We start from the raw sequence: 56,179 nt of genomic DNA on the forward strand, positions 1-56,179 counted from the left end.
AATAAAAATTGATACTTTCTAAGTACTATGAATTTTTAAACGACCCATAAGTGATGAAGTTGAAACCATCGTGTATTAAGATTATGATGGTATAGAAGCATTGAACGATCCTGAAAGTGGTGAAAGAACTTGAATGAATTAAAACTATCAAAGAGGCTAGAAGCAGTTGCAGAAGCAGTGCCGAAGGGCTATACATTAGCTGATATCGGTTCCGACCATGCTTATCTTCCTATTTATTGTTATTTAAAAGAAATTGTACCGAGTGCTATAGCTGGAGAGGTTGTAGAGGGGCCTTTTCAAACAGCCAAAAATCAGGTAGAACGTTTAGATTTACATAAAGCTATTGATGTAAGAAAAGGAGATGGATTAGAGGTCATCTCTAAAGGAGAAGTAGATGCCATTACAATCTGTGGAATGGGTGGTGCTCTCATTGCCACAATATTAGATCATGGTAAGGATAAGCTTGAGGGCGTAAAAAGGTTGATTTTACAACCTAATATCTCAGCTGTCTCGGTTAGGAAATGGTTATTAGAGAATAATTGGGAACTTATACAAGAGATGATCCTTGAAGAAGACGATAAGATTTATGAAATCTTAATTGCTGAAAGAGGAGAACCTTCTAAACCATATCAGCTTGCGGAATTAAACAAAGAACTTCTTCTTGGACCATTCTTACTTAAGGAACACAGTGCTGTTTTTAAGAAGAAATGGACACTAGAAAAGAAGAACTGGGACAGAATCTTATTACAGTTAGATTCAGCTAGTCCTTCACAAGAAGTAGAAGACAAAAAGCGTGAATTAGAACAATATATTCAATACGTTCAAAAGGAGTTGGATTTATATGAGTAAAACTCCAAACGGCTTTGAGGTGGTAAAAATATTTGAAGAATTCTCTCCCATGTCATTAGCATTGGAGAATGATAAATATGGTCTTCAGATTGGAACATTAAATAAACCGATTCGACAAGTAATGGTTACCTTAGATGTGTTAGAAAATGTCGTCGATGAGGCCATCAACAAAAATATTGATCTCATCATTTCTCACCATCCACCTATATTTAGGCCAATAAAGCATGTACGAACAGATACAGCGACCGGTAAAATTATTGAGAAGTGTATAAAGCATGATATCGCAGTATACTCTGCTCATACTAATTTGGACATTACCAACGGGGGAGTTAATGATCTGCTTGCTGAAGCACTAAAGCTAAGGGATATAAAAATATTGTCAACCACACAAAGAACAGTATTGAAAAAATTAGTGGTGTTTGTACCAGTGAGTCATGAGCAGATTGTAAGAACTGCTCTTGGAAATGCTGGTGCAGGTCATATAGGCAAATACAGCTACTGTACATTCAATACAAAGGGCACAGGAACGTTTAAGCCTGAAGAAGGAGCAAACCCTTATATAGGGTCACAAAACCAACTAGAAGAGGTAGAAGAAGTCAGAATTGAAACCATCTTTCCTGAAAATCTGCAAAGGAAGATTATTGCTGCTATGCATAAGGCTCATCCATATGAAGAAGTGGCGTACGATTTATATCCAATTGACAATACAGGGGAAGAGTTTGGCTTAGGTAGAATTGGAAGTTTAGAAGAAGAAATGTCCCTGGAACAGTTCTCTGAATACGTAAAACAAACTTTCCAAGTAGAGGGTGTTCGAGTAGTCGGTAATTTATCGGATCGAGTGAAAAGAGTGGCTGTGCTTGGCGGAGACGGTAATAAATACATACATCAAGCTCATTTTGCTGGTGCAGATGTTTTCGTTTCTGGAGATATTTATTTTCATTTTGCACATGAAGCAATGGCGTTAGGTCTTAATATTGTGGATCCAGGTCACCATATTGAGAAGGTCATGATAGAAGGAGTTGCTAATGTGCTTCAACGAGAAAAAATAAATCGAAAATATGATTTTACCGTACATTTAGCAGAATCGAATACAAACCCATTCCAATTTAAATAGTAGCTACCTTCCGAAGTTTTAGATCTACTTGATAAGCTATAGATTATAAGATAGAAAAAATAGCATCCGCATGGATGCTATTTTGTTTTAACCTTTGGAAGGATCTTATTTAAAGGAATAGTAGATTGCTTATTCCAAGTGTTTGTATCTTCCGGATGATATTGTTCTAAAAACGTAATGACTTCTTTCGTAATTGGAGTTGGTGTGGAAGCACCTGCTGTAACGGCAACCTTCTTTACCCCTTCAAGCCATGCTAAGTCGAGTTCTGAAAGATCGGAGATACGATAAGCCTTAGTACCTGCAATTTCTTCAGAGACTTGCGCTAGCCTGTTAGAATTATTGCTTTTAGGATCTCCTACCACAATAGTTAAGTCTGCTTGTTTCGCTTGTTCTGCGACTGCTTCTTGTCTAACTTGAGTTGCAACACAAATTTCTTTATGAACCTCAGTATAAGGATATTTTTCTTTTACTTTTTCCATAATATCTTGAACATCCCATTGACTCATCGTTGTTTGATTTGTCACGATAATCTTGTCAGTTTTAATGTTTAAGTTTTCAACATCTTCAACATTTTCTACAAGATGTACGATATCAGGCGCAATACCTACTGCACCTTCAGGCTCTGGATGTCCTTTTTTACCGATATAGATAAATTCATAGCCTTCGTCTTTCTTAGAGCGAATCAAGTCATGTGTCACAGTTACGTCAGGACAAGTTGCATCAAGCGTTGTAAGTCCCTTTTCTATTGCAATTCGTCGAACCTCTGGTGAAACACCGTGTGCGGTAAAAATAACAGTGCCTTTTTCGACCTGACTTAGAATTTCAAGGCGGTTTGGTCCATCAAGGGTAATGATCCCCTCTTCTTCAAAAGCATCTGTAACATGTTTATTGTGAACAATCATACCTAGAATGTAGATTGGACGCGGTAGAGTCTTATCCAGTGCAGCATTTCGAGCAATTACCATGGCATCCACCACACCATAACAATACCCTCTCGGTGCAATTTTTAGAACTTCCATTATATTGTCCCCCTTATAAATAAAAACCACTCTATATTGAATGAATGAACTTTATCATTTAGTCTTCCATCTTCATTATATAGTATGAGGACATAGGTGACAAAAAAAAGGATGATTCGCTCTACCTGATGTTAAAATTGTTACGGATGGCAACACATTTTGAGAAAGTAGTCTTAAATGTACATCTTTGGTTTGGATACACCTTTTTTTATGACTTTCTCTTCTGTTTTGCTCTTTAATTGATTAGTAGTAGGCTCTTTTTTTTCTTCATTTGTATTCTTTGATTGGTTACTGGCAGCTACTTTTTTTGATTTATTTTTTGTTTTTACTCGTTTAGCGATAGGTACTTCTTTTTCTTCTACTACATCTTCACTGGAGTCATCATCACTTGAGTTGAATTCTTTGTAAAGTTTAATAAGAGCAGGTATATTACGCACCATGGGTCCGTATTGCTGTACCATCGGACCTACTTGATTAGCTACATTAACAGCTTTTTGGACATTGGCAAGCATCTCTCCAGGGTTTGCCATCAGATTAGAGAGTAATCCTCCTGTTCCTTGCCCAACAGATTGCCCGGAGAAACTATTAAAAGCACCTGCTGCACCTGCCCCCTGTCTTGAAAACAAACGACTTAATATACCACCTACTCCTCTTGCAGGCATTTGTCCCATTTGAACTCCTCTGCCCATCGGCATAAAGGATGAAAAGTTATTCATTCGACTCATTGGACCTAACGGCATTCTTGGTCCTCCCGGGAACATAAAAAATCCCCCTTTCTATACACGTAGTCATATATACAATATGCAAAACGTAGCAATATGTTTGAATTCTATCTAACAATTAGGCTTGATACATGGAAATTGAGCTTCTGTTAAACTATAATAGATAGATGTGGTTAGATAAGTACAAAAACTAAGTACATTTTCCATGTAAAAATAGACCCATGAGGTGAAACAATGAATCATACATTATTTAATCAATTTGGATTTAAGGAGTTTGTCATAGACGCTATATTAAACCTACAGTTTTATCAGCCAACTGACATACAAGCAAGATTAATCCCAGCAATCTTAAGAGGGGAGAGCGTCATTGGACAGTCCCAGACAGGTACTGGTAAAACACATGCTTTTTTATTACCCTTAATTAATAAGATTGATCCAGAACGTAAAGAGGTACAGGTTGTGATTACCGCACCTACAAGAGAACTTGCTCAGCAGATTTATGAGGAAGTACAAAAGGTTATTCGTTTTAATCCGGAAATTACAGCGAAAAACTTTATTGGTGGAACGGACAAGCAGCGTACCATTGAACGATTAAAAACTCAGCCGCACATCGTTGTGGGTACTCCTGGAAGAATTAATGACTTAATTAAAGAGCAGGCTCTTCTTGTCTATACAGCTGATGCTATGGTTGTGGATGAAGCAGATCTAATGTTAGACATGGGGTTTATATTTGATGTCGATCAGATTAGCGCAAAGATGAAGGAAGAATTGCAAGTTCTCGTGTTTTCAGCAACGATTCCGGAAAAATTAAAACCCTTCTTAAAGAAATATATGGAAAATCCAAGATATTCTCATGTAGAGCCTAAGCAGGTTACGGCAGCGAAAATTGACCATTATTTGATACCTTTAAAACACAGAAACAAGTCAAAGCTTCTCGTTGATGTTTGTCATTCGATTAATCCGTATTTAGCCATTATTTTTACAAATACAAAGAAAATGGCTGACATGGTAGCTGATCAGTTAAGTGAAAATGGTATTACAGTTGGTATTATTCACGGGGATTTACCGCCTCGTGAACGGAAGAAAATGATGAAGCAAATTAATGACGCTGAATTTCAATATGTCGTTGCGACTGATTTAGCTGCAAGAGGTATTGATATTAAAGGAATTAGTCATGTTATTAATTATGAAATTCCATCTGATCTCGACTTTTATGTTCACCGAGTTGGACGAACTGCAAGAGCGGGGCTTTCTGGTGTAGCCGTAACCATTTACGAACCTTCTGATGAAGATGCTTTAAATCGACTAGAGAAAATGGGCATTGCATTCTCTAATATTGATGTTAGGAATGAAGAGTGGATAGAAATTGGTCCAAGAGAAAAACGTAAAGCTAGAAAGAAAGAACAAACTGAGATTGATAAAAAAGCTAAGAGTTTCATTCAAAAGCCTAAAAAAGTGAAGCCTGGATATAAGAAGAAACTTCAAGATCAAACACAAAAGTATAAAAAATCACTTCAGAAAAAAGAATCTAATAAAAAAAGGTAGGACTAGTGAGGAGAGATAACAAGCATGATTAAAATTGGTTCACATGTTTCAATGAGTGGTAAGAAAATGTTCCTCGCTGCAAGTGAAGAAGCAGTATCATATGGAGCAAACACGTTTATGGTGTATACAGGTGCACCACAAAATACAAGACGGAAGAAAATAGAAGACTTAAATATTGAAGCTGGCATGCAGCATATGAAAGAAAACGGAATTAGTGATATTGTGGTTCATGCTCCTTATATCATTAATATAGGGAATACGCAAAATCCTGATACGTTTGAATTAGGTGTACGCTTTTTAAGATCTGAAATAGAAAGAACAGAAGCTCTTGGAGCAAGACAAATTGTGTTGCATCCAGGTGCCCATGTCGGTGCAGGTGCTGATGCAGGAATTCAAAAAATTATTGAAGGCTTAAACGAAGTTCTGGATCAGAATCAGCAAGTTCAGATTGCGTTAGAAACAATGGCAGGAAAAGGATCAGAATGTGGTAGAAGCTTTGAAGAGCTTGCGAAAATTATTGATGGGGTTACGCATAATGATAAGATATCAATCTGCTTTGATACATGTCATACTCATGACGCAGGCTACGACATTGTCAATGACTTTGATGGAGTACTAGAAGAATTTGATAAAATAGTGGGTATTGATCGAATAAAGGTATTCCATATCAATGATAGTAAAAACGAACGTGGGGCAGCGAAGGATCGTCACGAAAATATAGGCTTTGGACATATTGGCTTTCAAGCACTTAACTATATTGTTCATCATCCTTCATTTGTGAATATCCCTAAAATCCTTGAAACTCCATTTATTGGTGAAGATAAAAAGGATAAAAAGCCTCCTTACAAAACGGAAATTCACATGCTACAAAACCAGACATTTAATGAAAACTGGATGAACGAAGAAGAATAGATAAACGAATGAGAATTCTTAACAGGCAATCTAAGATACTCAAATAGAACAACTCCTAAAACAAAAAACGAGAGGCGTTTGCTCTCGTTTTTCTTATGTTTATAAGAATCTGAATATGTTTTTTAAAAATGACTATCGGATTTTCATTGTATTAAACTTTTAAGAAAAGATCCTATCCAATAAAGTCCTGAAATAGCTTGTTAATTTTCTTGGCCACTTCCGGACTCGTTATTTTTGCAACATCTTTTATGAGGCGTGTTCTTTCCGTAGGATTAAAAATATTAATGTTTTTTCCTCTTATTAGGGTAACTACTTGGTCTGCTTGCTGACCAGTAAGTGATATGTGATGGGTTTTCGCTAATTTAAGCAATTCTTCTTTTGTAATGCGATTTAATTTTTGGTTTACAATTTGTTCTAGTAATTTCATGATGTCCCTCCTCTATTCATACCTATTATACGAAGGGACTTTATTTTATGTGATTAGTGAATTAATTCATTTAGCTTGTGTTTAAAAATGACCTCATGTATACTAAATCGGAATGATTCTTAAAGTTGGGTGGATTTAAATGAAAGCTCAGACAATCGTCGATATAAAAAATTTATCATTTTACTATAATCAACAGCTTGTGCTGGAAGATATTACGTTACAAATACCTAAAGGTGCCTTTATTGGGTTAGTTGGTCCCAATGGCTCTGGAAAATCAACCTTATTAAAATGTATATTAGGGCTTTTAAAGCCGTCTGAGGGAAGTATAAGACTTTTTGAGAAACCTTTTAAGGAATTCAGTGAATGGTACAAAATTGGGTATGTTTCTCAAAAAGCAAACAGTTTTAATACAGGCTTCCCTGCAACAGTATTCGAAGTCGTATCAACTGGCCTAGTTTCTAAAAAAGGCCTATTTAAAAGGATTAATCACCAAGATCGAAAGAAAATTATTGATGCAATTGAATCGGTAGGAATGGGAGATTTTCAAAGAAGAAATATCGGAGAACTCTCTGGCGGGCAACAACAGAGAGTATTCATTGCAAGAGCACTTGTCAGTGAACCGGAATTCTTAATACTAGATGAGCCAACTGTTGGTGTAGATGCAAAGACAGTTCAAAACTTTTATCAGATGCTTGGTCATATTAATAAAGAAAAAAATATTACATTATTACTAGTTACACATGATGTTGGTACGATTACAGATAAAGTTAGCCACGTTGCTTGTTTAAATCGTCACCTGCATTTCCATGGTGATACTCTTGAATTCTCTAATCAAAAAGATCGACTATCAGAATTTTATGATCATCATGTTCATGTTCTAACTCATGATCATGGAGGTTGTGACAAATGCTAACAGCACTTTTTCAATATGAATTTTTACAAAATGCATTTATTGCCGGTATATTAATTGGAATAATTGCTCCGCTACTAGGAGTTTTTATTGTCGTAAGAAGGTTAGCTCTTATAGCAGATGCTCTAAGTCATATTACATTAGCGGGTATTGCTGCTAGTCTCCTACTCGAGAAGAAATGGGGAGCTTATGCTCTTAATCCCCTTTATATGGGAATGACTTTTTCGGTTATGGGATCATTATTTATTGAGCAACTAAGAAAACTATATAAATTTTACCAAGAATTAGCCATTCCGATCATTCTATCGGGTGGAATTGGGCTTGGTGTTTTATTCATTTCTTTAGCAGATGGGTTTAATACTGATTTGTTTAATTATTTATTCGGAAGTGTAAACGCAGTTAGTCGCTCAGATATGTGGACTATTTTAGGAATAACAATCTTGGTACTATTGGTCTTAACCTTGTTGTATAAGGAGTTGTTCGCCCTTTCCTTTGATGAAGAACATGCCATTGCTTCAGGTGTAAAGACAAAGCTCATAAATTTTATTTTTATTATTATGGTAGCTCTTGTTATCGCATCCTCTATGAGAGTAGTAGGAATCTTGCTTGTTTCCTCTTTGATGACTTTACCTGTTGCTGCAAGCATGAGAATTTCAACGGGTTTTAAACAAACGATCATTTTATCCATTATTTTTGGTGAACTGGCTGTAATCGGTGGTTTGGTGTTATCCTACTTTTTAGATTTAGCACCTGGTGGAACGATTGTCATTTTATCAGTTATGATTTTATTGCTTACGATCATGTTGCAAAAGGTAAAGGGGATGATAATAAGATGAACGTTCAAGAGGCAATAGATCTAATGAAGCAAAAAGGGTATAAGCATACCGATAAAAGAGAAGAGATGCTAAAAATTTTTGCATCTGTAAATAAATATTTGACCGCAAAAGATGTACTTGAAAACATGAAAGATGATTTTCCAGGTTTAAGCTTTGATACAATTTATAGAAATTTATCACTATTTGCTGAGATGGGAATTTTAGAAGCTACTGAATTAGAAGGTGAAAAACATTTTCGATTCACGTGTAGTATAAGAGAACATCATCATCATTTTATCTGCATGGAATGTGGAGAAACGAAAGAGATAAAGACATGCCCGATGGATATTATGAAAAGCGATTTAGCTGGTTATGATATTACAGGTCATAAGTTTGAGATTTATGGAAGATGTCCTACTTGTCTATAGAGGCAAAATAAAAAACACACGTTTGTGTGTTTTTTATTTTGGATATCAGCTAATTTTTTTCATGATTAATGTAAAAATTAACCCAATTCTGCGCTTCTTGCCAATTGTTTACTCGTATAACCTTTTTAGGAACAGGGTCTTGATTATAAGGAGTATTAAAGAGAAGAACAGGGATGTCACACTCTTCACTGATATCACATGCATTGTCATGTTTGTCCTCGAAGAAGACATCAATATCATGTCTTTTTACTGCTTCAAGCTTATTGTGTGAACCGATAAGCTCAATATGGTGATTCGGGACTTTTGTATGACTGAACCAGTTTTGGGTAACATCAAGATAATCCTGACTACGTGCGCTAATAAAAATGAGCTTGTGTTCTTCGTACCACTTATTCAATACGGCCATGACGTGTTCATCTACAAGCTTTGCATTGGAATAAATATCAGATTCATTTTCTTTCATCCAATTATTGAATTCACTGCTGGATATTCCAATAATCTTGGACAGATCGTAAATAGTAAGATCCTTTAATGATAAATTTAGATTAAACGATCGATTGATATAAGGAATAAATGAAGTTGGACATGTAATCGTTCCATCGATATCTATTCCCAATTTGTGAGTTGACATATCTTTTTCTCCTCTAGGTAAAAAATCATATGTTCAGTTTACCATATTATTTAATTTGCTTACCACAAACGTTATTTGTAAATATTGACACCTATAAATATTGAAAAACCCTCCATACTAATAAATGCTCCTTAACCAAGGAAAGCGAGGGATTCAGTAATGGCAAATGATTTTAATCAAAATGATGAGCTAAAGAATGCAACCAACTTGGATGCAAATCAAGATGAACTCAACACGAATGCGCAATCTGTAGATCCATATTCTAGAGAGGAATATGCTGCAGAAGTTGCACCGAATATAGTTGATTTTAATCGTCGTGAACAAGAAACGACACGTACAGTAGCTCGTGTAGATGAGGACGCAAATCGAGACCTTACTGCAAGCGAGACTAACGTGGATGATGTAACGGGCGGAAGAGGTATAGGAGGACTTGCGCTTGCTTTATCTATTCTTTCGTTATTTGTGATGCCAATAATCTTGGGAGCAGCTGGGATCATCATCGGTTTCATAGCTAGAAGACGTGGTTCAACTACATTAGGAGCATGGGCAATTGGTATAGGAGCAGTTTCAATAATTGTTGGTATGTTTGTATTGCCGTTCTTTTAGGCAATAAGAGTTAAAAAAGCTTGACACTTATGTGTCAAGCTTTTTGCTTTAGTTTTTCTTCTGCGATTTTATCAATTTCTTTCTTTAACTCTTCAACCATTGTTGCTTCAGGTACCTTTCGAACAATTTCACCATGACGGAACAAAAGTCCTTCGCCTCTAGCTCCAGCAATACCAATATCGGCTTCTCTTGCTTCTCCAGGTCCATTTACTGCACAGCCTAAAACAGCAACTTTAATTGGTGCTTTAATGGTTGAGATATATTCTTCTACTTCATTTGCGATACTAATTAAATCGATTTCAATACGTCCGCAAGTAGGGCAGGAGATAAGTGTGGCAGCATTTGCTGCTAATCCGAAAGATTTAAGTAGTTCTCTAGCTACTTTCACTTCTTCAACCGGATCTGCACTTAAAGAAATACGAACTGTATTTCCAATTCCTTTGCTAATAATTGCTCCAAGACCAGCCGCACTTTTTACAGTTCCAGCAAATAAAGTTCCTGACTCAGTTATTCCCAAATGGAGTGGGTAGTCAAATGCACGGGCAGCTTTTTCATATGCCTCAATGGCTAAATTGACATCAGAGGCCTTCATGGAGACGATAATATCATGAAAATCAAGGTCCTCTAAAATTTTAATATGGTGAAGGGCACTTTCAACCATCCCGTCTGCAGTAGGGTAGCCATACTTCTCGATAATTCTTTTTTCCAAAGAGCCTGCATTTACTCCAATTCGAATTGGGATGCCCTTTGCTTTTGCAGCGTTAACGACTGCTTCTACTTTTTCACGACGACCAATGTTTCCAGGATTAATCCTGATTTTATCTGCACCACCCTCAATCGCTTTAAGGGCAAGTTTATAATCAAAATGGATATCAACTACTAAGGGAATATTTATGCGCTTTTTAATTTCAGATATTGCGTTAGCAGCACGTTCGTCTGGACAAGCTACACGAACAACCTGACATCCAGCTTCCTCTAAACGCAAAATTTCCGCAACCGTTGCTTCCACATCATGAGTTTTTGTCGTTGTCATACTTTGAATAACGATTTCATTATTACCACCGATTGTTAAATTACCAACCTTAACAGGGCGTGTTTTTGAACGATGTACAATTTCACCCATGTCTTTTTATCGCTCCTTTAGGTTATATAGGGCATAACCATTTTTATGCTTAACTTAAATATAAGCCAAATCTATTGTAACAATCTCACTTAAACAAATACAAGTAGTTTGACTATCTCATTGTGAATAAAGAGGGACCTTATATTCTTTTCCAATCTGAATTTTCTCTGGTGAGACACCTTCATTTAATGTTTTAAAGTCAGCTATAACTTTAGAAATTTCTACAGGGAGACTTCCTTTCTGATTTTGTTCAACAAGAGATAATACCGTATCACCAGCTTTGACTTTTACCACTAAATAATGATTATTTTTTTCTTTGTTAGTCTCTACTTCTACTTCTTGGGGAGCAAAGGCTGCGCTGACATTTCCAACGGGTAAGGTTCCTTTGCTTACATCATAATATATACTATAGCAAACAAGAGCAAGTAATAGTAATACTGAAAGTTGTTTCATTCGAACACCTACTTTTCACATAATTACTAATCTATATGGCTTGTCCTATGAAAATATTCGAATTATTTATTAAAAATAAGGCTTCTAAACAATAATCACTAGGTTTTATAGTATTAGAAGGGAGATTTTTTAGTAATTTAGTTTCAAAAGCAAAAAAATCTTAGAAAAGAGCCTTGCAGATAGAAACTTTTTTACCAAAGGAAACGTATATATTGTTAACCTTGTGTTAAATAGAAGGAGAGTGATCATGTGGATTTCTTATTTATTCCCTCGGTGGGTTTCTTGATTTTACTACTTGCTACTTTATTGTTGGCAGGAGAAATGCTTGTCAAAGCAAAAGGTGTATTTGGAGTTATAGGATTAGTGTTCATTGCTAGTTATTTTACAGTTCACAATACGGGTGACAATTTTATCTTCATATTATCACTATATGTTGCCGGGCTTTTATTCGTATTTATTGACGGGAAATTTATTAATGATGGAACTCTGGCAGTAGTCGGGATTATTCTGATGGTTATTTCTGTTGTGATCCCCGCACCAACTATTCTATATGGAGTGCTTTCTGGTTTTGGTTTAATTGTAGGAGCTTTATTATCACCTTTATTTTTGAAAGTACTTCCAAGTAGAGAGATGTGGTCAAAAATTGCTTTGAAGGACCGATTAACGTCAGAACAAGGTTATAATTCTGTTAGCGCAGACTATGTCAGTTTAATTGGGAAGAATGGAATAACCGTTACACCTTTTCGTCCAGTTGGAACAATTGATATAGACGGGAAGCATTACAGTGCTATTTCGGATGGAGAATGGATAGAGAGTGAAGTGAAAGTAGAAGTAATGAAAGTAGAGGGAACAAGGATTGTCATTAAAAGGGTTGGAGAGTAACTCTCAACCCTTTAACAGCAATTTTCATCCGTTTCGGATACTTGCCCATGCAAGACTTGTTTGGAGGCCTTTGGAACAGGTCTAAATAAACAACAAAGCTCTTCAGACAACAAATGATTTACTTCTTGCTGATTAAGGCTATAGTAACTCCATGTACCTTCTGTTTTTTTGTGAATAATATTAGCATCCAGCAGAATTTTCAAGTGGTAGGACAATTTAGATTGAGGCATCTCAATATACTCAGTCATATCACAAACACACACAGAACCTTTTTCGGTTAAGATATTCATAATTTGAAGTCTTTTCTGGTCAGCTAGAGCTTTAAACTGTTTTTCATACTTTTCAAACAGAGATTGTTTTGAAAGATCATGAACAGGTATTTCCTTCATCATTCTCACTCCTAAATCAAAAATAATTGATTTAAATTAATTATAAAATAGTTGGGATTTTCACACAAGTGGCAACTAAACGAAAAAAGCCTCCTCAATAAGGAGACTTGACTTACTTTTTAACTGGTATTTCTTTCAGTGAAAGGTACAATATGGATAACGTAACAAACCAGTATACAAAATATGGGGCAATAACGTTGACCTTAAAGAGGTCCATGGCCATTAAAAAAGTTACTGCTAAAGTAATACTATAAGCACTTAACACCCAGAGTCGTCGGTATTCAATCGTTTTCTTAGCCATACTAGATAATGTTAGACCGAACAGGGCAAATATAGATATTTCCAAGAATTTTATGCCGGCCGAGAATAAATAAGAAGCTAAGATGATTAAACTCAGTAAGATCGGAAGGATATCAGAAAAAGTATCCATATATTCTGTTAAAGTTTCTTTCGTTAAGATTAGATCACCAAGCATTTCATACTGTAATGCTTGTGTATAATTATTAGAGTGATAGGCAATTTCGGTTGAAAAGAAGCCAATACTGTTTGAATACTTGTCTAATTCATCAGCTGTCCATTCTCCAGTCGGATCAAATAACACATACGTTCCGTTTACATTGTAAACGGTGGGTTCTTGGACAGGTGAACTTAATTTATGATCTTTTATAGTGAAGGACGGTAAAGTTGTATCAATAATTTCATCAAAGTCGTTCACGGCCTTTACAATATCTATACTGTTATAAATTGAAGAAGGTATGATTGACAAGAGTGTCAAAACAAAAACGTATAATATGGTTTTGCCAATGCCTTGAAAACGAAACCTAGCAATATCCTTTGGTGAATACAAACTTTTTGTCCACTGTTGTATGATGTTCATTTATTGCTCCTCCTTTAATCTACATCATACATTTTAACGGAGCATATCTTCATTAACAAGAAATTAGGAGGTCATCGTATGGAATATTTTTATTGGTCCCTTATTATTGTTCTTTTCATTGGTTCTTTTGTTGGTTTAATTTTTCCCATTATACCAAGCGTCTTATTTATTGGGGCAGGTTTTGTCTTATATGGATTTTTCTTTACATTTGAAGGATTAGGATTATGGTTTTGGGTCTTTCAGGTTTTATTGATCATCCTATTATTTGTGGCTGATTATGTAGGTAATCTTATTGGAGTAAAAAAATTCGGAGGTTCAAAGGCAGCAGGCTGGGGAAGTACCATTGGGTTGTTAGTAGGGCCATTTATTATTCCATTTGCAGGAATTTTACTAGGCCCATTTATTGGGGCGATCCTAGCAGAGTTATTGATAGAGCGGAAAGGCTTTACGCAAGCAGTAAAGGTTGGAGCGGGATCAGTAATTGGTTTCCTAAGCAGTACCCTTGCTAAATTTATCATTCAAGTAATCATGCTTGTATATTTTTTTATTGTGGTACTGTAACATCTTAAATTAAATAATGGACATAATAGTTACGGTGTTGAACTTATTATTTGATACAAGCGGATTAATTTGGTAATCTAGATTCAAGCTGAGCATTTTAAAATGTTCAATATACATATCTTAGGAGGAATTACTATGGCTAAATTTGAATTACCTGAATTACCTTACGCATATGATGCTCTTGAGCCACATATCGACAAGGAAACAATGAACATCCACCACACTAAGCACCATAACACTTATGTAACAAACGTTAATAATGCTCTAGAAGGAAACGAAGAGCTTTTAAGCAAGAGTGTTGAAGAGCTTGTTTCTAATTTAGATGCAGTTCCTGAGAATGTACGTACTGCTGTTCGTAACAACGGTGGTGGACATGCAAACCATAGCTTGTTCTGGACAATTCTGTCTCCAAATGGTGGCGGAGAGCCTACTGGCGAACTAGCTGATGCAATTAATGCTAAGTTTGGTAGCCTTGATGAGTTTAAGGCAGCTTTCGCACAAGCAGCAGCTACACGTTTTGGATCAGGTTGGGCTTGGCTAGTTGTTAACAACGGTGAGCTAGAAGTAACAAGCACACCAAATCAAGATTCTCCATTAATGGAAGGTAAAACTCCTGTTCTTGGCTTAGACGTATGGGAGCATGCTTACTACCTAAACTACCAAAACCGTCGCCCTGACTACATTTCTGCATTCTGGAATGTTGTTAACTGGGATGAGGTTTCTAAGAGATATACTGCAGCTAAGTAATGCTGATAAAACGACACACATGGGTGTGTCGTTTTTTTAGTCTACAGATTGCCTAATGGAAACATTAGCTAATTCCTCTTTTACATATCTGACTCCCTTCTGAGAGAAAATAGTAAACATACAAAAAGGGGAGAAAGGATATGAAATTAAAAAAGGTTATAGGTGATGTAGAGGTCAACAAAGATTTAATCCTACTATTAACAATAGGCGGATTGTATGCGCTTAGCATTGCTTTATCTAATACATTTGTAAATGTTTATCTGTGGAAACAATCTGGTCAGTTTTTAGACATAGGCATTTACAATTTATCGATTGTTACTCTCCAACCGCTTACTTTCATTTTGGCTGGTAGGTGGGCTAAAAAAATAGATCGGGTCATTGTTTTAAGGTTAGGGGTGTCATCACTTGCTCTATTCTTTTTAACCGTTCTTTTTATTGGAGACCGTGCTTCTGAGTTTCTCGTACTGTTAGGTGGGATTCTTGGTATTGGTTATGGTTTTTACTGGCTTGCGTTTAACGTGTTAACATTTGAAATTACAGAGCCAGAAACACGGGATTTCTTTAATGGATTTTTAGGCCTCCTTAGCTCGTTTGCTGGTATGATAGGTCCTATCTTAGCAGGATTTATCATATCTAATATGAAAAAGTTTACGGGATATTCGGTTATTTTTACAATATCACTCATATTATTCTCAGGCGCAGTAGTACTAAGCTTGTTTCTCAAAAGAAGACCTGCACAAGGAAACTTTGAATTTATACGGATCATAAAAGAACGATCAAACAACCGGAATTGGAGGATGGTAACAAACGCTAACTTTTTTCAAGGTCTAAGAGAAGGAACGTTTATCTTCATGATCTCTGTATTTGTATTTATTACAACAAACAGTGAACTAGCCTTGGGGAAATTTGGTTTAGTAAATTCGGTTGTTGCCTTTTTTGGTTACTACATTATCACCAGAACGATAAAAGAAAAGCATCGGAAAAAGTCAATTCTTATTGGTGGATTATTATTATATGCTGCCATTTTCCTCATCGTCTTTGACTTATCCTACACACGATTAATCATATATGCAGTGGTGATTGCAATTGCGTATCCTTTACTGTTGGTACCCTATATGTCATTAAGTTATGATGTAATTGGACAAGGGTGGAACGCTGCTAAGATGAGGATTGAATATATTGTTGTAAGAGAGTTGTTCCTCAATATGGGAAGGTTTGTTTCCATCTTAACTTTTCTTTTTAGTATTACGTTTTTCGATGAAGAAAAGAGTATACCAGTTCTACTTTGTATACTAGGGGCTGGTCATGCCATGATATATTTCTTTATCAGGCATGTTGATATTAAAAGGGAAGATCGAGATAAATCAACCTATAAGTCAACCATTTCCGAACGGAAATTAGCAGACGGAGAAGGTGGTTCGACGGTATAAAAATTGGCACCTCGGTGTCAATTTTTTTAATGTTTGAATCAAAAGGTTGATGCTAACAAATACTACTTGTACCAACTTGTATTGATCATAGCCTACAATTTTCCACACAAATTTACAAAACCTTTACAATTCATTAAAACAAGATTAATACAATAGTACTATTCTTATAACTGTAGGACAAAACAAACCAAACTCTTTAGGGGGAATTACGGAATGAAGAGCTTAAAAAGCTTACTTTTACTTTTAGTAGTAGGAACATTAATGGCATTTGCTACAGCATGTGGCGGAGGTACTGAAGAAGGTGCTGAAGGTGAAGCTGGGTCTGAAAACGCTGAATTAGAAGGCAGTGTCGTAATTGATGGTTCAGGTACTGTATATCCTTTCATGGCTAAAATGGCTGAGGACTATATGACTAATGAACAAGAAGGTGTTTCTGTAGAAGTAAGTCGTGCTGGTACAAGTGCTGGTTTTAAAAAGTTCTTAGTGGCTGAAGGTGGAACTGATTTTAACAACGCATCTCGTCACATTAAAGAAGAAGAACAAGCTACAGCTGATGAGCTTGGACTTGAAGTGAAAGAATTAAAAGTAGCTTTAGACGGTATTACAATGGTAATTAACAAAGATAACACGTGGGCTACAGATCTAACTGAGCAAGAAGTTAAGGATATCTTTTTAGCTAGCGCTGGTAAGAAGTTATGGTCTGATGTTCGTGCTGACTTCCCAGCTGAAGAAATCAAGACTTATGGTCCAAACGAAAACCACGGTACTTATGAGTTCTTCTTTGAAAAAATCCTTGAAGAGCAAGACTTAGTCCAAGGTATTAACTTACAACAAGATTACTCTACATTAGTAAATCTTGTTTCAGAAGACAAAAATGCGATTGCTTTCTTTGGATATGGATATTATGTAAATAACCAAGATAAATTAACTGCTGTAAATGTTGACTTTGGTAATGGTCCAATTGAACCATCTCTTGATACAATTAAAGAAGATGGAGCATATGCTAACTTCACACGTCCAGTATACACATACCTAAATGTAGCTAATGCAAAGCAAAAACCACAAGTTTTAGACTATGCGATCTACTCTATGAAGAATGCTGCTGAAGTTGCGGCTGCTACTGGATTTGCACCATTAACTGATGCAGAACTAGAAGCTTCTGTTGCAGAATTAGAAGCATTGAAATAATCCGTTAGTATTGAATAGGTAAAGAAGATGAGAACTCATTGTAGCTTCTCATCTTCTTAGCTGTTTACTTATAGTAATAAATGTCCTTACATATGAGATATGGTAAAGGATGAAAGGGGCTTTAAAATGGAAAAATCCATGGTTGAAGATAAAGATAAAACCAGCGTTAGGGAATTAATTGAACAGAATAAACGATCTGTAAACGTTACAACGATTACAGAAAAAGTAATGCCAAAACTTTTACTTACGATTGCAATTATATCGATACTTACTACAATTGGCATTATCTTCACATTATTATTTGAAACTATTGAATTCTTCAAGCAAATACCTTTTTTAGAATTTTTTACTGGTACAGTATTAAAACCACTTGGTGAGAATGCTCAATTTGGAGTTCTTCCACTTTTAACTGGGACGATCATCTCTTCTACAATTGCAATGGTAGTTGCCATTCCAGTTGGTTTAATGACAGCAATATATTTAAGTGAATATGCTTCCAATAATGTTAGAAAAGTATTAAAGCCTATGTTAGAAATACTTGCAGGGATTCCGACGATCGTTTACGGGTTCTTTGCCTTCACATTTGTAACGCCTCTGCTTCGTGCTATTATACCTGGACTTGAGCCAACAAATATTCTAAGTCCTGGAATTGTTATGGGAATCATGATTATTCCAATGGTAGCTTCATTATCTGAGGATGCAATGAGTTCTGTTCCTAATGCTATGAGAGAAGGAGCTTTAGGATTGGGTTCAACTAAATTAGAAGTTACATGGAAAGTCGTAATTCCAGCGGCGATGTCTGGTATAATCGCCTCCTTCGTATTAGGGATCTCACGTGCAATTGGTGAAACGATGATTGTAACCATTGCAAGTGGAAGCTCTAAAAATTTCACATTTGATATCACTCAATCAATGCAGACAATGACTGCTTATATCGTAGAAGTAACGGGTGGAGATGCTCCAGCTGGATCTACTTTGTACTACAGTTTATATGCAGTAGCGATGACTTTGTTCGTCTTCACGCTCATTATGAATTTAGTAGCTCAGTATATCTCTCGTAAGTTCAGGGAGGAATATTAAAATGAAATATGTTGATGTAGAACAAGTTCAAAAGAAAATGAATGCTCGCTTAATGACAAATAATTTAGCTAAACTATTGTTTTTCTTATCTACAATATTTGGTTTAATTGTGTTAGTTATCTTATTCTATCGCGTAATATCTCAAAGTTTAGGCTGGATTGATATGCAATTCTTAACGAATAAATTGTCAACAGATCCTGAAAAAGCGGGAATTATGGGCGCCATATTAGGTACTCTTTGGTTGATGGTTGTTGTTGCACCAGTTACGATGTTACTTGGAGTAGGTACTGCCATTTATCTAGAAGAATACGCGAAAAAAGGTAAACTTCAAGCGTTTATTCAAACCAATATCTCTAACTTAGCGGGTGTACCTTCCATCGTGTTTGGTATTCTAGGTCTTACTGTTTTTGTAAGGTCATTAGATTTGGGCGCTATTATCTTAGCTGGTGGATTAACGATGTCTCTATTAGTTCTACCAGTTGTAGTTGTGGCGAGTCAGGAAGCAATTCGTGCTGTGCCACAATTCTTAAGAGAAGCTTCATATGGAATGGGTGCAACGAAATGGCAAACCATTAAAAATGTAGTGTTACCAGCTGCTTTACCTGGTATCCTAACAGGAGTCATTTTAGCCCTATCACGTGCGATTGGAGAAACAGCTCCATTAGTTGTAATCGGGATTCCAGCACTATTGATTCCACTTCCTGAAGGAATATTAGATAAGTTTACAGTGTTACCAATGCAAATATACTATTGGACGATAGATGCTGCTTTAGTTGAAGAGTACGCAAATCTAGCTGCAGCAACAATTGTAATTCTTTTATTAGTCCTATTTATTATGAATTCAATAGCAGTATTAATTAGAAATAAGTTTCAGCGTAGATTTTAAATTTGGAGGGGTTTTCAGTATGTCAATAGCAACAGATAAAGATACTAAAATGAGACCTGAGGTAAAAAAACAAGAGAGACAAACTTCAGATTCGGCGAAAAAAATTGTATATGATACAAAGGATTTAAATCTTTGGTACGGTGAGGATCATGCACTAAAGAATATCAATCTTTCCATTCATGAAAATGAAGTAACAGCAATTATCGGGCCTTCAGGTTGTGGTAAATCAACGTATATTAAGACGTTAAACCGAATGGTAGAGTTAATTCCAATTGTCAAAATATCTGGTGATATTCTGTATCGTGAAAGAAGTATTTTAGACAAGTCATTTAAAGTAGAAGACTTAAGAACAAGAGTAGGGATGGTTTTCCAAAAGCCAAATCCGTTTCCTAAGTCCATTTATGAAAATATTGTGTATGGACCGAAAATTCATGGAATTCGTAATAAAAAAGTTCTTGATGAGATTGTGGAAAGAAGTTTACGTGGAGCAGCGATCTGGGACGAGGTAAAAGACCGTCTTCACGAAAATGCGTATGGATTATCAGGTGGACAGCAACAACGTCTATGTATTGCAAGATGTTTAGCTATTGAGCCAGATGTCATTCTTATGGATGAGCCAACATCAGCCCTAGATCCAATTTCTACGCTTAAAGTTGAAGAATTAATACAAGAATTAAAGAAAAACTACAGTATTATCATCGTTACACATAACATGCAACAAGCAGCGCGTATTTCTGATAAAACAGCTTTCTTCTTAAGTGGGGAAGTAGTTGAGTTTGGAGCTACAGATACAATCTTCTCTAACCCGCATGACAAGAGAACGGAAGATTATATTACGGGTAGATTTGGTTGATCAATAATAAAAATGATTGGCTCTATTCTGAAGGAGAATGACGGCATTTATTATTGTTAAAAGCGAGCTTATCTTTAGATAAAGCTTAGGATAGAGCCTAAATATAAGAAAGTTGGTGACTTATAAATGACAGTGCGTGAACGATTTCAATATGACTTAAATAAATTAACCGAAATGTTATTAGAGCTTGGTAGACTTACTGAACAGGCACATGAATCTGCTATGACTGCATTATTAGATCAGGATATTGATAAGGCACTAGTGGTTATTGAAAACGATAATAGAATCGACAAGCTTGAAGAAGAGATTAACGACTTTGCTATACTTCTAATTGCAAAGCAAGCTCCTGTTGCAGTTGATTTGCGTAGAATTATAGTAGCTCTGAAGATGGCTACTGACATCGAAAGAATGGCTGACCATGCTGTAAACATTGCTAAATCAACAATTCGAATTGGAACAGACAAGCTAATCAAGCCATTAGAAGATCTGCCGAGAATGCATAGTCAATCATTAGAAATGCTTCGTGAGTCTTTAAGAGCTTATTCAGAAGAAGATTTATTATTAGCAAAGAAGATTTCTGAACTTGATGATAAAGTAGATGAACTATATGGAGAAATTACAAAAGAATTACTATCCATGATGCCTAAGCATCCGGAAGCCATTGCACAGATTACACAGCTTGCTTTTGTAGCTAGGTATATTGAAAGAACGGCTGACCATGCTACCAATATAGCTGAAAATATTTTCTATCTAGTTAAGGGACAACATTACGATCTAAATGCATAAAAATTAAATCCTTAGTCAGTCGACTAAGGATTTTTTGTAATGATTTTAGCAATTTCTTCAACACTCATCGTGCTTGAAAGTTCAAAAGTACCAATTTGTATAGAGCCTTCCCACCCCTTATCTTTTAGGTAATTAGAAAGGTCCGTACTATTTTTAATTATGTTTAGATCTTCTAATTTCTTACTAATTTCAGGTGTAGTCATTCCTTGCTTAATCTCAAAGATATACTTAATCTCTGGCTCAGATTTATTTTCATCTTTTTCTTTACTTTCCTCTACTGCCTCTTTCTGAGTGGTAGCCTGTGCTAATTGCTTTTTTAATTGTTGGTTCTCTGTCTCAAGCTCTTTTAACCGGCTGTGCTCCTCATTTGTTATGGCAGTTTGGTTTGCTTCACTGAGATAACGTTTTACATCTTCATCTGTTAAGGGTTGGGCTGTATTTTCTATTGTAGTATTCTCCGATGTATATAAAGTAATTGTCAGTAGTGCTGTAGCAAGTAGAATACCAATTGAAAAACCTCGTAAGGATCCTTTACTCATAATAACCTCTCATTTCTATATCTTCACTCTTTGTTGCTTTTCAATCTTATTTATCAGCAGACTTTAAACTAACAAGTAAAAATCCGGCTTCCTGAGATTTTTACGAAAGCAACAATCTATACGAAAACAGCCTTAGTGATAAAAGCTTATTTCTTGAATGTATTATGTAGCTCTTCATCATGGAAAAGAAGTTCTTCTTCTAGAATTTTGATTCTTTTCTTCATTTGATAATTTTCTTGCATAATCGTTAAGGATAACTGTTCTACCTGTTCTTCGAGGTCTTTTACTTTATCTCGTTTAAATAAGGATAAAATGAATAACAGAATTGAAAACGAGAAAAGACCAATTAATACGTACAATATCATGACTTCACCTCAGGGCTTTATAAAATGCATTTACCTTTTTCTTTATATTAGGCTCTTTTCTAAAACTTTGTTGCTTTTCAACCTACTTTAATAATATACATCCCTTCTAATACTATAAGACCGAAGTGACAATTGTTAGAAAAGAACAGCTCTCTCTATTTATAGCACTTACCACAGTACTACTAGAAAGCAACAATCTATTACGAAATGAGCCTTATATTATAATAGCATAAATTCCAAAAGGATTATTCTAGTGTGACTTCTAGTTTATATTTTATACAGTTTCTACTATTATTATTGATACATTGTGGGTAAGTTAATGAAGCAGACGTAGTAATCCTTACTAATAAAAGGAGGTTCCACATGGGAAGAAATGACCATTTAAATAATGATTCTGCAACTATGGCTAACATGAAGATAAATGAAGAATTTAATAAAGATAGAAGTAATCCGTCCGGGATTTCACCAGCATTATTATTAAATAATGCCCCGTTAGTGGATACAGATGATCTTTTCTTAGGTCAAAAAGAAGAAGAGCGATAATAGGAGTCAACGAAATGCACCGCTAACTGCGGTGCATTTTGTATATTCTAATAAATCGTAAGTTATTGGCTTAAGCACTAGAGTGTAGACAAACCTTTTAAAGCATTAGTTATAACAAAACGTACATGTATCTACAGCAAAATACGACAATTTGCGTTTATTGTAGAGTAGTTGGGCTGATGGTAAGATGATAACATGGTCAAGGAAAAAGCTAGTCCAATTCATAGAAGTGAGGTGGATGTAGATGATACAAGATATAATAACACTACGAAACGAAGGGTTAAGTTTTAGAGAGATAGCAAGAGCACTGGATTCAACTGTCGGAAAAGTGCATTATCAATGGAGTAAACATGCTAAAGATTTAGACGAACACCAATTAATCCCTCCAACTCCCATAACTGAGCAAAGGAATAGAACCACACCTGGTTCATATAATCTGGATCAAATTAGAGTTATGGTGAAAGATTTCTCTACAATATATATTTATTGGGAGTTATCAACGATTAAGAAGAGTTTCCTCGAACATAGCTTTACAAGAAGCTTTGATCACCTCCCTAAGTTCATCAAAATATATGATGTAACTTCTATTCTATTTAATGGAAGTAATGCACACCGAGAATGCGAAATTTCAATTCCTGAAATGACCAATAACTGGTTTGTCACAGACCTTGAACCTAATCGGACATATCTTGCTGATTTTGGGGTTAAAACGGATCATGGAGAATTTTTTACAGTACTGCGCTCTAACTCTATTGATACACCACGTAACGCTCCTGAGCAGGCTGGACTTTTTACAAATAGTGTCCTTCAATGGAAGACAGGTTCTCAACAAGCACCGGATTGGCTTGAGCAGTTTTCAACCTATTCCTATTATGAACGAGTTAAATAAAGGCTGTTTTCGCAAAGTTTTAGAAAAGAGTCTAAATAAAAAGGGGTGTTAACATGGGTTATATGTATCTTAATTTAGTCTTACATGCGCACCTGCCTTATGTAAGACATAAAGAAGCTAATCGTTTAGAAGAGAGATGGCTTTATGAGGCCATAACAGAATGCTATATTCCATTATTATGGAATTTGGAAAAAGGTATGAACGCAAGCTACACCATTTCTTTTTCTCCCCCTCTAATGGAGATGCTTGCAGATCCACTTGTACAAAGACGATACATACAACACATAGACAATACGAAATCATTAATAAAAAATGAATATGGACATGTAAAAACAGAAGAAGAACAAAAACTTGCTGCATATTACGATGAAAGATTCACAAAAATTAGAGAAACTTTCTTAAAGTGGAACCAAAACCTATTATCTGGGTTTCGATATTACTTTGAATTAGGCCAAATTGAGTGCATTACCTCTTCTGCCACACATACTTTTCTTCCTTATTTAGAAACTGAGCAAGGATTACATATGCAGATTTCTCACGGAATTTCTTGTTTTGAGAAACACTTTGGAATTAGGCCAAAAGGTATGTGGCTCCCAGAATGTGCGTTTACACCTGGCTTAGATAAAACACTGCATATGGAAGGTATTCAATATACTTTTGTTGACGAACATGCTCTCTTACATGCAGATCCTACACCGAAGTATGGTGTAGGAGCACCAGTCTACTCACCGCATGGGGTTGCCCTTTTTGGACGTAATCAAGCTTTATCTAATTATATATGGAGTTCATCTTTCGGTTATCCGGGTGATCCAAATTATCGAGAATTTTATCGAGATATCGCCTATGAGCGAGATTGGGATTATATTAAACCTTATGTTCATCCAGAAGGGATTAGGATTGATTCGGGACTAAAATATCACCGCATTACTGGGCAAACAGAATGGAAGGAATTTTATGATCCTCGTGCTGCAAGTACAGCAGTAAAGAAACATGCACATCATTTTAGAACGGTTTTATTAGACCACTTTACTCGAAAGGGTGACCAAAGTTTCCCACCACATATTGTTACATTACCATTTGATGCTGAGTTATTTGGACATTGGTGGTTTGAAGGTCCTGAATGGATTCATGAGTTATTTGCGTATCCTCTTTCTCAGGTTGAGGCTATCACCCCTAGTGAATTTTTACAACGTCACTTCAGGGATATAGAGACTGCACATATCTCTTTTGCTACATGGGGACGGGATGGATATGGTGATGTTTGGTTAAATCATAAGAACGAGTGGATGTATAGACATTTACATTACATGGAGAAAAAGCTTATTGAACTGACAGCTACTCAGAATATTGAAACTCCCTTGGTTAAAAAAGCAGTCCAGCAGCTAGCTAGAGAGTGGATGCTTGCAACAAGTAGTGATTGGGCTTTTATTGTTGATAATGAAAGTGCTAGTCAATATGCAGCGAATAGATGTCATGAGCATATCGAGAGATTTGACTACTTAGTAGAGAGAGTGGAACAGGGAGAAGTCACTGAAGAATTACTTACTAAGCTTGAGTCAGAATATCCTTTTATGAAGGATATAGACTTGACACCTTTACAGTCCAAGCACGATGAATACGTTGTTAAATACAAAAATCTGTCTTCAGCAAGGAAAGTGTTAATGCTTACATGGGAATATCCACCGAGAATTGTTGGTGGATTAGCACGACATGTTTTTGAGCTATCAAAATCTATGGCAGGTAGTGATTGCGAACTATATGTCTTAACGGCAATGGAGGACGGGCTACCATTTTATGAATATTCCAATGGAATTCATATTTACAGAGTCTCTAATTTCCAAAATAAGACGGATGATTTTATCCATTGGATCGACAGTTTAAACTTATCATTAATAAACCAAGCTGTAGAGTTAGCAAAGAAAATTAATTTCGATCTCATTCACGCTCACGATTGGTTAGTAGAAGGTGCGGCCATCACACTAAAGAAAGCTTTTGAAGTGCCTCTTTTAGTCACCATTCATGCAACGGAGAGTGGAAGAAATAATGGCATATTTACTAAAATGCAAGAGACCATTCAAGCAAGAGAAATATCTTTAATTAAAGAAGCTAGCTCTGTTATTGCTTGTAGCGATTATATGAAGAACGAAATTATTAAACTAAGTTCATGTAGTGCAGAGAAAATTAAAATAATACCAAATGGTGTTGATCGAAGTTGTTTTGAAAAATTAAAGGAAGAAGATGGCAAATGGAACGAATATATATCAAATGACCATCATATTGTTTTCTCAATAGGAAGAATTGTACCTGAAAAGGGATTCCAGACTTTAATAGAAGCCGCTCCATATGTTATTGAAAAGCACCCGAACGTTACGTTTATTATTGGGGGAAAAGGACCTCTTGAAAAGAAGTATAATGACTTGATTCAAGAATCTAATTTACAAGATCATATCCATTTAGTTGGATTTGTAAATGACCAAGAAAGAAATCATTTACTAAAAAGCTGTGATGTTGCGGTTTTTCCAAGCCTGTATGAGCCCTTTGGGATTGCAGCATTAGAAGCCATGATTGCTAGAAAACCTGTCGTTGCATCAAATACAGGGGGAATGGCGAGTTTTGTAAAGAATGGAATTACAGGATTAACAGTTGCACCAGGTTCAGCAGAGGAACTTGCAAAGGCAATTAGTGTACTTTTATCGAATCAAACTCTAGCCAGCAAAATGGCTTACAATGGTCAACAGCTTGCTATGAAGGAATATAACTGGGATTCAATTGGGGTTAGAACGAAGGATATCTATGAAAGTATGATACTTACGTAGACTATGATGGGGAGCTGATTTGAATGAAGGCTGTTGTTCTAGCAGGCGGAGAAGGGAGAAGAATGCGACCATTAACGGCTACTATGCCTAAACCAATGATTCCATTATTTCAGAAACCTGTTCTAGAATACATTATTGAATTCCTTTCTAATCAAGGAATATTCGAGGTCTTCATTATGACTCACCATCAATATCCATCAATTGAACGTTATTTTCAGGATGGTGCGAGATGGGGAGTGACCATCTCGTACATATATGAAAGTCAATCTCTTGGTACTGCGGGATGTTTAAAAGGAATAGAGGCTTATATCAATGATGATAAGCCTCTTTTTGTTATAAACGGGGATATAATAACAGATATTGATCTTGCAGACTCACTGGAATTTCACCAAAAAAATAAAGCTCTACTAACTGTGCTGACAACTTATGTGGATGATCCAAGACCATTTGGGATGATTGAAAGGGGGAAGGATGGTAGAGTAAAAAAAATTGTTGAGAAGCCATTATATAATGAAATCTATAGTCATTTCGTAAATATGGGCATGTACATTATCCAATCTGAGTTACTTCAATACATTATTAAAGATCAGCCGTATGATATGAGTAGAGATTTATTGCCACTCCTATTAAGGGGAAAGCAGCCAGTGTATGGCTATGAGACAACCGGTTACTGGGCAGATATAGGAAGTGTATCTCAGTATAAACAAACTCATATTGATGTCTTAGAAGGAAAAGTAAACATTCCACTATCCACAAAAGAACTCTATCCTGGCATTATAGTGGGTGAAAATGTGGTAGTAGAGGAAGGAGTTGTCATAAAGGGACCGGTATTTATCGGTGACCGGACAATTCTCAAAAAGGGTTCTGTAATAGGAAAAAATACAATAATTGGCTGTGACTGTGTCGTTACAGAATCAGCTCATATAAAGCACTCGATTATATGGGAGCATGTATACATAGGTGCATCATGTGAAATATTAAACTCTATTATTGCAAATAATTCCATTATTACCAATAGTGTAAAAGTCAGAACGGAAAGTGTAATCGGTGAAAGATGTGAAATTCAGTCAGAAATTTCACCAAGAATGCTGATAAATCCATATAGTAAGAGATAAATTTTATTATCTCTCCTTAATCATTGAATTTTCGCTGGCATTTTAAATGGATAAGTGGTATCATAGTAAAGTCTGATTGAATGTATTCACAGTTTGGAGGGATATATAATGCGCGTTACTGTTACTCTAGCTTGCACAGAAACTGGCGATCGTAACTATATTACGAAGAAAAATAAGCGTAACAATCCAGAACGTATTGAGCTTAAAAAATACAGCCCAAGACTTAAGAGAGTTACTCTTCACAGAGAAACTAAGTAATGATTACTTAGCTTAGCCGTAAGCCTTCTATAAAAGGTTTACGGCTATTTACATTTATAACTCTATTTCTATACTGGAAAGAAAAGTTACTTTCATTTAACCTCGCTAAAAGATAAAACCTCGCTATAAGATAATAATGTATATTAAAAGAGCCCAAGTACAAGGAGGTATTTTAAATGGACCGTACAAAAAAAGAACTACGTTTACATATAAAATCGAAATTAGAAAAACTTTCTTTTTACGACTTCGATCAAGCTTGTAAAAGAATCGAAAACAGATTATATCAAACAGACGAGTGGAAAAAGAGTAAAATAATCGGTCTCACCATTTCCCGGGGAAGGGAAGTAGAAACACGGAGAATTATTGAACATGCTTGGGCTGAAGGAAAACAAATAGCCGTTCCAAAATGTTTGTCTTCAAAAAAACAAATGGATTTTTATTTATTAACTAGTTTTGAACAGTTAGAAACTGTTTATTTTGGCTTACAAGAACCCATCATACAACAGACTGTTTACATTTCACCAGAGGGCATTGATCTATTAATAGTTCCTGGAATATGTTATACAGAAAAAGGTTACCGAATAGGATATGGTGGGGGCTACTACGACCGGTATTTACCTCATTATCATCACGTGACAATTTCTCTGTTGCTTGAATGTCAGCTTGTATTAGAAATCCCCATTTGCTCTCACGACCTACCTGTTCAACAGTTAATAACAGAGGAAAGGACCATTCTATGTGCTAAATAGTGCAATTATTATCTTTATTATGTTTGTTTCAATGCTTGGTTTTTTCATTAAATCTTTAACAGTAAGTGGCGCATTGGCTGCTTTTGCTGTAGGTAGTCTTATTTCATTAGGTTTTGGTATACAGGGCCTTGTCATATTAGGGGCTTTTTTTCTAACATCAAGTTTATGGAGTAAATATAAAAGAAGAGACAAGGTAAATGTGGATCAAATCACTGAGAAAGGTGAACGTAGAGACTTTACTCAAGTAATGGCAAATGGGCTTATACCATCTATTTGTAGTTTTATGTATTGGGTTTATCCCTCTGACTACCTCCTAGTTGCTTTTTTGATCTCGATTTCTGCAGCAAATTCCGATACTTGGGCCTCTGAGATTGGCAGTCTAAGTAAGAAGGCACCTATTCATGTATTAAAACTAAGAAAAGTTGAACCAGGTACATCAGGGGCTATTTCATTATTAGGTACATTTGCAACTGTATGTGGTGCGTTTTTAATTAGTGTGTTAGGTCTCATTTTGTTCAAAGAGATTTCTATCATCCTTATGATCATTATTGGTGTATCAGGCGTAATGGGGTCTCTTTTTGACACAATAATTGGGGCAACACTGCAAGTAAAATATCAGTGTCAGTTATGTCGTAGACCAACTGAAAAGAGAATTCATTGCCGAAAACCAACTATTATTGTGAGCGGCGTGGGATGGATTAACAATGATTTAACCAATTTCCTATCCATTATTCTGGCAACATTGATCGGAGTTTTAGCTGTTTTCCTAATAGAACTTTTAGGATAAAAGAATCCTTCCTGATACACATTAATAAATAGGAGGGATCACGATGAAAAACTCAATTTTGATCACAACGATTATCTTATTTATGTTTACTATGTTCAAAAAACGCTATCGCGTCTTAAACTCTGTTCTTCGTAATCCACTTTTTCGTAAATTAGCTGTCAAGTTTGCGATGCAAATTCCTTTTGTAAGAGAACAATTTCTAAGACAGGCTTTTAGATAAGGTTCAATAAAAAAATCCTGCATCAATACAGGATTTTTTTATGCCTTTTTTTAATTGGCTGAAATAATTTTAATCGTTCTTACTACTGATTTCTTGAATAAGCCTTATTTTCTCCCCATTTTTTCCTTCAATTAAAATATAGATATTGGTCAGATCCTTGTTAATTAAGATAAGCGGCATCTTACTGCCAATTGGTGATATCGTATCGTTCGGAGAGAGCTTAATACCAAGTAGGAAATTTTTATATAGTCCTTCCCAAAGTTGACCTAATACTTGTTGTGAAGCTTCCTGATCTAACCCTGGAAGAGGCTTGTCGTTATAGTCAGCTAAGTCTAGAAGTGTAAGTTCATGATACTCTTCTCTGTTTATCTGAAAATGCTGAATTAATTCATTCCAACTATATTGTAAGTGCTGAGCAATGACATGATCTAATATCTTCTTCCATTCTTCTTGCTCCTTATTATTTGGTGTTCGAAATGACTCTAATGGGCTAAAGGAAGAATCAATGATGTATAACGCATCACTCGTCATTTTCTGAGCACTTTTAATAACATCATCTTGTAAGTGTACTTCAGCATGATGAAGTGAAATACTTTGGATAAAGCTACTGTCCTCTCCTTTTAACTTCTTTCCATTCTCCATTAAAGAAACTTCTTCTTTCCATTCAGACATCGTATCAGAGAGTACACCGTCCGTATAAAGAAAAGATATATCTTGTCTTAAATATACTTTTTTATCCGTTTCAGAATAAGTTTCCCACTCAACCATATACTCATCGTTATCTTTTTCATTTAATAGTGTTAATTTCGTCTCGGCCGTTAAAAAGGCAAGTGTAGGATCTACAGGAAAATAAGTTAAACTTTCTCGTACCTCCGGGTAAAAAAATCTCGATAAAATCAGGGAGAATGTAGCGACAATTAGAATAGTTATAAGTAGACTTTTTCTTGCGTGCATGTTCTTTTCTCACCCTTTCTGGACAACCTTATCATAAATCTATGAAAGTCATGACCTTAACATTCCTATAATTATGTAATTATAAGGAAGAAGGTATGTTTCTTTTCTTATTCGTTAATGATGGAATTAGTATTTAAAGACTTATGTCTTTGAACCGAGGTGAGATAAGGTGTATAAGGAGAAAAGAACAGTATCATCCAACATTGAACAAAATCTTTTGTATTTAAAGGAAGAACTAGGAGTAGAAAAAAGCTTTGATGTGGTTCAATTAGATTTAGAATATGCGGAGAGGAAGATGTCTTTATTCTTGATAGATGGCTTCGCAAAAGACGAAATACTGCATTTACTTATGAAGTTTCTAGCAAGATTAGAACCTGAACAACTTGATCCAGATCCTCTAGAGAAACTGTTAAAAAAATATATCCCATATGTTGAACTTGAAAAAGTTGATGATTTAGATACAGTTGTTGATACAGTATTAGCCGGTCCGACCGCTTTAGTAGTAGACGGTATTAACTATGTCATTATGATTGACGCTCGTACCTATCCGGTTCGAGGACCACAAGAACCCGATACAGAACGAGTGGTGAGAGGTGCACGAGACGGGTTTGTAGAAACGATTGTCTTTAATACAGCTTTAACTAGACGTAGAGTAAGAGACAGAACGCTCAGAATGGAATATCTTCAAGTGGGCAGAAGAAGTAAAACCGATATTTGTATTTGTTATATAGAAGATATTGCAAATCCTGAACAAGTACAAGTGGTGAAGGAATCAATTAGCAAGATTGATACGGATGGATTACCGATGGGAGAAAAAACGATCGAAGAATTTATATCTGGTCGTCATTATAATCCGTATCCAGTTGTCCGCTACACGGAACGTCCAGATACAGCAGCAGCTCACTTGTATGACGGTCATGTGCTTGTTATGGTTGACGGTTCTCCAAGTGTACTCATTACTCCAACAACGTTTTGGCATCATCTTCAGCATGCAGAGGAATATAGAAATAAACCAATAGTAGGTGCTTATCTTAGATTAGTTCGATATCTCGCTGTATTTGCTTCTATGTTTTTATTACCTTTATGGTATTTGGTTTCTGTTCAGCCTGAATTATTACCAGATGCTCTAAATTTTATTGCACCGAATGAAGAAGGGCGTGTTCCCCTCTTTCTGCAAATTTTAATAATTGAAATTGGTTTAGATATGCTTAGGATGGCAGCCATACATACCCCGTCCTCCCTTGCAACCGCACTTGGGTTGGTGGCAGCATTAATGGTGGGACAAGTAGCTGTAGAGGTAGGATTACTTTCACATGAAGTTATTCTCTATTTCTCTATTGCAGCAATTGGAACTTTTGCAACACCTAGCTATGAATTGAGCTTGGCGAATCGCATTATAAGAATAATCTTGCTAATATTTACTGCAATTGGTGGTGTAATAGGCTTTGTAGTGGGGATTACGGCTTGGATCATTATGCTTGCAAGAATGAGGTCTTTCAAACTTCCTTATATGTGGCCGTTTATTCCGTTTTCTTATCGTGCCATGAGAGATATTTTGTTTCGCTCGCCCATCCCTCTTAAAAACAGAAGACCTACAGCACTTAAACCAAAGGACCCGGATCGTTAAGCCCAGTAAATCTTATTCACAAATCAATCACTCTTAACCGTCCGAGAAATTTAGCTGTCATTTCTTTAAACTAATCCTATAGCCTGGGTCTTATGAGGAGTTATCATCGTACGTAAACTAACTAATCACTTTCGGTTATCTATTGAACTAATTATAGAATGCTCTATAATCTTATTATGAGTCCATACAACGGAAGTTATGTTTAAGTAGGTGACGAAAAATGAAGACAATTTATGATGTGCAGAAACTGTTACTGCAATATGGCACTTTAATTTACAGTGGAAATCGAATAGCAGATTTAGAAATGATGGAAGAAGAGTTAAGAGAGATCTATGATTCTAAGCTATTGGATGTAAGAGATTATAAATTGGGTGTGTTAGTAGTAAGACAGGCAATAGAGATTGAAAAAGATAAAAAAAGAGGGAATGTATAAAATGTCTAATAACAAATGGTTAGTGGGTATTGATATTGGTGGTACAACAATAAAGATGGCTTTTATAACAAAATCTGGTGATATTGAACATAAGTGGGAGATTACTACAAATGTAGAAAACCAAGGCGAAAATATTATCCTAGATATTGCAGAAGCAATTGAATCTAAGTTGACGGAACTAGGTGAAACGAAGGATCAGCTTTTGGGAATTGGGATAGGGGCTCCTGGTCCTGTCCAAATGGACACCGGATTAATATATGAAGCAGTAAACCTTGGATGGAAGGATTATCATTTAAGAGATAAATTACAAGCGGTATCGGGACTACCTGTTGTGGTAGATAATGATGCAAATCTTGCCGCACTCGGAGAAATGTGGAAAGGTGCAGGTGATAAATCTAAAGATGTGGTCGTGGTAACCTTAGGAACCGGTGTAGGTGGCGGTATTATCACGAATGGTCAAATAATTCACGGAGTAAATGGTGCTGGTGGTGAAATTGGTCATATCACATCCATTCCAGAGGGCGGAGCTTCTTGTAATTGTGGGAAGAACGGATGTCTTGAAACGGTTGCATCTGCTACTGGTATAGTTAGACAAGCCTTAGAACAGGTGGACAATCATCCTGATTCCCAATTATTTCGAACACTTGAGGTTTCAGGTAAATTAACAGCTAAAGATGTCTTTGATGCAGCAAAAAGCGACGATCCATTCGCACTTCAAATTGTTGATCAAATTAGTTTTCATTTAGGCTTAGCACTAGCCAATCTTTCTAATGGAGTTAATCCTGAAAAGATTGTCCTTGGTGGTGGCGTTTCTCGTGCAGGTGACATTTTATTAAATCCAGTAAAAGAGTACTTTAGAAGGTTTGCTTTTCCAAGAGTTTCTAAAGGGGCTGAGTTTTCTATAGCTACTTTAGGAAATGATGCAGGGGTCATTGGTGCTGCATGGTTAATAATGGAAGAGTTGAATAAAAAGTAGTAATTTTTTCTATCTTCTAAAGCAAAAAGGGTCTCTAGTCATAGGTATAGAGACCCTTTTTCTATATTAATATAAGATTTGTAAAATAAAGTGAAACTTTTTTGGTGTTTCCATCGTCTTAATAGACAGGCTGTAAAAATCGGAATAATGGTAGTCTTTTAATTGTAATAAGTTAATATAAATTAACCATTGATTTTTTGTAAAAAACACATTAAGATTAACTATGTTTCCTTTTAGTAATGTCCAAAATTTGTAAAATTTACTGCAATATTCTGATAAATGGCTTAGTTGTATTAAGGAGGTACCACTATGAATTTAAAATCTACATTTCATAAAATGTGGCCTTTATATTTATTGGTCATCATGATGTGGCTTAAAACGTATATAGTCTATAAGACTAGCTTTGATATAAAAATAGAATCCTGGATGCAGGAATTAATTCTTTTTATTAATCCTTTAAGTTTCCTTTTATTCTTTCTTGGAATAACTTTATTAGTGAAGGAAAAGTCTAGAATACCATTGTTATTTGTTCTAGGTTCAATCGCAAGCTTTATCCTTTTTGCTAATGTCGGTTACTACAGATTCTTTAATGACTTTTTAACGATTCCTGTATTATTTCAAACGAGTAATATGTCAGACTTAGGAAATAGCGCAACGGAGTTAATTCAGTTTTCAGATCTATTCATTTTTGCTGATTTAATGATCCTAGGGGCTGTATTAGCATTTGCAAAAAAGAAGAACAACATGTCTATTACACAACCGTTGCTAAAAAGAGATAAATCGGCTTATGTACTATTAGCTGTGATCATCTCAATAGTAAATTTAGGACTTGCAGAGGCTGAGAGACCTCAGTTATTAACAAGAACATTTGACCGTGAAATGTTGGTTAAAAACATTGGGACCTATAATTTTCATATTTATGACATTATTCTTCAGTCTAAATCATCTGCCCAAAGAGCATTTGCTGATGGAAGTGAATTTGTTGAAATTGAAAACTACCTGAAGGCTAATGTTCGACAGCCTAATGAAGAATTATTTGGCGTTGCTAGAGACAAAAATATTATTATTATCTCAATGGAGTCATTGCAGAACTTTGTGATAGGTGAGACCATCGATGGTGAAGAGATTACTCCATTCTTAAATGATTTTATTGAAGAGAGTTATTACTTTGACAATTTCTATCATCAAACAGGACAAGGGAAAACGTCTGACTCAGAGTTTCTGTTAGAAAACTCGTTGTATCCATTAGGTCGTGGAGCCGTATTCTTTACTCACGGGACAAATGAATACCAAGCAACTCCAGAAATTATTAGTGATTACGGATACTACTCTTCTGTCATGCATGCAAACAATAAAAGCTTCTGGAACCGTGATATCATGTATCAATCTCTTGGCTATGATCGTTTCTTCGAAATCAATGATTACACAGTAACAGAAGAAAATTCAATTGGTTGGGGATTAAAAGACAAGGATTTCTTTGAACAGTCAATTGAACATTTAAAATCACAACCAGAGCCATATTATACGAAGTTTATAACACTAACTAACCATTTTCCTTTTGAGCTTGGTGAAGAAGATAAAATGGTGAATGAGTATACGTCAAATAGTCGTACTCTTAATCGTTACTTCCCAACAGTTCGATATATGGACGAATCCATTAAGCACTTTATTCAGCGCTTAAAGGATGAGGGAATTTATGAGAAATCAATTATAATCTTATATGGTGATCATTACGGAATTTCTGAGAACCACAATAAGGCAATGGCACAGTTCCTAGGAAAAGATGAGATTACCCCATTTGATAGCATTCAGCTTCAAAAGGTACCACTTATCGTTCATATCCCTGGTCAAGAGGGGAGTACCATTTCTAGAGTCTCTGGTCAAATTGATTTAAAACCAACTATTTTAAATCTCATGGGCATTAGCACACAGAATCAGGTTCAATTTGGAGCTGACCTATTCTCTAGTAACAAGTTTCCATTCACTGTATTAAGAGATGGTAGCTTTATTACGAGTGAATATGTGTATACAGCTAATACTTGTTATGAGAAATCTACTGGTGAAGCTATTGATGTCGCAGCTTGTGAACCTTACATGGATAAAGCGAAGCGTGAGCTTGAGCTTTCTGATAAAATCGTTTATGGTGATCTTCTTCGCTTCTATAATGGAAATGATTATTTAGGTGAAGAAGTTCTGAAGCAAGAAGAAAACTAATCATGTATGAAGGCCTTGATCTTAGAATCGAGGCCTTTTTCATACGCTGATTTCTACCTAATTAACTACCTCGAATCCGAGGGAATTGATGTAAACAATTAAATTAGATAGGACTGATAGTTCTCTATTTGTCTATTAATATTTCTTCCTCCTTTCTCATACATATGAAATCAGTGATGGAAAAGGAGGAATGAGAAATGGAAGTTACCGTTAGGCTAGGTGACTCTCTATGGTACTATAGTCAGTTATTTGGTTTACCTTTAGATTTAATACTGGATTCTAATACTACTGAATATCAACGCAGTATAAGGGTAGGAAATCGCGTGAAAATTCCTGGCTTTACGAATGAGCCATATAGAATAAAAGCGGGGGATACGACCTGGAAGCTTGCTCAACAACGAAACATAAGTGTGGATGCTCTTCTATTGCTAAATGCAAAACAGCCACAATCTCATTTACAAGTAGGAGAGACGATACAACTCCCCCTAAGACTAACTGAACGAGCGATAAATGGAAAGAAGGAGTATTCATATCAAACATTAGTAGACGATCTTCAAATTCTTCAAGCTCATTATCCCTTTATTAAGGTTAAGTCAATTGGAAAGTCAGTTCTTGGAAGGGAGATTTTTGAACTTAAGGTTGGAAACGGTCCTAAGAAAGTTCACATGAATGGCTCCTTTCATGCAAACGAATGGATAACAACAGCAATCATCATGCAGTATGTTAACGATATGTTATCTGCTTTAACACACAACGGGTCATTAAACGGCGTATACATGCTCCCTTTTTACCATGAAGTATCGCTCTCGATTGTCCCGATGGTAAATCCTGATGGAGTAGATCTTGTACTTTTAGGACCTCCTGAGGAAGAACCGTACTATTCCAAAGTTATGGAAATAAATAACGGAAGTCTTGACTTTAGCAATTGGAAAGCCAATATACAAGGTGTTGATCTTAATAACCAATATCCGGCTTATTGGGAGATTGAAAAAGAACGTAAAGAACCTAAGAAGCCTGCGCCTAGGGATTATCCAGGAGGTGCTCCTTTAACTGAACCAGAAGCAATGGCAATGGCACAGTTAACAGTAGAACGAGATTTTCATCGTATTGTAGCCTTTCATACTCAAGGTAAAGAAATGTACTGGGGTTATTTAGACCTTGAACCACAGGAGGCTGGGAGAATTGCAGCTGAGTTTGAGAGGGTAAGTGGATATAAAGCAATTCAGCATATAGATAGTCATGCTGGATATCGTGACTGGTTTATTTATAAATGGAAAAGACCTGGTTATACGATAGAACTAGGAGAAGGGGTGAACCCATTACCTCTGTCACAGTTTGACGACATCTATAAAGACAGCTTAGGGATTTTTTTAGCAAGCTTATATATGTAAAGGCTCTTTTCTAAAATGTAACGAAAAAGCAGCTATACTTAAGGCTGCTTTTTTGTACGTTCTCTATGTCTATATTTCTCTTGCTATGGTACGATATGAATATATTTTTTCTGAACGGGTGTAACTTTTTTCTGTTTTCGACGTAATACATATAGAGCTTAATTTTGAGGTGATGAGTGAGTTGGTAAAGGGAGCATATCCAATCATTTTTCTACTAACACTATGCTTCTTCCTTTCAGGCTGCTCTTCTTTTCAGACACATGAAACGGAAAACGCTATGAATAGGGAGATTCATATCCATGAAAAACGCATTCCCTCCGGTCATTTTATGGGGGATTTGCCTATTATCCCCATTGATCTTGATGGTGAGTTTTTTCATTCTGTTGGTGATTGGTATAACGAGACGAGCATATTATATATTGTCAATGGAAGTAATCATACTGGGTCAGATCTATATCGCTACCATTTGTTTACTGGGGAAAAGGAATTATTTTATGAATCCTCTCATCCAATTATTACTATTGAGAGTAGTGAAAATGGAAATTATTTCGCCGTCCATTCTTCATCTTCCATCAATGAGGCAAATATTGTGATTCTAGATAAGAAAGGTAATGAACAAGTTAATTGGAATGTAGAGTCTACGGAGCTTCAATATGTCTGGAATCCATTTAATGAAAAGAAGTTGTTTATTACGAGTTTTAAGGAAGATTGGAGTTTTCAAAACTACCTTATGGACATATCGAATCAAAAGGTTGATGAAATACAACTAAATCAACCATTTATACAATGGTTAAGTGGATCAGAGGTACTGTATTTACAATGGGATCAAGAGGTCAGAGAACATTCGGCTCCTCTCTACTCTTATCACTTAGAGAAACAGACAGAGGAATTAGTAGCAGAAGGCATTCTTGGATTTCATACATACCATTCCCTGTTGATGACAATTTCTCCACAAAGTGATAAGTCTAGTTATCAATTTATTGATACGGTAACTCAACAGCATTTACAGAGCTTTAAGCTACCTACTATAGAGACCTATTCAGACAGATGGTGGATACCGAATTATGATTATAATAAGAATATAAAGAGTTTACTTCTTTACAAGCCAGTTATAAAAGATAATCAGCTCAAAACTCTACAGCTTATCAAATATTCTATGCAAAGTGGCGAAGAACAGCTAATACTAGATGGAGTTGACGACCGCCCCATTCATCTGTCTCCGGATGGTGAACTAAGCTTAGTAGGATATCAGTATGAGGACATACTAGATCTAAAAACAAATGAACTAAAATCTTTAATAAAGTAAATGGGGGTGTAGAAATGGCGATAGTTGATGTAACGGTAATACCAATTGGAACAGAAACACCGAGTGTTAGTAAGTATGTGGCAGAGATTCAACATATACTCTCTAAGTATGAAAAGGAAGGTCTTATTTCTTATCAATTAACACCTATGAATACGTTGATTGAAGGAGAGCTTTCAGTATTATTTGAAGTTATTCAGGCAATTCATGAGTCTCCATTTGAAAATGGAATTAAGAGGGTTGCAACGAATATACGAATTGATGATCGTCGTGATAAAAAAGTGAAAATGAATGATAAATTAGAAAGTGTAAAAAAACAAGTAGAAAAGCCTTCAACATAAGTTAATGACCTACATACAGTATTTTTTAAAAAAATTCAAGCCATCAACTCTATGTTGATGGCTTGAATTTTTTTTATTAACCTAGTAATCCTTGATTTGCTTTTGTTTAGTGTGCCGTTGGGAATCCATGATGAATTAACGTCATGACAGTAAACCAACCAAAAACAACTAATGTACCTGCAGCAAAAACTATACCAAGAATATTCTTTTCACGTAAAGAACGAACCAATCCGACTACAGATAATAAAGTTACTAATGCAAAAATAATAATTAAGCCCATGAAAAATACCTCCTTTTGCTAGTTTTTACATGAGAGGTTTATTTTCGAATCCAACCGATGAGACCTCTAGCATATGTAGCCATTTTAACATTCTTATTTTAATCGTTTTACAGCTATTTGTCGAGTTCAAAAAAGGAAATTGTAATGTGATAAGCGTTGGCAATTTTCTCTATTAGAGCCTGATGGTGAAGGTCTACAAAGTAAATGTTTTCATTTATGGCAATTAAATGTTCATCAAATTGTAACATAGCCATTTCAACATCTTTTGAATTCCCACCTTTAATAGCGAAGCATGATACCATATTTTGAAATAGATAGGTAGTAGTATTTGAAGTAAAACCATAGTCACTAAATGTTGGAAACAGCTGAGGTTGACGTAAGACATAAAGTGAATGAACATCCTGTATGATGAAGTAATCTTTTAGTTCTTTTTCTAAAAGTAAGACATCTTCACGAGAAGAGAAAAGATAGAATTCTTTATACTTTTCTTTAAATGATGACAGTATTGGTAAAAACGGCTCTAGTAGATCATGGTGTTCATCATCAATAAGTTCAATTGCTATTAAATTATCCATAAGCTTCCTTTCTCATACACTATTCTTCTTTTAGTTTCACTCTTACATAGTGTAAAATAACGGTAGAAGTTTGTAAACGGAGGGATAAGATATGAAGTGGAGAAGAATGCCTTTAGGACCTGTACAAACAAATGCTTATATTGTTTGGAATGAAAAGTTGGATTGCCTTATCATCGATCCAGGAAGTGAACCTCACAAAATCTTTGCATTTGTTAATGAGTATAAACTGAAACCAGTAGCGGTATTATTAACGCATGCACACTATGATCATATAGGTGCAGTGGATGATGTAAGAAATAAATGGGAAATCCCGGTATACATACATAAGAAAGAAAAGGATTGGCTTGTTGATCCATTATTAAACCTGTCTGCTCGAACGCCATTCTCTGATGAGATTGTGTTGCAAAAGGCGGACGAAATCATTACGGGTGAAGGTGATCTTCATATTGGGCCTTTTAAGATGAAAGTCTTTGAAACACCCGGCCATTCACCAGGGAGTGTTTCGTACTACTTTGAAGAAGAACAGCTTGTTCTATCAGGAGATGCACTTTTTGAGGGAAGCATTGGTCGTACTGATTTACCAGGTGGTAATCATGAGCTGCTAATTAAGAGTATTCATGATAAGCTCCTTGTACTACCTGAAGAAACATTGGTGCTTTCAGGACATGGAAGTGAAACAACGATTCAACAAGAAATGGATACAAATCCATTTTTAAATGGATATTAGGTGTTACATGATTGAGCATATTGTAAAAGCAATTGAACAACATCCTTTGCAATCTATCTCTTTTTCAACTTTTATGGAGCTAGCGTTATATCATCCAACGGAAGGCTACTATATGAAACAAAAGCAGAAGATTGGAAAAGGTGGAGACTTTTATACCACTAGCTCGGTATCTCCTATATTTGGAGAAGTGCTAACAACTGTGTTCATTGAGCTAATAGAAAAAAGTAAAGTTGACCCAATTATTGTTGAGCTAGGTGGAGGTAACGGTTCATTTGCTAGACACATAGTTGAGACATGGAGTAGTGAGTCCTCTGCGACTTTTCAAGCGGGTTATTATTATATTGTAGAGACAAGTCCATACCATCAGACGTTGGTTAAAGAAAAAGTAAAAGAGTATAAGAATGTTTTTGTCGTGAATGACTTTGAACAGATTAAGGACATGCATTCTAACTTTAACGGAATTATCTTTTCTAATGAATTCTTTGATGCTTTTCCTGTTGATTGTGTGAGGATGGTTAATGGAGAAATAAAAGAGCTGAGGATCACCTTTGAGAAAGAGTTAAAAGTATTAGAATATCCTTTAGAAAATAAAAATATTAAAGATTTCTTAGAAGAGTACGATGTTCAGTTATCAGAGGGTCAAACGTATGAAGTCCCGTTGTCAATGTGTCGTTACATTGAAAATTTAGGTCATGATGTAGACAAAGCTGTGATCTTTACCATTGATTATGGGTATCGTGATGAGGAATGGAATTTACCTTATCATAGAGAGGGAAGTTTGAGAGGTTATTATCAGCACCAACTAATAACAGATCCATTGAAGCATGTGGGGGAAATGGATCTAACCACACATATCCATTTGGACAAATTAATCAAAGCTGGCAGTAAGAGCGGATTAAATGTTTATGGAGTATGTAGACAGGATGAATTTTTAGTAAAGGCTGGGATTCTAAATAGGTTAGAAGAGCATGCCAACTTGAATCCGTTTTCTGAGGCAAGTAAGAAAAATAGGGCTATACGTTCTCTTATCATGCAAGGGGGGATTAGTAGCTCTTTTCAAGTAGTGGTTCAAACAAAAAACGTGGATGCCAAGATCTTAACAGAAACTATATAAAAAGCGATGGGGTTCTTCCCATCGCTTTTTACAACCATTATTTAGTGGCCACCTTGTCCAGGTACCATCATAAATGTCGTCCAGTACGTAAATCCAATAAAGAAAACGGTTAGATAAGCACCGAAAATATAAATATACATACGTTCTGAAAGATTTAAATAACCTAAAAATACAAAAAATGCAGTTTGTCCGAAGAATAGTAATGAAGTTTGGTACATGTCACCTAAATAGAACATGACTGCAAATATACCAGTCCAAAACCCCAAAACACGGTACATACGATCCATATGTATCCCTCCTTTTGCCCTTATCCATATACTTTTCCATTATAATGGACGAATGTATGAATGTAAATATAAGAAGCAGGTATGAATGTGACTTATTTTTGAAGTTTACTCTACTTTCTTTACTAAAGGCTGTTTTCAGTCTTATTCATAAGTGGAATAAATAAAAAGGAGGTATATAACCTCCTATGGTACTGGGCTAGCTGGATTCGAACCAACGCATGACGGAGTCAAAGTCCGTTGCCTTACCGCTTGGCTATAGCCCATCGTCATATTTTATATTGCCCCTTTGAATAAAAAATATGTACAAAATTAAATTTTTTTTAAGTAATGCAGGAATTATGACGAAACTTGCCGAAACTATTACTTGAATTCAACAGAAAGAAGGTGAATAGCTTTGAGCATGGTTGAAAATCATGCAGAACGTTTAGTCCTTGAGGCATCAATAGAGGGAGTGACCGACATTCATTTTGTTCCTAGAAGAGAGGATTGTTTAATTAAGTATCGCTTTGGGAATGATCTTACAGTTAGAGAGAAGATACCTAAACAACACTCGACAAAATTAATCTCTCACTTTAAATTTTTAGCTTCAATGGATATAGGCGAAAAGCGTAGACCACAGACAGGATCACTCATGTTGTCAGTCCGTGAAAAATTAGTTAATTTAAGACTCTCTACTTTACCAACTCCTTATGAAGAAAGCCTTGTTATTCGACTCCTTCCACAAGAAGACCCTTTTCCAACATCAGAATTATCCTTGTTTCCACAGACTACAAACACTCTTATTTCCCTAATGAAAAATAAGCATGGCCTTATGATTTTTACAGGCCCTACTGGTTCAGGCAAGACAACTACACTTTATTCCCTCCTTCACGCCTCTCATCAATCAACACAACGTAATGTCATTACGTTAGAAGATCCAATTGAAAAGCACACAGACTATCTTTTACAAGTCCAAGTAAATGAAAAAGCGGGAATTACCTATTCAACAGGCTTAAAGGCTATTTTAAGACATGACCCCGATATTATTATGGTTGGAGAAATTAGAGATGAAGAAACGGCAAAAATAGCAATACGAGCGTCACTTACGGGTCATTTAGTATTGAGTACCATGCATACAAAGGATGCTAAAGGAGCGATTTATCGTCTCAAGGAATTTAATATTACCATGCAGGAAATCGAGCAAACTTTGTTAGCCATTTCAGCACAGCGTCTTTTTGATTTAATTTGTCCATTCTGTGGTGAGACATGTATGCCCATCTGTCGTAAGCACCGAAAAGCAAAACGTATAAGCGTATATGAAGTGCTGCATGGACGCTCATTACTAAATGTCATTGATGAAGCAAGGGGAAATACGACTCCGTATTCATATCCAACCTTCTCCAAGTTAATTAATAAAGGAATTGCGCTTGGATATTTACCTATCCAAAGTTTGGAAGGGTGGAAACATGAGTTATAGGACGATGAAATGGAAAATGCCTGAACAAGTAAAGCTACTTAAGCAATTAAGTACCATGCTAGGTCGTGGATATCCTCTGCTTGAAGCATTAATTACGCTAAAGCTGTATCTACCTCACTCTAAACAAATTCTTCTAGCAGAGAGAATCGAAGAAATGAAGAATGGAGGAACGTTTCATGAAATATTAGTTAAACTTGCTTTTCATCGAGATGTATTGGGCTATTTGTACTTTGCAGAAAGACATGGAGATTTAAGCTTTGCTTTGAAAGAGGCTAGTCAGCTACTAGAAACAAAGGTATCAAACAATAGCCGCATGATGAAAGTCCTTCAATATCCTCTTATTCTAATTGGAACTACAATAGGGCTTTTCCTTCTTATCCATCTATTTTTACTCCCCCAGTTTTCTACTGTTTTTGAAACAATGGATATAGAAAATAATTACTTACTTTCAATAATAATGACAATTTCAAAATGGCTTCCACGTATTTGTACCTTCCTCTTTGTTAGCTTATTAACAATGGGGATTACACTATATATTAAGATACAAAGAGTATCGGCAATAAGAAGGGTGGCATACCTCCAGAAAATCCCGATTTATGGGCGGTTTATTTCTAAATTTTATTCACAGTATTTTGCGATGCAGTTGAGTCAACTTCTGAAAGGCGGATTATCCGTTTACGAGGCACTATCTGTTTTTGAAGGTCAGACTTATTTTACATTTTTTAGTGAGGAAGCTACTCAAATAAAGAAAGAACTAAGAAGTGGTGAAACACTAGCCACAATTATTGGCTCGAGATCCTATTTCGAAAGTGAACTAGCAAAATCAATTGCCTTCGGCTCTATTAACGGGGAATTATCCCGAGAGCTGTATCATTATAGCAAACTTTCGGCTGAAGCCGTAGAGGATGACTTGAACCGAAAGATGGCAGCAATCCAACCTACAATCTTCCTGTTCGTTGGTGTCATCATCTTAGTTTTGTATGTAGCGATCATGCAGCCTGTATTTCAAATGTTAAATGAACTTTAAGGAGGAAATAATTTGAATCAAAAAGGCTTTACGTTGATAGAAATGATGGTGGTACTTTTAGTCATTTCCATATTAATACTAATCACAATTCCTAATCTAACTAAGCAGCAAGGTGTAATTCGCAGCAAGGGTTGTGAGGCTTATATTAATATGGTACAGGCTCAAATTGAAGCCTATAAAATGGAATTTAATACTTCTAGTAATCCAACAATCTCAGAGCTTAAAACTTCAGGGTATATTCCAGAGACAGAATGTCCGAATGGAGAAGCGCTTCAAATTGCAAGTAATGGAGAAGTAAACGTTGTTCCAGAGCCCTAAAGAGAATGGATATACTGTGTTAGAAATGTTACTAGTATTATTTATAGTCATGAATCTTCTTATCTTCTCAACTTTTCACCTAAGATCACTTTACGAAAGACAAACCATCGATCAATTTTTTCAGCAATTGCAGGAGGATATTTGGCTTGCACAACAAGTCGCTATTAGTCACTCTAAGACGATAGAAATGTCATTTCACGAACAGAAGAACTATTATGATATTCGAGAAAGTGGCTTGAGAGAATTAGTGTTGAAACGATTAACAAATCAGGATATACAAGTTAGGCCATTAACCATTTCAAATCCAATTCGATTTAATGCAAGTGGAAATATTAATAGTTCAGGCACTATGTATGTAATCTATCATCAACAAACATATAAAGTAACCTTTCTGTTGGGGAGGGGACGATTTAAGGTTGAGAAATTGTAGGGGAGTTACATTAGTAGAAGCGCTTGTGGCTTGCTTTCTCTTATTTTTTGTTATCACTCTGGTGTTACCACAATTGTATCTCATCACATTAGAAAGGAAAAACTTAGTGTTAGAAAACGTCGCTAGAAAAACATTACAAGAAAAGATATTTGAACAATCTACTAATGATGAAGCCTATTTATCAGAAATTGTCCTGTATCAAAGAGTCCCTCTGGCGATAAACATTCAACTAAATTCCTCCACTAATCTATACACAGGCTGTGTAAATTGGACAGACTACCTTGATCGTGAGCAGAAAAGCTGTGGGACGGTTAGGAAATGGTAAAGGTGAATGAAAAAGGATATACCCTTCTAGAGATGCTCATTGTCTTTCTTGTACTAATAACAATTTGTTCAACATTTCCATTACTGTTATCACTACTTGAAAAATGGACTAGTCAGCCACAAGGCTTACACCCTTTTGAATGGGAAATTGCATCTGCACAAATGAGAATGGACGTAAGAGAAGGTAGTGAGATTATTATTAGTCAAGGCAAGTTGCTAGTCAAGCAGCCGCCGAATGTAATTACATATGAACTTTATCAAAACATCTTACGTAGACAGGTGAATGGTGCTGGGCATGAAGTCATTTTACAACATATCCGAACAGTTGGGTTTAGGTATATTGAGAGTGGATTAGCTATAGAGGTGACGGATTTAGAAGGAGTGGAATATGAATCAAAACTTTATCGTTGGACTGACGTGATGAATCATGAAAACTGAAAAAGGATATGTACTACCATTTGTTTTAATAATCTGCACCTTTATTTTTTTCTTGTTATCCCATCAGGTAACTTTGTACATGACAGATATACGTTTTTATAAAGAAAGATTTCAAATTAATTCATTAGAGACATTACTTCAAAAGTCTATGGTTGAAGTTAAACAACGTACGGAACAGAAAAAGTTTACTAATACCACTTTGAAGTATGAAGAGGGGAAGAGCGTCATTACGTTTGTTGATATAGCGCCTAACCAAAAAAGGATTACGATCACAGTCCAAACGGACAGTAAAAGAAAAGCGAGTGTTGTTCTATATCTTGATGTTATAGAATCTAAGGTTACAAGATGGGTGGAAGTTAGATAAGAGCATTTCCCTCTTCCATTACCATATGCTTATTTGATACGATATGTATAAAACTAAGGTGAGCATATGAATACAATTTTTCTAACAGGTTTTATGGGGTCTGGAAAGTCAACAATTGGTAGAGAGCTTTCTAATCATTTACAGCTACCCGTCATAGATACAGATGAACAAATTGAGAGGGAAACAGGCATTTCTATAAGAGAGATCTTCTCTACATTTGGGGAATCCTACTTTAGAGATCTTGAATCAAAAACACTGTTCTCTTTGCCAACGACCAACCTTATTGTTACTACTGGTGGAGGTATGGTAATTAGAAAAGAAAATAGAGAGTGGATGAGGAAAAATGGTACCATGGTTTACCTTCAATGTGATTTTGATGTGATTTGGAGTAGGCTTGAACATGATCAAACTCGCCCCCTCGTTGTTAACTCTCAAAAGGAACAAATAAAGCATCTCTACTTAGAAAGACAACAGTACTACGAAGAAAATGATTTTTTCATTGATACAGCCCGACCATTACAGATCGTGGTAGAACAGCTTGCTCAAATGATTAAAAGTGAATAAAACAGACCATACTAGTAAAACTTAAAAAGTAGGTGGTTTGTATGACATTTAATGATTTAGTTAAATTTGTTACTCAGCAATTTGTATCCTATTTGGATAAGCCGAAACAACAAAGGATCCAAACAAAACAGGATAAGAAATCCACTCAACCTCCCATGATGTCAAGATGGTTTGGGATTGTTCCGATTGGATTTATGCTTTATATGAAAAAAGAAAAGAAACAACAAAAAAAATAGGAATGCTTCCATTGAGAAGCTTTCCTATTTTTTTGTTGTATTTATGCAAACGACTAATTCTCTCTTACATGTATGGCTTGTTGAGATAGATAAAAAATTCCTCCGTTTATTACTGAGACTTTTACTTTTGGTTCATACTGATCTTTTAACGCTTGTTTCTCAACTTCGTATGATTCTGGTTTCTCCTCAATATCTTCATAAAAATGATCTAATAATTGTAAATCCTGTTCCCATCGTTCACGTGCTTGTATTGCCCATGTATGGTCATCATGATCAATGATGGACTGAATGGTTTGTTTTACTCGAGCAATCCCACTCTGTGGTTTGATAATAGGAGTCAAAGTGAAACAAAAGTCTGGTATTTTAGGTGTTACATTTAATCGGTTTAACTGATCCTGAAAGTGATCAATAATCATTCCATTTATTAAGTTCAGCCCGACAGATAAAATGACGTCACGTGTCTGATCGGACTGATAGGAGATTTTCATATTTAGCCCCAACCACGGATGAAGTGGAGTGCTATTCTGCTGAAAGTTTGTTTGTTTAACCTGTTCATACATTCTAATGAATCCAGCTAGTTTTTTTGTGGATTGAAATATTTGATGTAGACGAGGAGAACCAAAATGGATGACTTCTCCTTTTACATCACTTCTGGACTGAGCCGGATTTGTAATAAAGGCTAACTGAGCCGGATTTGGTGTCCCACCCGTTTTCTCGAGGTAATGCCAATAAAACGGGCGGTTCATTAGCTCTTTGTCTAAGTCTATTGTGAGTTGAATATTCATAAAGCCGGCTGCATTCTCTAAAATCTCACATTCATTTGCAATAAAATACCGTTCTAGAAATCGGTGAATCTCATGTTGCTGCATAATTGTTTTCATCCTTTTCTATATCTTGTTGAGCAAAATCAATATAAGAAGCTAAGTTTTCCATTTTGACTCTTACTTCACCATCTGTTCTTGAGTGTGTTAAGATGTCCTGAATATGATCTTCTATATTACCGAAGTCTAACTTTGTTAATATTTCATCCAATTCTCCGACCACTCGTTCAAACAGATTAATTTTTTCATAAAGAAGCTTGAGAATATGCTCTTCGACAGTATCTTTTATGGCGAAATTGTATATATGAACATCTTCTTCTTGTCCAAGTCTATGAATACGACCAATCCGTTGCTCAAGTCTCATCGGATTCCAAGGCAAATCATAGTTGATAATATGCTGACAGAATTGAAGATTAATCCCTTCACCACCAGCTTCTGTTGCAATGAGTACTTGCGCTTTATTTTTAAATAACTCCTTCATCCAATCCTTTTTACCTCTTTTAAATCCACCTCGGAAAGGAACAGAGGAGATACCGTGCTGTTGAAGAAACCATTGTAAATACAACTGAGTTGCGCGATATTCTGTAAAGACGATTACTTTTCCGTTTATCTCTTGTACTAGCTCCACTACCTTTTTAGCTTTTGCGTTGCTCGTAATGGATTCAATCTTCTTCATCAATCCAGTTACCAAGGACTCAACTTGAGGGCTGCCTTCACTTTTAGTTAGCATATTTTTTAGGGTGTAATAGACAGCCTCTCTACTACTACAAGCTTCGCGCTGTAAAGTAATCAAAGAAAAGCTGCTGCCAATGTTTCCAGAGGTGCCGCGCTTATATTGATTGATGGTGTCATATAAATCTCGTTCCTCTTTTGAAAACTCAATAGGGATGGTTTTAACATGGCGTTTTGGCCATTCAATGCCGGTGTCTCCACGCCTATTTCTAATCATCACCTTATTTACTAACTCTTTTAAATGCTCATCATTGTTTAAAGAGCGTTCCTTTGCATTAAAAGACTCCTCAAAGTTTGTTTGACTACCGAGATGACCAGGCTTTAATAAAGAAACTAAGTTGAAAATCTCTTCTACTCGATTCTGAATTGGTGTAGCTGTAAGTAATAAGCAAAACTTCTTTTTTAGCATTTGAACAAACTCATAGTTTTTCGTTTTATTATTTTTTAGCTTATGCGCTTCATCAATGATAATTAAATCGTAGTTCTGTTCAAATATGATTTCTCGATGAGGAGCTCTTTTAGCTGTATCAATGGACGAGACCACTACATCACACTGCTCCCAAACATAGCTTTTCTTTTGTCCGACTGCAGGAATAAAAAACTTCTGATTTAACTCACTTACCCACTGAGAGACAAGGGAAGCTGGTACGAGAATTAATACCTTTTTTACTAATCCTCTAATCATATATTCTTTTAAGATTAACCCGGCCTCAATGGTCTTACCTAGTCCTACTTCATCTGCTAAAATTGCTTTTCCATTCATTTTTTCAACTACGTTTCTAGCAACCTCCAATTGATGAGGAAGGGGTTCTAGATTTGGTAAATGTCTAGGAGCTTGTAATCCTTCAAATTCAGGGATTGCCAGATGTTGTTCGATTTCATAGGCAAGCTTATAAAGGTCCCAGTGCGCCCAAGGACCATCATCATCAAACCTCTTGTTGAATTCCTCTTCCCACGTCTTGTCAAAAATGACCTCGACACCCTGCATGAAATACATTCCTTTCCCTTTAGAAATTAGTGTTGTTATATATGAATTCTTTCTAAACATCGTATAAAAACTCGAACGAAAACAACTATATTTTAAAAATAGTTAGTTTTTTTGCTAGATTGCATATTGCTCAACTGCCAGTTTTAATGGTAGGATTATTATAGTTTTTATGGCATTTACCAAACATCATTTTGATGTAGTAATGACCATTGCTTATAAGAGAATGCCCTTTCTTACAAGCTTGTTAAAAATTCACTTTTAAGTAGTATAGCCATAAATTAACAAAATTATATAAAGCGAATGAGAACAAGAGGAGAGACTACGTTGCAAACAGCTCATCATCCTGAGTCTGTTTGAATGGAAATACCAGTGGCGCCGAAGGAGCAAGCGAACATTTCGTGAATCTCTCAGGCAAAAAGACTCTTGTTTGACGCTACTCTGGAGAGCGTTCGAATAAACGAACCACCAAAGAGGAAATGCATACTGCAAAACTTTCAGGTGCCAGGACAGAGATTATCCATATATATTACATGGATAACTCTGTCCTTTTTTTGTTTCGATGAGAGTAGATCCTGGATAATATAGAAGGGATCAATAATTTATAGTTATGGCTACATTACATGTTAGGTACATAAAGAAGGAGGAAGCGTATGTCCGAGCTTAAGCGTACACCGTTATTTGATGTTTACAAGGAGTATGGTGGAAAAACGATTGACTTTGGTGGATGGGAACTGCCTGTACAATTTTCAAGTATTAAGGAAGAACATGAGGCAGTGAGAGAGCGTGCTGGCCTTTTTGATGTTTCTCATATGGGAGAATTTGAGGTAAAAGGTCCTGGAAGTCTTGAATTTTTACAAAGAACCATGACAAATGATGTATCTAAGCTTGTTGATGGAAAAGCTCAGTATACGGCTATGTGCTATGAAAATGGTGGAACAGTGGATGACTTACTTGTTTACAAAAGAGCAGATCAAGACTACCTGCTTGTGGTAAACGCATCAAATATTGACAAGGACTTTGAGTGGTTACAATCCCAACTATTTGGAGACGTAGAGTTTACGAATGTTTCGGAACTAACGGCACAGCTAGCTATTCAAGGGCCATTGGCAGAGCAGGTACTACAAAAGCTGACATCAACACCTCTTCAAGAAATTGGCTTCTTTGGGTTTAAAGACAGTGTCGTGGTTGCGGGGAAGAAAGCGCTTGTTTCTCGAACTGGTTATACAGGAGAAGATGGATTTGAAATTTATTGCTTGCCAGAGGATGCAAGTGAACTCTGGAAGGCAATCCTAACAAATGGGTCTGAAGAAGGTGTACTTCCTTGTGGATTAGGTGCTCGTGATACGCTTAGATTTGAAGCAAATCTTGCGTTGTATGGACAAGAGCTTTCAAAAGATATATCTCCACTAGAGGCTGGAATTGGTTTTGCTGTTAAACTGCAAAAGGAAGCGAACTTTATAGGTAAGGAAGCTCTATTGAAGCAGAAAGAGCAGGGGCTGTCGAGAAAACTAGTAGGGATCGAAATGATTGATAAAGGGATCCCACGTCATGGGTATGAAGTATTTAATGGTGACCAACAAATTGGTTTTGTTACAACAGGTACACAATCACCAACTTTAAAGAAGAATATTGGTTTAGCATTAGTTGACAGTTCCTTTACTGAATTAGAAACTGAGGTTGAAGTTCAAATTCGTGCAAAACGTTTAAAGGCAAAAGTCGTCTCAACACCATTTTATAAGCGTCCAAAAAAGTAATTGAGAGGGGTTCCTACTATGAAGCATCGTTATTTACCGATGACTGAGCAAGATCAACAAGAAATGCTACAAGCAATTGGTGTAAGCTCAGTTGATGAATTATTTGAAGATATTCCAGAGAGCGTTAGGTTCAAAGGTGAATATAAAATTAAACCAGCAAAATCAGAAACAGCCTTACTAAAGGAGCTTACAGAGCTAGCAAGCAAAAGTAAAAACCTTAAAGACAACCCTTCCTTTTTAGGAGCAGGTGTATATGATCACTATATTCCAGTCATCGTTGATCATGTTATTTCTCGTTCTGAGTTTTATACAGCATATACGCCATATCAACCAGAAATATCTCAAGGGGAGCTTCAAGCTATTTTTGAATTCCAGACAATGATTTGTGAGCTTACCGGAATGGATGTTGCCAACTCGTCGATGTATGACGGTGGTACAGCTCTTGCAGAAGCCGCAACATTAAGTGCAGGACAAACAAGAAATCAAAAAATACTTGTTTCTCAGGCCGTTCATCCTGAATCTCGTGCAGTTTTACAAACATACGCAACAGGTCAACGTTTAGAGGTTATTGAAATTCCTGTAAATAATGGAGTAACGGATCTTAACGCTCTAAAAGAACAAATGAATGAAGAAGTTGCTGCTGTAATTGTTCAGTATCCAAATTTCTTCGGACAAATTGAACCGTTGAAAGAGATTGAAGAAATTGCTCACCAACATAAAGGAATGTATATTGTTTCGAGTAATCCATTGGCTCTAGGGGCTTTAACACCACCTGGAAAATTCGGAGCAGACATTGTTGTTGGAGATGCGCAGCCTTTTGGTATTTCAACACAATTTGGTGGACCACACTGTGGTTACTTTGCTGTTTCTTCAAAGTTGATGAGAAAAGTGCCAGGACGTTTAGTCGGTCAAACTGTTGATGAAGAGGGAAGAAGAGGCTTTGTATTAACACTTCAAGCCCGTGAACAACATATTAGACGTGATAAGGCAACTTCTAATATTTGTTCTAACCAGGCGTTAAATGCATTAGCAGCTTCTGTTGCAATGACGGCCCTTGGGAAAAAAGGAATGAAAGAAATTGCTACTCAAAATATCCAGAAGGCACATTATGCTAAGAAAGCTTTCGAAGCAGCAGGTTTTGAAATAGCCTTTACTGGACCATTCTTCAATGAGTTTGTTGTTAAGCTTCCATTAGCGGTAAGAAATGCAAATTTAGAGCTTGCTGACAAAGGTTTTATTGGTGGATATGATTTAGGTAGAGACTATCAGGAGTTAGCGAACCACATGCTAGTTGCGGTAACGGAATTGCGTACGAAGGAAGAAATTGACCGATTTGTAAAGGAATTGGGGGATTGTCATGCATAACGAAAACCAACCACTTATATTTGAATTAAGCAAATCTGGTCGTGTTGGCTACAGCCTACCAGAATTGGATGTAGAGAATCTAAATGTAGAAGAAGTAATTCCTTCTGATTATCTTCGTACTGAAGAGGCAGAGCTGCCTGAAGTATCAGAGCTAGATATTATGAGACATTATACCGCCCTTTCTAGAAGAAATCATGGAGTTGATTCAGGGTTTTATCCACTTGGGTCATGTACGATGAAATATAACCCGAAAATTAATGAAAATGTGGCAAGATTCCCTGGTTTTGCTCATGTTCATCCACTTCAAGAAGAAGAAACGGCACAAGGCGCGATGGCATTATTGTTCGATCTTCAAGAACACTTAAAAGAAATTACAGGAATGGATGAAGTAACACTTCAACCAGCAGCAGGAGCACATGGTGAATGGACTGGACTAATGATGATCCGTGCTTATCATGAGGCAAATGGAGATTTTAACCGTACAAAGGTAATTGTACCTGACTCTGCACACGGAACGAATCCAGCATCAGCAACAGTAGCTGGTCTTGAAACCATAACAGTTAAATCTGATGAAAACGGACTTGTTGATTTAGAGGATTTAAAACGAGTTGTTGATTCTGATGTAGCCGCATTAATGTTAACAAATCCAAATACGTTAGGTTTATTTGAAGAACATATTCTAGAAATGGCAAGCATCATACATGAAGCAGGCGGTAAGCTATATTATGATGGAGCTAACTTAAATGCTGTATTAAGTAAAGCGAGACCAGGGGATATGGGATTTGACGTCGTTCACTTAAACCTTCATAAGACCTTTACAGGTCCACATGGTGGTGGAGGTCCTGGTTCAGGTCCAGTTGGAGTGAAAGAAGACTTAATTCCTTACTTACCAAAACCTGTACTAGTAAAAACAGAAGAACGTTACCATTTTGATTATAACCGTCCTCAATCCATTGGCCGAGTAAAGCCGTACTATGGTAACTTTGGTATTAATGTTCGTGCGTACACGTATATTCGTTCCATGGGTCCAGACGGACTAAAGGCGGTAACTGAAAATGCGGTATTAAATGCAAACTACATGATGCGTAGACTTGAGCCGTTCTATGATCTACCATACAAGCAACATTGTAAGCATGAATTTGTTCTTTCAGGTAGAAGACAGAAGAAGCTTGGAGTGAGAACGTTAGATATTGCAAAACGTTTGCTAGACTTTGGTTACCATCCACCTACCATTTACTTCCCTCTAAATGTGGAGGAAGCAATTATGATTGAGCCTACTGAAACTGAGTCAAAGGAAACGCTTGATGAGTTCATTAATATTATGATTCAAATTGCAAAAGAAGCGGAAGAGACTCCAGAAATTGTTCAAGAAGCACCACACCATACAGTAGTGAAACGTCTAGATGAAACAACTGCTGCGAGAAAGCCAATTCTTCGTTATCAGAAATAAGCGATTAAAACAAAGTAAAACCTCATCTACAAGCTAGATGAGGTTTTACTTTGTTCTTCTTTAGTTAAGACATCTTCTAATCTGATAATAAATGAAGTACGTTCGTCAGTTGATGTACATGAGATTGTCCCATTATGCTTTTCAATAATCTGTTTGCATACAAATAATCCGATTCCTGTACCCAGCTTTTTATGGGTAACAAAAGGTTCAAATATCGTACGTATTTGTTCTTGAGGAATAACAGGACCATTATTGTGAACGGCAAGGTATATGGACTCTTCATGCTTATATCCTTGAATGGAAATTGCTTTATCATAGTAAACTAGCTTCAAGGCATCAATGGAGTTCATTAAAATGTTGAGTAACACTTGTCTGAATTCATCTCGATAACCCAACAACTTAAGAGTAGGTTCAATATTGACTTCTACCTTTACATTGTTATCGACAGTTGTGGGATAGAGAAACATTTCTACTTCTTTCACAAGGTGGTCAACATGAAATAATGCCTTCTCCTTGCCAATGACTTCTTTTTTTGAAACTAAGAGAAATTGTGATATTTGATAGTTTAATTGTTCCAACTCGTGTTGAATAACGGTTAAATAGTCGAGTGTAGGATTCTCTCTCTGTAGTAACTTAATAAAGCCAGTGATGGAGGTGAGTGGATTTCTAAACTCATGAACAAAACTTGATGCCATTTGTCCCAGCAAAGTTAGGCGATCTTGGTGGGTTTGCTCTATAAATGTTTTCGTATCCTTTATTTCTTCATCTTTAATTTCCGTATAACGTTTAACCGCATAATAAATGAATTGATCGAAATAAGAATTTATTTGGTTGATGGTTGGTTGAAGTTCCAATAATGAGATCTTCGAATCATACAGATGTTTAAAAATTTCACTGCGTCCCAGATTTACGTTATAGATAAAATCACTAATATTGACTTTAGCCTCCGCTCTCTCTTCGGCAACTTTGAAAGCCAATTCTTTAAGTAGATCTTCATTAAAATCAGCCCGTAAGAAAGTGATGACGAGTTGGACCATTCTTCTTCCATTCGATAATACCTCTGATCGATAAGGGTCATTAGAGGAGACGAGGACATTTTCCGACCATTTCTTTACAAAGCATTCATAGTGACTTTCTAGAAATTCAGAAAGTCTTTCTTCAACTGACATTCATTCACCGCCCAACTTCTCCAATTAATCTATTATTGTAAATACTACTTTTTCAGGCAAAATCCTTCTCAAAACACAAAATAATTACAAAAACTTCATTAAAAAGGGGATTTTCGTTTATTGATTTCTATTGTAAAGGTCTTAATTACCTCATTTTTACTATGAGATAAGTCAAAAAAAAATAAACCCTTTCAACAAAGGGTTTACTATTATTACTACTTACCTTTACGAATCTTCCCACTCCAAAGTCTATATCCACCCTTTAGATGGTATAAGTCTTTTACACCTTTTCTACGTAGCATTGCTGCCGCACGACCACTGCGTATACCATTTTGGCAGTATAGATATACAGGCTTGTCTGGTCTAACTTCTTTGTAACGCATTCTTAATTGTGACATTGGGATATTACGAGACCCTAATATATGTCCACCTTCAAATTCATTTGGTTCACGCACATCTATTAATTGTGCTTTTCTATAGCCTTCTTTAAATTCTTCTTCAGTTAACGTTTTTAATATTCTTTTTTGATATAGGAACGTTACGACTGAATAAGCAATAATGGCACCAAGTAAGATTAATAAAGCTGCTAGCATCATTGATCGACCCCTTTATCTATTTTCATCATCTCTACTTTACGTCCCTTTCTATTATAGTGGGCAAAACGAAAGATTCAAAGAACTTTTGTATTTTCTTTTAAATTTCTTAGTAACTTTGATAGACTAGATGTTGCATAAATATCAAAGGCTCTCTTCGTCTAGTTTGTTGTTTTGTAAAAACCCCCAAAAACTGGAATGATCTAGAAAGCAACAAAGTCTTAGAAAAGGGCCATATCAAAAAGAAAATTCTTTATATACTGTTCAGTCTAGAAAACAGCCTATAAATGAGGGAGTAAATATGGAACAAATTAAATGGCGTTATATCTATTCGGGAAATTGTTCCCCTACTTATAATATGGCTTTAGATGAAGCTTTATTAGATTGGCATAGTAGAGGTTTAATTCCTCCTAC

Annotated in this window: 65 protein-coding genes, 1 tRNA gene and 1 riboswitch (1 of these 67 cut by a window edge); of the genes, 47 read left to right on the forward strand and 19 right to left on the reverse strand. The window is 36.0% G+C overall.

The genetic code is table 11. The features are described 5' to 3' along the window. The first annotated feature begins 129 nt into the window (after positions 1–129). Together LT143_RS18825 and LT143_RS18830 are read left to right on the forward strand one after the other, a co-directional pair. The gene (locus LT143_RS18825) at positions 130–849 is read left to right on the forward strand and encodes a tRNA (adenine(22)-N(1))-methyltransferase (protein WP_246945825.1); all 720 of its coding nucleotides are present in this window, start codon (positions 130–132) and stop codon (positions 847–849) included. After that, positions 842–1,963, forward strand: a complete 1,122-nt coding sequence (locus LT143_RS18830) for a Nif3-like dinuclear metal center hexameric protein (RefSeq protein ID WP_246945828.1) — start codon at positions 842–844, stop codon at positions 1,961–1,963. Before LT143_RS18825 ends, LT143_RS18830 begins: the two co-directional genes overlap by 8 nt. Before the next feature lie 77 nt (positions 1,964–2,040). Here the strand turns inward: LT143_RS18830 and LT143_RS18835 are convergent, their stop codons facing one another. After that, a complete protein-coding gene (locus tag LT143_RS18835) occupies positions 2,041–2,982 on the reverse strand; it encodes a 4-hydroxy-3-methylbut-2-enyl diphosphate reductase (protein ID WP_246945831.1) in 942 nt (313 codons plus the stop codon). Between the two features lie 173 nt (positions 2,983–3,155). Further along, positions 3,156–3,743, reverse strand: coding sequence for a YqfQ family protein (locus LT143_RS18840; protein WP_246945834.1), 588 nt, complete (start codon positions 3,741–3,743; stop codon positions 3,156–3,158). Between the two features lie 195 nt (positions 3,744–3,938). Between LT143_RS18840 and LT143_RS18845 the strand changes: the two genes are divergently transcribed. Continuing rightward, positions 3,939–5,249 carry a DEAD/DEAH box helicase gene (locus LT143_RS18845; RefSeq protein WP_246945837.1) on the forward strand — a complete coding sequence of 437 codons (1,311 nt, stop codon included), beginning with the start codon at positions 3,939–3,941 and terminating at the stop codon, positions 5,247–5,249. 24 nt (positions 5,250–5,273) lie between these two features. Beyond that, a complete protein-coding gene (locus tag LT143_RS18850; protein ID WP_246945839.1) occupies positions 5,274–6,161 on the forward strand; it encodes a deoxyribonuclease IV in 888 nt (295 codons plus the stop codon). A gap of 172 nt (positions 6,162–6,333) precedes the next feature. On the opposite strand, the gene LT143_RS18855 is transcribed toward LT143_RS18850, so the two are convergent. Further along, positions 6,334–6,588 carry a DUF2624 domain-containing protein gene (locus LT143_RS18855; RefSeq protein WP_246945842.1) on the reverse strand — a complete coding sequence of 85 codons (255 nt, stop codon included), beginning with the start codon at positions 6,586–6,588 and terminating at the stop codon, positions 6,334–6,336. Positions 6,589–6,727: 139 nt separating this feature from the next. Here LT143_RS18855 and LT143_RS18860 point away from each other — a divergent pair, with 139 nt between their 5' ends. Genes LT143_RS18860 through LT143_RS18870 form a run of 3 tightly spaced genes read left to right on the forward strand, consistent with a single transcriptional unit; the run spans position 6,728 to position 8,741 of the window. Then, entirely contained in the window at positions 6,728–7,501 is a 774-nt protein-coding gene (locus LT143_RS18860) for a metal ABC transporter ATP-binding protein (protein ID WP_246945845.1), read from the forward strand. Continuing rightward, positions 7,495–8,334 (forward strand): metal ABC transporter permease, encoded by an 840-nt coding sequence (locus LT143_RS18865; RefSeq protein WP_246945847.1) that lies wholly within the window; start codon positions 7,495–7,497, stop codon positions 8,332–8,334. Before LT143_RS18860 ends, LT143_RS18865 begins: the two co-directional genes overlap by 7 nt. After that, positions 8,331–8,741 carry a Fur family transcriptional regulator gene (locus LT143_RS18870; protein WP_246945850.1) on the forward strand — a complete coding sequence of 137 codons (411 nt, stop codon included), beginning with the start codon at positions 8,331–8,333 and terminating at the stop codon, positions 8,739–8,741. Before LT143_RS18865 ends, LT143_RS18870 begins: the two co-directional genes overlap by 4 nt. A 49-nt stretch (positions 8,742–8,790) precedes the next feature. On the opposite strand, the gene LT143_RS18875 is transcribed toward LT143_RS18870, so the two are convergent. Beyond that, positions 8,791–9,372, reverse strand: a complete 582-nt coding sequence (locus LT143_RS18875) for a hypothetical protein (protein WP_246945852.1) — start codon at positions 9,370–9,372, stop codon at positions 8,791–8,793. A gap of 159 nt (positions 9,373–9,531) precedes the next feature. On the opposite strand from LT143_RS18875, the gene LT143_RS18880 reads away from it, so the two are divergent. Further along, complete coding sequence (locus LT143_RS18880) at positions 9,532–9,978, forward strand: DUF4190 domain-containing protein (RefSeq protein ID WP_246945854.1); 447 nt, start codon at positions 9,532–9,534, stop codon at positions 9,976–9,978. Between the two features lie 34 nt (positions 9,979–10,012). Here the strand turns inward: LT143_RS18880 and ispG are convergent, their stop codons facing one another. Both ispG and LT143_RS18890 read right to left on the reverse strand, forming a co-directional pair. After that, positions 10,013–11,101: a flavodoxin-dependent (E)-4-hydroxy-3-methylbut-2-enyl-diphosphate synthase gene (ispG, locus tag LT143_RS18885; protein ID WP_246945859.1), complete on the reverse strand. Its 1,089-nt coding sequence runs from the start codon at positions 11,099–11,101 to the stop codon at positions 10,013–10,015. A gap of 117 nt (positions 11,102–11,218) precedes the next feature. Next, entirely contained in the window at positions 11,219–11,554 is a 336-nt protein-coding gene (locus LT143_RS18890; RefSeq protein WP_246945861.1) for a hypothetical protein, read from the reverse strand. A 249-nt stretch (positions 11,555–11,803) separates the two neighbouring features. Here LT143_RS18890 and LT143_RS18895 point away from each other — a divergent pair, with 249 nt between their 5' ends. Then, positions 11,804–12,436 carry an NfeD family protein gene (locus LT143_RS18895; RefSeq protein WP_246945863.1) on the forward strand — a complete coding sequence of 211 codons (633 nt, stop codon included), beginning with the start codon at positions 11,804–11,806 and terminating at the stop codon, positions 12,434–12,436. A gap of 11 nt (positions 12,437–12,447) precedes the next feature. Here the strand turns inward: LT143_RS18895 and LT143_RS18900 are convergent, their stop codons facing one another. After that, complete coding sequence (locus tag LT143_RS18900; protein ID WP_246945865.1) at positions 12,448–12,825, reverse strand: ArsR/SmtB family transcription factor; 378 nt, start codon at positions 12,823–12,825, stop codon at positions 12,448–12,450. A gap of 112 nt (positions 12,826–12,937) precedes the next feature. Then, positions 12,938–13,702 carry a DUF1189 domain-containing protein gene (locus tag LT143_RS18905; RefSeq protein ID WP_246945867.1) on the reverse strand — a complete coding sequence of 255 codons (765 nt, stop codon included), beginning with the start codon at positions 13,700–13,702 and terminating at the stop codon, positions 12,938–12,940. Between the two features lie 78 nt (positions 13,703–13,780). On the opposite strand from LT143_RS18905, the gene LT143_RS18910 reads away from it, so the two are divergent. The 8 genes from LT143_RS18910 (at position 13,781) to phoU (ending at position 21,233) form a co-directional block, all read left to right on the forward strand. After that, the gene (locus tag LT143_RS18910) at positions 13,781–14,263 is read left to right on the forward strand and encodes a DUF456 domain-containing protein (RefSeq protein ID WP_246945869.1); all 483 of its coding nucleotides are present in this window, start codon (positions 13,781–13,783) and stop codon (positions 14,261–14,263) included. 135 nt (positions 14,264–14,398) lie between these two features. After that, entirely contained in the window at positions 14,399–15,010 is a 612-nt protein-coding gene (gene sodA / locus LT143_RS18915) for a superoxide dismutase (RefSeq protein ID WP_246945871.1), read from the forward strand. A 140-nt stretch (positions 15,011–15,150) separates the two neighbouring features. Next, positions 15,151–16,440, forward strand: a complete 1,290-nt coding sequence (locus tag LT143_RS18920) for an MFS transporter (RefSeq protein ID WP_246945874.1) — start codon at positions 15,151–15,153, stop codon at positions 16,438–16,440. A 213-nt stretch (positions 16,441–16,653) separates the two neighbouring features. Continuing rightward, positions 16,654–17,628, forward strand: a complete 975-nt coding sequence (locus LT143_RS18925; RefSeq protein ID WP_246945877.1) for a PstS family phosphate ABC transporter substrate-binding protein — start codon at positions 16,654–16,656, stop codon at positions 17,626–17,628. 126 nt (positions 17,629–17,754) lie between these two features. After that, a complete protein-coding gene (pstC, locus tag LT143_RS18930; protein WP_246945880.1) occupies positions 17,755–18,708 on the forward strand; it encodes a phosphate ABC transporter permease subunit PstC in 954 nt (317 codons plus the stop codon). A 1-nt stretch (position 18,709) separates the two neighbouring features. Beyond that, on the forward strand, positions 18,710–19,594 hold the full coding sequence (pstA, locus tag LT143_RS18935) for a phosphate ABC transporter permease PstA (protein ID WP_246945883.1): 885 nt from the start codon (positions 18,710–18,712) through the stop codon (positions 19,592–19,594). A 49-nt stretch (positions 19,595–19,643) separates the two neighbouring features. Continuing rightward, entirely contained in the window at positions 19,644–20,447 is an 804-nt protein-coding gene (pstB, locus tag LT143_RS18940; RefSeq protein ID WP_246945975.1) for a phosphate ABC transporter ATP-binding protein PstB, read from the forward strand. A gap of 126 nt (positions 20,448–20,573) precedes the next feature. Next, entirely contained in the window at positions 20,574–21,233 is a 660-nt protein-coding gene (gene phoU / locus LT143_RS18945) for a phosphate signaling complex protein PhoU (protein WP_246945886.1), read from the forward strand. A gap of 23 nt (positions 21,234–21,256) precedes the next feature. Here phoU and LT143_RS18950 read toward each other — a convergent pair whose 3' ends face one another. Together LT143_RS18950 and LT143_RS18955 are read right to left on the reverse strand one after the other, a co-directional pair. Next, positions 21,257–21,772 (reverse strand): hypothetical protein, encoded by a 516-nt coding sequence (locus LT143_RS18950; RefSeq protein WP_246945889.1) that lies wholly within the window; start codon positions 21,770–21,772, stop codon positions 21,257–21,259. Positions 21,773–21,918: 146 nt separating this feature from the next. Further along, positions 21,919–22,137 (reverse strand): hypothetical protein, encoded by a 219-nt coding sequence (locus LT143_RS18955; RefSeq protein ID WP_246945892.1) that lies wholly within the window; start codon positions 22,135–22,137, stop codon positions 21,919–21,921. 363 nt (positions 22,138–22,500) lie between these two features. Between LT143_RS18955 and LT143_RS18960 the strand changes: the two genes are divergently transcribed. The 8 genes from LT143_RS18960 to LT143_RS18995 all read left to right on the forward strand — a co-directional run bounded on the left by LT143_RS18960 (position 22,501) and on the right by LT143_RS18995 (position 29,514). Continuing rightward, positions 22,501–22,680 carry a hypothetical protein gene (locus LT143_RS18960; RefSeq protein ID WP_246945895.1) on the forward strand — a complete coding sequence of 60 codons (180 nt, stop codon included), beginning with the start codon at positions 22,501–22,503 and terminating at the stop codon, positions 22,678–22,680. A gap of 244 nt (positions 22,681–22,924) precedes the next feature. Beyond that, positions 22,925–23,569 carry a DUF4912 domain-containing protein gene (locus LT143_RS18965; RefSeq protein ID WP_246945898.1) on the forward strand — a complete coding sequence of 215 codons (645 nt, stop codon included), beginning with the start codon at positions 22,925–22,927 and terminating at the stop codon, positions 23,567–23,569. 53 nt (positions 23,570–23,622) lie between these two features. Then, positions 23,623–26,385 carry a 1,4-alpha-glucan branching protein domain-containing protein gene (locus LT143_RS18970; RefSeq protein ID WP_246945901.1) on the forward strand — a complete coding sequence of 921 codons (2,763 nt, stop codon included), beginning with the start codon at positions 23,623–23,625 and terminating at the stop codon, positions 26,383–26,385. A gap of 23 nt (positions 26,386–26,408) precedes the next feature. Further along, positions 26,409–27,500: a nucleotidyltransferase family protein gene (locus LT143_RS18975; protein WP_246945905.1), complete on the forward strand. Its 1,092-nt coding sequence runs from the start codon at positions 26,409–26,411 to the stop codon at positions 27,498–27,500. A gap of 108 nt (positions 27,501–27,608) precedes the next feature. After that, the gene (gene rpmG / locus LT143_RS18980) at positions 27,609–27,758 is read left to right on the forward strand and encodes a 50S ribosomal protein L33 (RefSeq protein ID WP_149218494.1); all 150 of its coding nucleotides are present in this window, start codon (positions 27,609–27,611) and stop codon (positions 27,756–27,758) included. 176 nt (positions 27,759–27,934) lie between these two features. Further along, a complete protein-coding gene (locus tag LT143_RS18985; RefSeq protein ID WP_246945908.1) occupies positions 27,935–28,507 on the forward strand; it encodes a 5-formyltetrahydrofolate cyclo-ligase in 573 nt (190 codons plus the stop codon). Then, positions 28,497–29,294, forward strand: a complete 798-nt coding sequence (locus LT143_RS18990; RefSeq protein WP_246945909.1) for a DUF92 domain-containing protein — start codon at positions 28,497–28,499, stop codon at positions 29,292–29,294. The genes LT143_RS18985 and LT143_RS18990 overlap by 11 nt, the downstream gene beginning before the upstream one ends. Before the next feature lie 43 nt (positions 29,295–29,337). After that, the gene (locus LT143_RS18995) at positions 29,338–29,514 is read left to right on the forward strand and encodes a hypothetical protein (protein ID WP_246945911.1); all 177 of its coding nucleotides are present in this window, start codon (positions 29,338–29,340) and stop codon (positions 29,512–29,514) included. Positions 29,515–29,583: 69 nt separating this feature from the next. Here the strand turns inward: LT143_RS18995 and LT143_RS19000 are convergent, their stop codons facing one another. Continuing rightward, the gene (locus tag LT143_RS19000) at positions 29,584–30,468 is read right to left on the reverse strand and encodes a hypothetical protein (protein WP_246945913.1); all 885 of its coding nucleotides are present in this window, start codon (positions 30,466–30,468) and stop codon (positions 29,584–29,586) included. Between the two features lie 169 nt (positions 30,469–30,637). Here LT143_RS19000 and LT143_RS19005 point away from each other — a divergent pair, with 169 nt between their 5' ends. The 7 genes from LT143_RS19005 to LT143_RS19035 all read left to right on the forward strand — a co-directional run bounded on the left by LT143_RS19005 (position 30,638) and on the right by LT143_RS19035 (position 38,753). After that, positions 30,638–32,095 carry a spore germination protein gene (locus tag LT143_RS19005; protein WP_246945915.1) on the forward strand — a complete coding sequence of 486 codons (1,458 nt, stop codon included), beginning with the start codon at positions 30,638–30,640 and terminating at the stop codon, positions 32,093–32,095. 220 nt (positions 32,096–32,315) lie between these two features. After that, on the forward strand, positions 32,316–32,528 hold the full coding sequence (locus LT143_RS19010; protein WP_246945917.1) for a YqgQ family protein: 213 nt from the start codon (positions 32,316–32,318) through the stop codon (positions 32,526–32,528). A gap of 1 nt (position 32,529) precedes the next feature. Then, positions 32,530–33,504 (forward strand): ROK family glucokinase, encoded by a 975-nt coding sequence (locus LT143_RS19015; RefSeq protein ID WP_246945918.1) that lies wholly within the window; start codon positions 32,530–32,532, stop codon positions 33,502–33,504. 309 nt (positions 33,505–33,813) lie between these two features. Next, complete coding sequence (locus tag LT143_RS19020; protein WP_246945921.1) at positions 33,814–35,718, forward strand: LTA synthase family protein; 1,905 nt, start codon at positions 33,814–33,816, stop codon at positions 35,716–35,718. A 197-nt stretch (positions 35,719–35,915) separates the two neighbouring features. After that, on the forward strand, positions 35,916–37,109 hold the full coding sequence (locus LT143_RS19025; protein ID WP_246945924.1) for a M14 family metallopeptidase: 1,194 nt from the start codon (positions 35,916–35,918) through the stop codon (positions 37,107–37,109). A gap of 181 nt (positions 37,110–37,290) precedes the next feature. Further along, positions 37,291–38,415, forward strand: coding sequence for a YqgU-like beta propeller domain-containing protein (locus tag LT143_RS19030; RefSeq protein ID WP_246945927.1), 1,125 nt, complete (start codon positions 37,291–37,293; stop codon positions 38,413–38,415). A 14-nt stretch (positions 38,416–38,429) separates the two neighbouring features. Then, on the forward strand, positions 38,430–38,753 hold the full coding sequence (locus tag LT143_RS19035) for an MTH1187 family thiamine-binding protein (RefSeq protein WP_246945929.1): 324 nt from the start codon (positions 38,430–38,432) through the stop codon (positions 38,751–38,753). 106 nt (positions 38,754–38,859) lie between these two features. On the opposite strand, the gene LT143_RS19040 is transcribed toward LT143_RS19035, so the two are convergent. Continuing rightward, complete coding sequence (locus LT143_RS19040; protein ID WP_246945931.1) at positions 38,860–39,033, reverse strand: DUF2759 domain-containing protein; 174 nt, start codon at positions 39,031–39,033, stop codon at positions 38,860–38,862. Between the two features lie 113 nt (positions 39,034–39,146). Continuing rightward, the gene (locus LT143_RS19045; RefSeq protein ID WP_246945933.1) at positions 39,147–39,608 is read right to left on the reverse strand and encodes a hypothetical protein; all 462 of its coding nucleotides are present in this window, start codon (positions 39,606–39,608) and stop codon (positions 39,147–39,149) included. A 91-nt stretch (positions 39,609–39,699) separates the two neighbouring features. On the opposite strand from LT143_RS19045, the gene LT143_RS19050 reads away from it, so the two are divergent. Then, on the forward strand, positions 39,700–40,335 hold the full coding sequence (locus tag LT143_RS19050; protein WP_246945935.1) for an MBL fold metallo-hydrolase: 636 nt from the start codon (positions 39,700–39,702) through the stop codon (positions 40,333–40,335). A gap of 7 nt (positions 40,336–40,342) precedes the next feature. Then, positions 40,343–41,449, forward strand: a complete 1,107-nt coding sequence (locus tag LT143_RS19055; protein WP_246945936.1) for a class I SAM-dependent methyltransferase — start codon at positions 40,343–40,345, stop codon at positions 41,447–41,449. Positions 41,450–41,490: 41 nt separating this feature from the next. Here LT143_RS19055 and LT143_RS19060 read toward each other — a convergent pair whose 3' ends face one another. After that, positions 41,491–41,736 carry a DUF2626 domain-containing protein gene (locus tag LT143_RS19060; RefSeq protein ID WP_246945938.1) on the reverse strand — a complete coding sequence of 82 codons (246 nt, stop codon included), beginning with the start codon at positions 41,734–41,736 and terminating at the stop codon, positions 41,491–41,493. Positions 41,737–41,927: 191 nt separating this feature from the next. Next, positions 41,928–41,999 (reverse strand) — tRNA-Gln (locus tag LT143_RS19065). Positions 42,000–42,130: 131 nt separating this feature from the next. On the opposite strand from LT143_RS19065, the gene comGA reads away from it, so the two are divergent. From comGA to LT143_RS19110, 9 genes are all read left to right on the forward strand, one after another. Further along, positions 42,131–43,192 carry a competence type IV pilus ATPase ComGA gene (gene comGA, locus LT143_RS19070; RefSeq protein WP_246945939.1) on the forward strand — a complete coding sequence of 354 codons (1,062 nt, stop codon included), beginning with the start codon at positions 42,131–42,133 and terminating at the stop codon, positions 43,190–43,192. Further along, entirely contained in the window at positions 43,182–44,219 is a 1,038-nt protein-coding gene (gene comGB / locus LT143_RS19075; RefSeq protein ID WP_246945942.1) for a competence type IV pilus assembly protein ComGB, read from the forward strand. Before comGA ends, comGB begins: the two co-directional genes overlap by 11 nt. Positions 44,220–44,231: 12 nt before the next feature. Beyond that, a complete protein-coding gene (gene comGC / locus LT143_RS19080; RefSeq protein WP_246945947.1) occupies positions 44,232–44,537 on the forward strand; it encodes a competence type IV pilus major pilin ComGC in 306 nt (101 codons plus the stop codon). A gap of 25 nt (positions 44,538–44,562) precedes the next feature. Further along, the gene (gene comGD / locus LT143_RS19085) at positions 44,563–44,967 is read left to right on the forward strand and encodes a competence type IV pilus minor pilin ComGD (protein ID WP_246945949.1); all 405 of its coding nucleotides are present in this window, start codon (positions 44,563–44,565) and stop codon (positions 44,965–44,967) included. Then, positions 44,954–45,292 (forward strand): prepilin-type N-terminal cleavage/methylation domain-containing protein, encoded by a 339-nt coding sequence (locus LT143_RS19090; protein ID WP_246945951.1) that lies wholly within the window; start codon positions 44,954–44,956, stop codon positions 45,290–45,292. Before comGD ends, LT143_RS19090 begins: the two co-directional genes overlap by 14 nt. Next, a complete protein-coding gene (gene comGF, locus LT143_RS19095) occupies positions 45,286–45,729 on the forward strand; it encodes a competence type IV pilus minor pilin ComGF (RefSeq protein ID WP_246945953.1) in 444 nt (147 codons plus the stop codon). Before LT143_RS19090 ends, comGF begins: the two co-directional genes overlap by 7 nt. A gap of 79 nt (positions 45,730–45,808) precedes the next feature. Continuing rightward, positions 45,809–46,093: a competence type IV pilus minor pilin ComGG gene (gene comGG, locus LT143_RS19100; protein ID WP_246945954.1), complete on the forward strand. Its 285-nt coding sequence runs from the start codon at positions 45,809–45,811 to the stop codon at positions 46,091–46,093. Positions 46,094–46,159: 66 nt separating this feature from the next. Beyond that, positions 46,160–46,657 carry a shikimate kinase gene (locus LT143_RS19105; protein ID WP_246945956.1) on the forward strand — a complete coding sequence of 166 codons (498 nt, stop codon included), beginning with the start codon at positions 46,160–46,162 and terminating at the stop codon, positions 46,655–46,657. Between the two features lie 41 nt (positions 46,658–46,698). Next, complete coding sequence (locus tag LT143_RS19110) at positions 46,699–46,893, forward strand: YqzE family protein (protein ID WP_246945958.1); 195 nt, start codon at positions 46,699–46,701, stop codon at positions 46,891–46,893. Between the two features lie 53 nt (positions 46,894–46,946). Here the strand turns inward: LT143_RS19110 and LT143_RS19115 are convergent, their stop codons facing one another. Continuing rightward, entirely contained in the window at positions 46,947–47,762 is an 816-nt protein-coding gene (locus tag LT143_RS19115) for a YqhG family protein (protein ID WP_246945977.1), read from the reverse strand. Beyond that, positions 47,749–49,434, reverse strand: coding sequence for a DEAD/DEAH box helicase (locus tag LT143_RS19120; RefSeq protein WP_246945960.1), 1,686 nt, complete (start codon positions 49,432–49,434; stop codon positions 47,749–47,751). The genes LT143_RS19115 and LT143_RS19120 overlap by 14 nt, the downstream gene beginning before the upstream one ends. Before the next feature lie 300 nt (positions 49,435–49,734). Continuing rightward, a riboswitch (glycine riboswitch) is annotated at positions 49,735–49,867 on the forward strand. Positions 49,868–50,084: 217 nt separating this feature from the next. Here LT143_RS19120 and gcvT point away from each other — a divergent pair. From gcvT to gcvPB, 3 genes are read left to right on the forward strand one after another with little or no spacing between them, the layout of a single operon-like run. Next, positions 50,085–51,188 (forward strand): glycine cleavage system aminomethyltransferase GcvT, encoded by a 1,104-nt coding sequence (gene gcvT / locus LT143_RS19125; protein ID WP_246945962.1) that lies wholly within the window; start codon positions 50,085–50,087, stop codon positions 51,186–51,188. Positions 51,189–51,206: 18 nt separating this feature from the next. Then, positions 51,207–52,553: an aminomethyl-transferring glycine dehydrogenase subunit GcvPA gene (gcvPA, locus tag LT143_RS19130; protein ID WP_246945964.1), complete on the forward strand. Its 1,347-nt coding sequence runs from the start codon at positions 51,207–51,209 to the stop codon at positions 52,551–52,553. Next, positions 52,546–54,003 carry an aminomethyl-transferring glycine dehydrogenase subunit GcvPB gene (gene gcvPB / locus LT143_RS19135; RefSeq protein ID WP_246945966.1) on the forward strand — a complete coding sequence of 486 codons (1,458 nt, stop codon included), beginning with the start codon at positions 52,546–52,548 and terminating at the stop codon, positions 54,001–54,003. The genes gcvPA and gcvPB overlap by 8 nt, the downstream gene beginning before the upstream one ends. Before the next feature lie 26 nt (positions 54,004–54,029). Here the strand turns inward: gcvPB and LT143_RS19140 are convergent, their stop codons facing one another. Both LT143_RS19140 and LT143_RS19145 read right to left on the reverse strand, forming a co-directional pair. Then, entirely contained in the window at positions 54,030–55,172 is a 1,143-nt protein-coding gene (locus tag LT143_RS19140; protein ID WP_246945968.1) for a histidine kinase N-terminal domain-containing protein, read from the reverse strand. Between the two features lie 215 nt (positions 55,173–55,387). Continuing rightward, positions 55,388–55,768 carry a rhodanese-like domain-containing protein gene (locus LT143_RS19145; RefSeq protein ID WP_246945970.1) on the reverse strand — a complete coding sequence of 127 codons (381 nt, stop codon included), beginning with the start codon at positions 55,766–55,768 and terminating at the stop codon, positions 55,388–55,390. A 298-nt stretch (positions 55,769–56,066) separates the two neighbouring features. Between LT143_RS19145 and LT143_RS19150 the strand changes: the two genes are divergently transcribed. Continuing rightward, a protein-coding gene (locus tag LT143_RS19150; RefSeq protein ID WP_246945973.1) for a lipoate--protein ligase family protein crosses the window boundary here: on the forward strand, positions 56,067–56,179 show its beginning. The gene runs 724 nt beyond the window's last position; the window shows 113 of its 837 coding nt (coding positions 1–113); it begins with the start codon at positions 56,067–56,069; its stop codon lies off the right edge, out of view.

The sequence above is a fragment of the Bacillus pinisoli genome, assembly GCF_023036475.1.
Classification (GTDB): Bacteria; Bacillota; Bacilli; order Bacillales; family SA4; genus Bacillus_BS; species Bacillus_BS pinisoli.

What these genes read in the sequence shown, in the direction of transcription:
- LT143_RS18905 (WP_246945867.1), bottom strand. Translation starts at nt 13,702, where the DNA reads ATGAACATCATACAACAGTGGACAAAAAGTTTGTATTCACCAAAGGAT.
- LT143_RS18910 (WP_246945869.1), top strand. Translation starts at nt 13,781, where the DNA reads ATGGAATATTTTTATTGGTCCCTTATTATTGTTCTTTTCATTGGTTCT.
- LT143_RS19050 (WP_246945935.1), top strand. Translation starts at nt 39,700, where the DNA reads ATGAAGTGGAGAAGAATGCCTTTAGGACCTGTACAAACAAATGCTTAT.
- LT143_RS18965 (WP_246945898.1), top strand. Translation starts at nt 22,925, where the DNA reads ATGATACAAGATATAATAACACTACGAAACGAAGGGTTAAGTTTTAGA.
- LT143_RS18985 (WP_246945908.1), top strand. Translation starts at nt 27,935, where the DNA reads ATGGACCGTACAAAAAAAGAACTACGTTTACATATAAAATCGAAATTA.
- LT143_RS18875 (WP_246945852.1), bottom strand. Translation starts at nt 9,372, where the DNA reads ATGTCAACTCACAAATTGGGAATAGATATCGATGGAACGATTACATGT.
- LT143_RS19000 (WP_246945913.1), bottom strand. Translation starts at nt 30,468, where the DNA reads ATGCACGCAAGAAAAAGTCTACTTATAACTATTCTAATTGTCGCTACA.
- LT143_RS18950 (WP_246945889.1), bottom strand. Translation starts at nt 21,772, where the DNA reads ATGAGTAAAGGATCCTTACGAGGTTTTTCAATTGGTATTCTACTTGCT.
- LT143_RS18900 (WP_246945865.1), bottom strand. Translation starts at nt 12,825, where the DNA reads ATGAAGGAAATACCTGTTCATGATCTTTCAAAACAATCTCTGTTTGAA.
- LT143_RS18850 (WP_246945839.1), top strand. Translation starts at nt 5,274, where the DNA reads ATGATTAAAATTGGTTCACATGTTTCAATGAGTGGTAAGAAAATGTTC.
- LT143_RS19145 (WP_246945970.1), bottom strand. Translation starts at nt 55,768, where the DNA reads ATGATGCTAGCAGCTTTATTAATCTTACTTGGTGCCATTATTGCTTAT.
- LT143_RS19025 (WP_246945924.1), top strand. Translation starts at nt 35,916, where the DNA reads ATGGAAGTTACCGTTAGGCTAGGTGACTCTCTATGGTACTATAGTCAG.
- ispG (WP_246945859.1), bottom strand. Translation starts at nt 11,101, where the DNA reads ATGGGTGAAATTGTACATCGTTCAAAAACACGCCCTGTTAAGGTTGGT.
- LT143_RS18860 (WP_246945845.1), top strand. Translation starts at nt 6,728, where the DNA reads ATGAAAGCTCAGACAATCGTCGATATAAAAAATTTATCATTTTACTAT.
- comGB (WP_246945942.1), top strand. Translation starts at nt 43,182, where the DNA reads ATGAGTTATAGGACGATGAAATGGAAAATGCCTGAACAAGTAAAGCTA.
- pstA (WP_246945883.1), top strand. Translation starts at nt 18,710, where the DNA reads ATGAAATATGTTGATGTAGAACAAGTTCAAAAGAAAATGAATGCTCGC.
- LT143_RS18880 (WP_246945854.1), top strand. Translation starts at nt 9,532, where the DNA reads ATGGCAAATGATTTTAATCAAAATGATGAGCTAAAGAATGCAACCAAC.
- LT143_RS19020 (WP_246945921.1), top strand. Translation starts at nt 33,814, where the DNA reads ATGAATTTAAAATCTACATTTCATAAAATGTGGCCTTTATATTTATTG.
- LT143_RS18870 (WP_246945850.1), top strand. Translation starts at nt 8,331, where the DNA reads ATGAACGTTCAAGAGGCAATAGATCTAATGAAGCAAAAAGGGTATAAG.
- LT143_RS19120 (WP_246945960.1), bottom strand. Translation starts at nt 49,434, where the DNA reads ATGCAGGGTGTCGAGGTCATTTTTGACAAGACGTGGGAAGAGGAATTC.
- LT143_RS18925 (WP_246945877.1), top strand. Translation starts at nt 16,654, where the DNA reads ATGAAGAGCTTAAAAAGCTTACTTTTACTTTTAGTAGTAGGAACATTA.
- rpmG (WP_149218494.1), top strand. Translation starts at nt 27,609, where the DNA reads ATGCGCGTTACTGTTACTCTAGCTTGCACAGAAACTGGCGATCGTAAC.
- LT143_RS18855 (WP_246945842.1), bottom strand. Translation starts at nt 6,588, where the DNA reads ATGAAATTACTAGAACAAATTGTAAACCAAAAATTAAATCGCATTACA.
- LT143_RS19140 (WP_246945968.1), bottom strand. Translation starts at nt 55,172, where the DNA reads ATGTCAGTTGAAGAAAGACTTTCTGAATTTCTAGAAAGTCACTATGAA.
- LT143_RS18845 (WP_246945837.1), top strand. Translation starts at nt 3,939, where the DNA reads ATGAATCATACATTATTTAATCAATTTGGATTTAAGGAGTTTGTCATA.
- LT143_RS19105 (WP_246945956.1), top strand. Translation starts at nt 46,160, where the DNA reads ATGAATACAATTTTTCTAACAGGTTTTATGGGGTCTGGAAAGTCAACA.
- LT143_RS18830 (WP_246945828.1), top strand. Translation starts at nt 842, where the DNA reads ATGAGTAAAACTCCAAACGGCTTTGAGGTGGTAAAAATATTTGAAGAA.
- LT143_RS18920 (WP_246945874.1), top strand. Translation starts at nt 15,151, where the DNA reads ATGAAATTAAAAAAGGTTATAGGTGATGTAGAGGTCAACAAAGATTTA.
- LT143_RS19110 (WP_246945958.1), top strand. Translation starts at nt 46,699, where the DNA reads ATGACATTTAATGATTTAGTTAAATTTGTTACTCAGCAATTTGTATCC.
- comGF (WP_246945953.1), top strand. Translation starts at nt 45,286, where the DNA reads ATGGTAAAGGTGAATGAAAAAGGATATACCCTTCTAGAGATGCTCATT.
- LT143_RS19115 (WP_246945977.1), bottom strand. Translation starts at nt 47,762, where the DNA reads ATGCAGCAACATGAGATTCACCGATTTCTAGAACGGTATTTTATTGCA.
- comGG (WP_246945954.1), top strand. Translation starts at nt 45,809, where the DNA reads ATGACAGATATACGTTTTTATAAAGAAAGATTTCAAATTAATTCATTA.
- LT143_RS19055 (WP_246945936.1), top strand. Translation starts at nt 40,343, where the DNA reads ATGATTGAGCATATTGTAAAAGCAATTGAACAACATCCTTTGCAATCT.
- gcvPA (WP_246945964.1), top strand. Translation starts at nt 51,207, where the DNA reads ATGAAGCATCGTTATTTACCGATGACTGAGCAAGATCAACAAGAAATG.
- LT143_RS19060 (WP_246945938.1), bottom strand. Translation starts at nt 41,736, where the DNA reads ATGGATCGTATGTACCGTGTTTTGGGGTTTTGGACTGGTATATTTGCA.
- LT143_RS18970 (WP_246945901.1), top strand. Translation starts at nt 23,623, where the DNA reads ATGGGTTATATGTATCTTAATTTAGTCTTACATGCGCACCTGCCTTAT.
- pstB (WP_246945975.1), top strand. Translation starts at nt 19,644, where the DNA reads ATGAGACCTGAGGTAAAAAAACAAGAGAGACAAACTTCAGATTCGGCG.
- sodA (WP_246945871.1), top strand. Translation starts at nt 14,399, where the DNA reads ATGGCTAAATTTGAATTACCTGAATTACCTTACGCATATGATGCTCTT.
- LT143_RS18995 (WP_246945911.1), top strand. Translation starts at nt 29,338, where the DNA reads ATGAAAAACTCAATTTTGATCACAACGATTATCTTATTTATGTTTACT.
- LT143_RS18975 (WP_246945905.1), top strand. Translation starts at nt 26,409, where the DNA reads ATGAAGGCTGTTGTTCTAGCAGGCGGAGAAGGGAGAAGAATGCGACCA.
- LT143_RS18890 (WP_246945861.1), bottom strand. Translation starts at nt 11,554, where the DNA reads ATGAAACAACTTTCAGTATTACTATTACTTGCTCTTGTTTGCTATAGT.
- LT143_RS18960 (WP_246945895.1), top strand. Translation starts at nt 22,501, where the DNA reads ATGGGAAGAAATGACCATTTAAATAATGATTCTGCAACTATGGCTAAC.
- LT143_RS18865 (WP_246945847.1), top strand. Translation starts at nt 7,495, where the DNA reads ATGCTAACAGCACTTTTTCAATATGAATTTTTACAAAATGCATTTATT.
- LT143_RS18835 (WP_246945831.1), bottom strand. Translation starts at nt 2,982, where the DNA reads ATGGAAGTTCTAAAAATTGCACCGAGAGGGTATTGTTATGGTGTGGTG.
- LT143_RS18955 (WP_246945892.1), bottom strand. Translation starts at nt 22,137, where the DNA reads ATGATATTGTACGTATTAATTGGTCTTTTCTCGTTTTCAATTCTGTTA.
- pstC (WP_246945880.1), top strand. Translation starts at nt 17,755, where the DNA reads ATGGAAAAATCCATGGTTGAAGATAAAGATAAAACCAGCGTTAGGGAA.
- phoU (WP_246945886.1), top strand. Translation starts at nt 20,574, where the DNA reads ATGACAGTGCGTGAACGATTTCAATATGACTTAAATAAATTAACCGAA.
- LT143_RS18840 (WP_246945834.1), bottom strand. Translation starts at nt 3,743, where the DNA reads ATGTTCCCGGGAGGACCAAGAATGCCGTTAGGTCCAATGAGTCGAATG.
- gcvPB (WP_246945966.1), top strand. Translation starts at nt 52,546, where the DNA reads ATGCATAACGAAAACCAACCACTTATATTTGAATTAAGCAAATCTGGT.
- LT143_RS19015 (WP_246945918.1), top strand. Translation starts at nt 32,530, where the DNA reads ATGTCTAATAACAAATGGTTAGTGGGTATTGATATTGGTGGTACAACA.
- LT143_RS19010 (WP_246945917.1), top strand. Translation starts at nt 32,316, where the DNA reads ATGAAGACAATTTATGATGTGCAGAAACTGTTACTGCAATATGGCACT.
- gcvT (WP_246945962.1), top strand. Translation starts at nt 50,085, where the DNA reads ATGTCCGAGCTTAAGCGTACACCGTTATTTGATGTTTACAAGGAGTAT.
- LT143_RS19035 (WP_246945929.1), top strand. Translation starts at nt 38,430, where the DNA reads ATGGCGATAGTTGATGTAACGGTAATACCAATTGGAACAGAAACACCG.
- LT143_RS19040 (WP_246945931.1), bottom strand. Translation starts at nt 39,033, where the DNA reads ATGGGCTTAATTATTATTTTTGCATTAGTAACTTTATTATCTGTAGTC.
- comGD (WP_246945949.1), top strand. Translation starts at nt 44,563, where the DNA reads ATGTTACTAGTATTATTTATAGTCATGAATCTTCTTATCTTCTCAACT.
- LT143_RS19045 (WP_246945933.1), bottom strand. Translation starts at nt 39,608, where the DNA reads ATGGATAATTTAATAGCAATTGAACTTATTGATGATGAACACCATGAT.